Source organism: Mycobacterium sp. NGS50, from assembly GCF_059812545.1.
On sequence record NZ_JCALCW010000016.1, the window covers coordinates 56,857 to 114,527 of the forward strand.

Consider the following 57,671-nt stretch of genomic DNA (forward strand, 5'->3'; position numbering starts at 1 on the left):
CCACGGTTCTATGCGGTGGCCCGGCAGCGCGGGACCGCCGATAAGTGCTACCGGTGCGGCCACACCAGCTAGTGATGTCGCGAGCAATATCGCCCTGGTAGCGGTCCTCATGCGCGCACTGTAGCTGCGTTTGCTGTAAACGGTCTGCGCATCCGCCGTGAAGCCGCTCGGGTTCGGGCGCGGCCGTTATTCAGCACGCTTCCTCGGGCTGGAACCCGATAAACCGTTGCACGACTTACTCGCGACGCAGCGGCAATAGTCGGGGCAGACTCCTCGGTTGCGTGCATCCGCTTCGCCTACGCGGATTTCGCGGCATCCAACGCCTTCGGGCGTCCGATTGCTTGACCGCGTGCCCCGACGTGCTTCGCGGGCACACCATCACTCCGCGACGCGGCCATTGAAGCTGCTACGGACGCTCTGCGGACCGCCTCAGACGGTCGACTACCGCACTAACCTGCACAAACTCTGTGGAGCTAAGGGGAATCGAACCCCTGACCTACTCGATGCGAACGAGTCGCGCTACCAACTGCGCCATAGCCCCTGAACGCTAAGCAGATTACCAGTCGCCGCCGCGTCTGCTGAAACCGCCAGCGCTACTGGCCGACCGCCCGCGGCAGGTCACGGCGCCAGTCGTGGTCACGTGCATACGACGCGTACTCCAGATGCTCGAAGACCGGATCCTCGTCGTCGATCTCCAGCACCGCGGCCCCCGGCTGCCGCAACCGCGAGGGAACCACGTCGTAGTCGCGGTCGCTGGTGTTCTCCACCCCCAGCCGCGAACGTGCCATCCGCTGCATGCGGCGCTGCCGCAGCCGGGCTTCGATACGGGTCTGGCGGCGCAGGTAGGCCAGGTAGCAGACGGTCATGCCGGCAGCGGTGCCGCACATCCACCATGCGTCCGGCGCCACCGTAAAGGCCGCCGCCGCGGAGGTGACCAGCACCAGTGCCATGGCCAGCAGCACCCGCGTGCGGAAGCGGTACTTGCGGGCGCTGACCACCAGCGCCGTGCTCTGGTCGTAGCGGCGACGCCGGGATGCGCCGAAGGAAACGGCCGGTTCCATCGTGGTCGGCAGGTCCTCCTCGGCTTCCAGCCCCGAGGTGTCCTCGACGTACTCGTATTCGTCGTCGGTGGCGTCCCAGATCTCGGTGTCGGGATCCTCTGCGTCGGTCTCGTAGACGCCTTCGGTCTCGTCCTGGTCTTGTTCCTGGTCGTCATCCATCGCCGCGCTGGCCCCGACCGGCAACGCCCCGGAATCCTCGTCGACGACGTCGACGTCCAGGTAATCGGGCTCGCGGACCTCGGCGACGGCCGCCTGCACCACGACCGACCGCGACGGCGCGACGTCATGCTCGCTGTCAAAGCCCTCGTCCAGGTCTTCCTCGGGCTGCCAGTCGGGATCGCTGCGGTGACCGGCCGCGGGGCCGCCGCGTTTGAGCAGGCGCGCGGAACCACCGGTGTTGAGCACCCGGGTCGCCAATGCCACGTCGCTGGTGCGCCGGACCGTATCGCGCTTGCTGATCAGCATGGGCACCAGCACGAACAGCCAGAGCACCACGAGTGAGATCCAGAGCAACGATTGGGGGATGCTGGGCATGGTGACCTGCTCCTTTCCTAGCCAAGGCTAGGGGCGCGACCGGCACGTCCGGCGCCGACGCGCCGGGGACAATTACACATCTGTAATTTACTCCCGATAGACCCCTATAACCACAATTGCCACAGCAGTAACACGGGAAAATTTGCCGGCGGCCGCCGATCAGACCCAGCTGGCCCGTCCGTCGCGCACCAGTTTGGCCGTCACCGACCCCGCTAGCTCTTCGATCGTCATGCCCACCAACAGATGGTCGCGCCAGGCCCCGTCGACTTCCAGGTATCGCTGCAACCGGCCCTCTTCGCGGAAGCCCACCTTGGCCAGCACCGCCCGGCTCGCCGCATTCTCCGGGCGCACGGTGGCCTCCACCCGATGCAGCCGCACCGACTCGAAACAGTGGTCGAGCCCCAGCGCCAAGGCTCCGGTGGCCACTCCCCCGCCGGTGGCCTTGCTCGACACCCAGTAGCCGATCCACGCCGACCGCAGGGCGCCGTGGGTGACGTTGCCGACGGTCAGCTGGCCGCAGAACTGACCGTCCAGCTCGATGGAGAACGGCAGCATCCGACCGTTGCGGGCCTCCGATCGCAGTCCGGAGCACACCGCCGGCCATGCCGAAAGCGCGTGCCGGACAACCCAATTCACTTCTCCGGCGGGCTCCCATGGTTCCAGGCGGGCCCGGTCGGCCAGCCGGATGCGGCTCCACTGCGCCCCGTCGCGCATCCGCACCGGCCGCAGCCGGATCACCCCCGCCGCAACCCGCAACGGGCCCACCTCCATCGGCCAGCCGGGATGGTGGAGGCTCGAGCGCCACAGGTTCATCAGCGGGGCCGCTCAGCCGCGTTGGGCCAGGAAGGCGACGTCGACGATCTCGCCGGTGCGGATCTGTTCGGCCTCCCCCGGCACGACCACCAGACAATTCGCCTCAGCCAGCGTGGCGAGGAGATGCGACGAGGACCCGGGCACCCCGCCCAGGGCCTGCACCAGATATTCGCCGGTGTCGTGGTCGCGCATCAGTTGCCCGCGCAGATACCCCTTGCGCCCGGCCACCGAGGCGATCGGCGACAACGTACGGGCCTGCACCACCCGGCGCATCGGCTGCCGCTTCCCCAGCGACAATCGGATCAGCGGGCGCACCATCACCTCGAACACCACCAGTGCGCTGACCGGGTTGGCCGGCAGCAGGAACGTCGGAACGCCGTCGCGGCCCAGTTGCCCGAATCCCTGGACCGACCCCGGATGCATCGCGATGCGGGTGACCTCCATCTCGCCGAGTTCGGCGAGCACTCCGCGCACCGCCTCGGCGGCCGCACCCCCGACCGCGCCGGCGATGACCACGATCTCGGCCCGGCTGAGCTGACCCTCGACGACTTCGCGCAGTTCGGCCGGCTCACTGCTGACGATGCCCACCCGGTTCACCTCGGCGCCGGCGTCGCGGCCCGCGGCGGCCAGGGCGTGGGAGTTGACGTCATAAACCTGGCCGTTGCCGGGGGTGCGGGAGATGTCGACCAGTTCACCGCCGACCGAGAGCACCGACAGCCGCGGCCGTGGATGGACCAGCACCCGCTCGCGACCGACCGCGGCGAGCAGCCCGACCTGCGCGGCGCCGATGATGGTGCCGGCGCGCACCGCGACGTCGCCGGGCTGGACGTCGTCGCCGGTGCGTCGAACGTAGGCGCCGGACTGCACCGGCCGCAGCACCCGCACCCGCGACTGCCCCCCGTCGGTCCAGCGCAACGGCAGCACCGCGTCGGCCAGCGTCGGCATCGGGGCGCCGGTCTGGACCTGCACGGCCTGGTGCGGCTGCAGGCGGCTGGGGCTGCGCGCCCCCGCCTCGATCACACCCATCACCGGCAGACTCAGCTCGCCGCGAGCGCCGTCGTCGTCGAACTCACCCGCACCGACCAGGTCGACGCTGCGCACCGCGTAGCCGTCGATGGCCGCTTGGTCGAACCCCGGCAGCGGCCGCTCGGTAACGACTTCCTCCGCGCACATCAGGCCCTGCGCTTCGGCAATGGCGACCCGCATCGGCCTCGGAGCCACCGCAGCCGCCGACACCCGGCTCTGCTGCTCTTCTACCGAACGCAATGCGCGCCTTTCTGCCGTCGATCCGTCGTCGGCGCTAGTTCCCGGTCAGGCCCAATCGCTCAACGAGCCATTCGCGCAGCTCCGGGCCGTAGTCGTCGCGGTCCAAGGCAAAGTCAACCGCAGCCTTGAGGTAGCCGCCGGGATTTCCCAGGTCGTGTCGGGACCCGCGGTGCACCACGACGTGAACCGGGTGGCCCTCGGCGATCAGCAGCGCGATGGCATCGGTGATCTGGACCTCGCCGCCGGCGCCGCGGTCGATGCGGCGCAGTGCGTCGAAGATGGCCCGGTCCAGGACGTAACGGCCGGCGGCGGCGAACATCGACGGCGCGTCGGCGGCCTTGGGCTTCTCCACCATGCCCACGACCTTGAGCACGTCAGCGTCGGCATCCGCGACCGGCTCGACATCGAAGACCCCGTAGGCGCTGACCTCTTCGGGGGTGACCTCGATGGCGCACAGCACCGTGCCGCCCCGGCTGGCCCGCACCTTCGACATGGTCTCCAGCACCCCGGTCGGCAGCACCAGGTCATCGGGGAGAAGGACCGCAACGGCGTCCTCGTCATCGGCCAGCACGCGCTCGACGCAGCCGATCGCATGCCCCAGCCCGAGTGGCTCGGCCTGCACCACCGATTCCACTTTGATCAGCGCCGGTGCCCGACGCACCTTGGCCAGCATCGCCTTCTTGCCCCGCGCCTCCAGCGCACCTTCGAGCACCAGGTCCTCGACGAAGTGGGCGACAACGCCGTCCTTGCCCTCGGAGGTGACGATCACCAACCGCTCAGCGCCGGCGTCAGCCGCCTCGGCGGCGACCAGTTCGATACCCGGTGTGTCGACGACGGGCAGCAGTTCCTTGGGCACGGTCTTGGTCACCGGCAGGAATCGGGTGCCCAAACCGGCTGCGGGCACGATCGCCGTACGCGGAATGGGCACTTGTGTTGCAGACACGCTCACACGATAACCGCACGCGATGCCGCGGCTGTCATCGTGGACGTCGTGAGTACCGCAACCAAGGACGCGCTGCGCCAGCGGCTGCTGGCGGCCCGCCGCACCGTCGCCGACGACGTGCGCGCCGCCGAGGCACGCGCCCTGGCGGACCATCTCGGCGGCCTGGCCGGGCTGCAGGCGGGCGCCCACACCGTGTGCGCGTACGTGCCGGTGGGCGCCGAGCCGGGGGCAATCACGATGCTGGATGCGTTGCTGCGCCGCGACCTGCGGGTATTGCTGCCGGTCGCCCGGACGACCAGCGACGATGTCCCACTGCCGCTGAGCTGGGGCGAGTACCGGCCCGGACGGCTGGTGACCGCACGGTTCGGCCTGCTGGAACCGGCCGAGCCCTGGTTGCCGGCATCCGCCCTGGCCCAGGCCGATCTGGTGCTGGTGCCGGCCCTGGCGGTCGATCGGCGCGGCACCCGACTGGGCCGCGGCGGCGGGTTCTACGACCGCTCGCTGGTGTTGGCGGCGCCCGATGCCCGGCTGATGGCGGTGGTGCGCGACGACGAGGTGTTCGACGAACTGCCCGCCGAACCCCACGATGTCGCGATGACCGATGTACTGACCCCGAACCGGGGTGCCGCCGCCCTGTAGCGGGCCCGCCGATCAGGGAACGAACGGGAATGTAACGCGCAAAATAGCGGTTCTGGCACTTGAAACGGTAGAGTGCTAACGATTTGGACCACCCGGAGGATTTCGTGCCGACCTACAGCTACGCGTGTACAGAATGCGGTGACCGCTTCGATGCGGTGCAGGCCTTCACCGACGATGCGCTGACCACCTGTGCCAAGTGCTCGGGCCGGCTGCGCAAGTTGTTCGGCTCCGTCGGCGTGGTGTTCAAGGGCAGCGGCTTCTACCGCACCGACAGCCGCGACTCGACCAAGAGCTCCATCAACGGTGGCTCCAGCACCCCGTCGAGTTCGGGGACGAGCTCGAGCTCGGGCGAGAAGTCCGGGTCCACCGAGAAGCCGGCGGCGGCGAGCACCAGCTCCACCCCGGCGTCGTCCACCGCGTCCTAGGCCATCCGTTCACTCTGCGCTCAGGGCTGGGATTCGGCGTAAAACCCCGCCCTGGGCGCAGGATCAACGCCACGCATCGTTATCCACAGCCAAGCGTCGCCCCGACGTCGCGGGATGCGCGATAGACCTACGGTGGCCGCATGGCCGAATCACTGAACCCGACCCTGATCAGCCGGCTCACCCGCGCGCTACGTCCGCACTGGACACGGACGGCGTTGGCCCGCCGCATCACCGCCGGAGTATTGGTGCTGCTGGCCGGCGTCGCGGCACTTCGCCCGGACACCCGCGGTGACGGCACCGAGGTGGTGGTCGCCGCACACGACCTGAACGCCGGCACACCGCTGAGCCTCGACGATGTCCGCCTCGAAACACGCTCGGCGTCAACGGTTCCGGATGGATCGCAGACCGACATCGCTGCGGTGGCGGCCGCAACACTGGCCGGTCCGGCGCGGCGCGGCGAGGTGCTCACCGACGTGCGGCTGCTGGGACCACGGCTCGCCGAATCCGCGATAGGCCACCCGAATGCCCGCCTGGTTGCGGTGCATTTGGCCGATCCCGGCCTGATCGACCTGGTGCGTCCCGGCGACGTCGTCGACATCCTGGCCGGCTCCGACAACGCCGCCCCGACGCAGGACGGCACCCCGCGGGTAGTGGCGGCCAACGCGGTGGTGGTCGTGGTGTCAGCCAAGCAGCAGGCTCAGCCCGATAGCCGGGTGGTGTTGGTTGCGCTGCCGGCCGCCGCGGCGAACGCCGCCGCCGGTGCGGCGTTGACCCAGGCGGTGACACTCACCCTGCACTGACGGTCCAGCCGCCGCTCAACTGGCGATCTGCAGGCTCCCGCAGTACTTGCACTTACGGGCGTCGGCGGGCAGATCGTCGGACAAGCACTCCTCGCAGACCTTGGTCGGCGGTGCCGGCGAGTCCTCGGCGAACGCGACGATGCCGCGCCGGGCCTGGACGTGCCGGTAGGGCACCACGATCAGGAAATACACCACCGCCAGGAAGACCAGGAAGTAGATGAACGCCGAGATCAGCGCACCGAGGTCCAGGAACGTCGCCTTGCACGCCTCGCCGGTGCAATCGGGGTTCAGCTGAACACCCAGGCCGAAACCGGTGTCCGGCTGTGCACGAGCGACCAGCGGGTTGATGATGCTGTCGGTGAAGGCCTTCACCAGGTTCGAGAAAGCCAGCGCGACCACCAGACCAACTGCCACGGTGATCACCGAGTCGCGCATCACAAAACTCTTGAACCCCTTCAACATGCAGGGCATCCCTTCAATAGGCATGAACTACCGGGGGTCGCACAACCGCCCAAACAGACGTTAATCGGCACACCTGCACTCGTGGGAGTGTTTTCAGCTAACTGATCACTCAACCGTGATGTGGCGGAACGTTGTCCTTGAGCCAGCGGTCACGCTCTTCGGCGTCGCGCGAGGCGTCCGGGTCGCGTTCATCGGCGGACTCACGGGGGAAGTCGGTCTCGGACACCGGCGTCAGATTTCCAGACTCGACAACCTGCCGATGATGCTCGCGGCCAGCGGGTTCAGCGTCGCCATCCCATCGCGGACCGCCGCGCGCGAACCGGACAGGTTGACCACCAGGGTGCTGCCCGAGATGCCGGCCAATCCCCGCGAGAGCCCGGCGTCGACGATTCCCGCCGACAGCGCCGAGGCACGCAGCGCTTCGGCGATACCGAGCAGTTCCCGGTCGAGGATGTCGAAGGTCGCTTCCGGGGTGACGTCGCGCGGGGTGACCCCGGTCCCGCCGACCGACACCACCAGGTCGACCCCGCCGATCACCGCGGTATTCAGCGCATTGCGAATCTCCACCTCGTCGCTGGCAACCGCCACCACGCCGTCGACCACAAACCCGGCCTCGATCAGCAGCTCGGTGACCAACGGACCGCTGTGGTCCTCGTCGCCGTGCGCGGTTCGGTCATCGACCACGACCACCAGTGCCCTGCCGATGAAACCTGTTGCCTTTTCCATGGCTGACACCGTATCGGTGAGCACCGACCTCGGCTCGCCCACGCCCGTCACTGCGGTGCCGTTCCGAGCGTGACCTGGACGGTCTGGCTGGCGCCGGAGGGGTCGACGTAGGTCAGCTTGACTGCTTCGCCGGGCGCCTTGGACCGCACCGCGGCCACCAGCCCGTCCGCGCCGCCGATCGGGCGGTCATCCAGTTTCGTCACGGTGACCCCTTCGGGCAGACCCGCTTTGGCCGCGGCCTGGCCGGGTACCACTTCGACGACCTTCGCGCCGCGGGTGGAGCGGTCGCTGGTGACCCGCACCCCCAGCGAGGCGTGCGTCGCGACGTGGTTGGGGGTGCTCATCAGTTCGTTGGCGATGCGCTTGGCCTGGTCCACCGGGATGGCGAAGCCCAGGCCGATCGAACCGGTCTGCGCCTCGGCCGAGTCGCCGCCGAGGGTGGCGATCGCCGAATTGATCCCGACCAGGTTCCCGTTCATGTCGACCAGCGCCCCGCCGGAGTTGCCCGGGTTGATCGCCGCGTCGGTCTGGATGGCGTCCAGCACGGTGTTCTGATTACCCGCTTCACCGGAGGTCGACACCGGCCGGTTGAGTGCGCTGACGATCCCGACGGTCACGGTGCCTTCCAGCCCCAACGGCGACCCGACGGCGACCACTTCCTGACCGACCCGCAGGTCTGCCGAGGAGCCCAGTGAGATCGGGGTCAGATTCTTGACCCCTTCGACCCGGACCACGGCGATGTCGCTGGCCGGATCGGTGCCGACCACCGTGAACGGTGCGGTGCTCCCGTCGGAGAAGGTCACCGTGGTTTTCGGCCCGTCGCGGCCCGTTTCCTGCGCCTTACCGGCGGCGGCGACGACGTGGTTGTTGGTCAGGATCATCCCGTCGTCGGACAAGACGATGCCGGAGCCCTCCTCGGATTGGCGCCCCAGGTCGGTTTCCAGCATGACGACGCTGGGCACGACCTTGGCCGCCACCTTCTCCACCGAGCCGTCCGGCAGATTCGCCCCCGCCGGCTGACCGGGCGCCGCCGCCGGACCCGACCCGCCCGGGCCGGCGCCGATCACGTGATGGTTGGGCTGCGCGATCGTGGCCACGGTTCCGCCGATACCCGCCGATACCACCGCGATGGCGACCGCACCCACCATCATCAGGCCCGCCCGGGAACGCTGCCGGGGAGGAAACTGGCCCGGCGCTCCCGGCCCCGCCGGGGTCCGCTGGTAGGCGGCGGCATAGCCGTAGGGCGCTTGCTGTGCCTGCGGTGCGTAGCGCCAGTCGTACGGACTCTGATACGTCGGCTGGCCGATCGGACCGGTGTGCTCGGGTGACGGCATGGCCGCGTTGGAACCGGTGTTGTGCTCGGGCTGCGGTGGCGGCGAATACCCCGGATGATTCGTCATGGCGCTAAAGTCACTCTTCTCTCACGGTCGCTCGTCCTCGTCACACTTCTCGAGGTCACTCTTGCATCAAACACGCCGATCGTCCGAGGCGCATGATGCAACATCACAACGCACGCCGCAGCGCTAAGGTGCCCGCCTGGGCTGAGAACCGCCTGTGATGCTGCTCGACTCGCCGGTGAGCCGGTGCTTGTTGGACGACGAAAACTGGTCGTCCGGCTCGTCCTCATCCGCGGCCGCCGACGCTCCAGCCGGCAACAGCCGCCCGGGAAGCAGCAGGTAGATCGATGTTCCCGGCGGCCGGCCACCGCGGACGGTGTCCTCCACCCGCAGGGCCCCACCGTGCCGGAGCACCACCTGTTTGACGATCGCCAATCCCAGGCCCGAGCCGGGCATCGCCCGCGCCTGGGTGGACCGGAAGAACCGCTCGAACACCAGTCGGCGCTCCTCGGGCGGAATCCCCGGCCCCTGGTCGGATACCACCAGCTCGGCGTGCGAGGGATCCAGTTGCGTCAGGCGTAGCCCGACCCGCCCGCCGGAGGGACTCCACTTGGCCGCGTTGTCCAGCAGATTCATCACCGCGCGCGACAGGCCGGGCGCGTCGCCGTAGACCTGCCACGGCGTGACCTGGATGTCGAACTCGATATCGTTGCGACGGCGCCTGGCCCGTTCCAGGCTGCGGTCGATGATCTCGGACATGTCCACCGGCTCCTTGACCACCTCGCGGCGATCCTCCCGGGTCAGATCCACCAGATCGCCTACCAGGGTGGACAATTCCTCGATCTGGGCGATCACATCGCTACGCAGCTCGTCCATTTCCTGCTCCGGCAGACCGCGTGCGCCGGGCCGCTGCGATGCCATCAGCAGTTCCACGTTGGTGCGCAGCGACGTCAGCGGCGTCTTGAGCTCATGGCCGGCGTCGGAGACCAGCCGCGCCTGGCGGTCCCGCGACTCGGCCAGCGCACGCAGCATCATGTTGAACGCCTCGGTGAGCCGCGCCAATTCGTCGCTGCCGTACACCGGGATGGGCCGCAGATCATCGGTTCGCGCCACCCGCTCGGCGGCCTCGGTGAGCCGGCCGACCGGGCGCAGCCCGGTACGCGTCACCATCTCGCCGGCGGCCGCCGCCACCGCCACACCGACCCCACCGACGATCAGCAGCACCCATCGGAGCTTGATCATCACCGCGTGGGCCGGCTCCAGGCTTTTGGAGATCAACAAGGCGCTGCCGTTGGGCAGGTAGACCGCCAACACCCGCTGGCCGGCCGCCGTACGCAGCGACTTGTTCAGTTCGCCGCGGATGACCGCCTGCTCCGGGGCCCCCACCGGGACCTGCTGGCCTTCCTGGTTCGCCGTCCACGGCGGCCGATCGGGAATCACCCACATGACGTTGACGTCGGAGTTGGCGGCGCTCTCCATCACCCGAGCCGGGTCAGGTGCCCGCGCGATGGCGGTGGCCAGTACCCGCGCCCGGATCTCCAGCTGGTAGTCGACGTCTTTGTAGAGCTCCTTGTAGACCGCGGTGGAGATGATCGCGTAGACGGCGCCGGCCATCAACACCACAACCATCGCGACCATGGCCATCGCCATCAGCATCACCCGCCCGCGCAGGGACAGGGACCTTCCGGAACGAGACCCGCCGGAGCGGCGCCGATCGCTCCGCCGCAGCACCGACATTAGGGCGATGACTCACGCAACACGTAACCCACCCCGCGCACGGTGTGGATCAGGCGCGACTCCCCTTCGGCTTCAGTCTTTCGACGCAAATACCCGATGTAGACCTCCAGCGCGTTGCCCGAGGTGGGGAAGTCGAACCCCCACACTTCCTCGAGGATCCGGCTGCGGGTCAGCACCCTGCGCGGATTGGCGATCAACATCTCCAACAGCGCGAATTCGGTGCGGGTCAGGCTGATGTGACGATCCCCGCGGGTGACTTCGCGGGTCACCGGGTCCAGCGTCAGGTCGGTGAACGTCATCGGCGCGGAGTCACCCGAGGCGTCCGGCGAGGTGCGCCGCAACAGTGCCCGCATCCGCGCCAGCAGCTCTTCGAGCGCGAACGGCTTCGGCAGGTAGTCATCGGCGCCCGCATCGAGGCCGGCCACCCGCTCCGACACCGAGTCGCGCGCGGTCAACACCAGAATGGGCAGGTCGTCACCGGTACTGCGCAGCTGACGACACACTTCCAGGCCGTCCAGCCGCGGCATCATCACGTCCAGGATCATGGCGTCCGGACGGTCGGCGGTGATGGCGTCCAGAGCCTCGACGCCGTCGGTCGCCAGTGCTACCGAGTAACCATTGAAGGAAAGGGATCGACGCAGTGACTCCCGCACCGCGCGATCATCGTCGACGACAAGTATGCGCACGGGAAACAGTCTTAACCCATCGCCTGTGATCGACCTAAGAGGCGCGCCCTAGCCGAGGCCGGGAAGTCAGCGACGGTCGAGGTCGATGAGGCCCAGACGGGCGGCCTTGAGCAGCCGCCGGGGCACCTTGTGCGCCTGGCCGGCCACGTTGACGTTGACCAAGCCGGTGGCTTCGGCCTTCCACTGCGCACGGCGGGAACGGGTGTTTGAACGCGACATCCTGCGCTTCGGCACAGCCATGATCGAGCTTCTCCTTACAACCGGTGTTGCCGCGCACAGTCCAGCGCCGACGATTGCAACCAGGATAGCCGGTGACCAGCGTCGGTTCCAAAATGGCGGGGCTTGGCGGTGACTCTGCGGCCACGGCGCGGGTTACCCGAACGTCCGCGCCGCAGGCGCAGGGTCAACGAAAAACGCAAAAGCAAGCATGCGTGCTTGCTTTTTTTCGGGGCCGCTGCAAAACTCGTCCGCGGACGACACCCAGGCGCAGACCTGGTCAAGCCCCCCGCAGGCCACCTCGACCGGAAAGACCACGCCATGAGCGATCTTGCCGCCGATCCGGACCTGATCCGCATCGGCAACTGTTCGGGCTTCTACGGCGACCGCATCAGCGCGGTCCGGGAGATGCTCGAAGGCGGCGACCTCGACGTTCTCACCGGTGACTACCTCGCCGAGCTGACGATGTTGATCCTGGGCCGGGACATGATGCGCGACCCGGGCCTGGGTTACGCGAAGACGTTCGTGCGCCAGATGGAGGACTGCCTGGGTCTGGCACTGGACCGCGATGTACAGGTCGTGGTCAACGCCGGCGGGCTCAACCCGGCCGGGCTGGCCGCCAAATTGCGCGAGCTCGCCGACAGATTGGGCCTTGCGGTCAACGTCGCGCACGTCGAGGGCGACAACATCACCGCGCGCGCCGCCGAGTTGGACCTCGGGACCCCGCTGGCGGCCAACGCCTACCTCGGCGCCTGGGGCATCGTGGAATGCCTGCACGCCGGGGCCGACGTTGTGGTAACCGGACGTGTCACCGACGCCTCGGTCATCGTCGGTCCCGCCGCGGCGCACTTCGGCTGGGGGCGCACCGACTACGACCAACTCGCCGGTGCCGTCGTGGCGGGGCATGTGATCGAGTGCAGCACCCAGGCCACCGGCGGCAACTACTCGTTCTTCACCGAGATCGCCGACCTGAGCCGGCCGGGCTTCCCGATCGCGGAGATCCGTCGCGACGGCTCCAGCATCATCACCAAACACCACAACACCGGCGGCGCCGTCACCGTCGACACCGTCGAAGCCCAGCTCATGTACGAGATCCAGGGCGCGCGCTACGCCGGACCAGACGTCACCACCCGCCTCGACAGCATCCAGCTCAGCCAGGACGGCCCGGATCGGGTGCGGATCGGCGGCGTCACCGGCGAGGCGCCGCCACCGCAGCTGAAGGTGTCGTTGAACACCCTCGGCGGATTCCGCAACGAGATGGAGTTCATCCTCACCGGGCTGGACATCGAGGCGAAGGCCGAGCTCGCCCAAAAGCAGCTGGAATCGTGGCTGCCGGTGCGGCCCGCCGAAATCGACTGGACCCTGGCCCGGCTGGATCGTCCCGACGCCGACACCGAGGAGCAGGCGAGCGCGCTGTTGCGCTGCGTGGTGCGCGACCCCGACCCGGAGAAGGTGGGACGCGCCTTCTCCAATGTCGCCGTCGAGCTCGCCCTCGCCAGCTACCCCGGCTGCTCGTTCACCGCCATGCCCGGCAACGGATCGGTGTACGGCGTGTTCAGCGCGGGCTTCGTCGACCAGGACGCGGTGCCGCACATCGCGGTGCTGCCCGACGGCACCCGGGTGGACATCTCCCCCGGCACCGACACCCGACCGCTGGCCGAGGTGCCGGCGCCGGAGCTTCCCGATCCGCTGCCGTCGGCGGGTTCGCGGCGGGTGCCGCTGGGCACGATTGCCGCGGCCCGCAGCGGCGACAAGGGCGGCAACGCCAACATCGGTGTCTGGGTGCGCACCGACGATCAGTGGCGCTGGCTGGTGCACGCGCTGACCGTCGAAGAGGTCAAGCGCCTGCTGCCGGAGGCGGCGGCCCTGAGGGTGACCCGCACGGTGCTGCCGAAGCTGCGGGCGGTGAACTTCGTGATCGAAGGGCTGCTCGGCAAGGGCGTGGCCTACCAAGCCCGGTTCGATCCGCAAGCCAAGGGACTCGCAGAGTGGCTGCGGTCTCGTCACCTCGACATTCCGGAGGAGCTGCTGCCGTGACCTGGATTGACGACGAGCGCACCGCGCTGCGGGCGACCGTGCGCGGCTTCGTCGAACGCGAGATCCTGCCCGAGCTGGACGGCTGGGAGCGCGACGGCGAGCTGCCCCGGGAATTGCACAAGAAGGCCGGCGAACTGGGTCTGCTCGGGCTGGCCTTCCCGGAGACCGTCGGCGGGTCGGGCGGCACCCGGATCGACGAAGTCACCCTGATGGAAGAAGCCCTCTACGCCGGTGTCTCCGGTGGGCTGTGGGCTTCGCTGTTCACCTGCGGGATCGCCTGCCCGCACATCGCCGCGTCGGGCGACCAGCGGCTGATCGATCGCTACGTCAAGCCGACCCTGGCCGGCGACATGATCGGCTCACTGGCCATCACCGAGCCCGGCGGCGGCTCGGACGTCAACAACCTCACCACCACCGCGGTACGCGACGGCGACCACTACGTCGTCAACGGCGCCAAGACGTTCATCACCTCCGGTGTGCGCGCCGATTTCGTCACCACCGCGGTGCGCACCGGCGGACCGGGGGCCGCGGGCATCTCGCTGCTGGTCATCGACAAGGACACCCCGGGATTCACCGTGTCGCGCAAGCTGGACAAGATGGGCTGGCTGGCTTCCGACACCGCCGAACTGTCCTTCGTCGATGCCCACGTTCCGGTGGAAAACCTTGTCGGGCAGGAGAACAGCGGCTTCGCGCAAATCGCCGCGGCGTTCGTGTCCGAACGCATCGGCCTGGCGGTGCTGGGCTACGGGCACGCCCAGCGCGCCCTGGATCTGGCCGTGGCGTGGTGCCGCGACCGCGAGACGTTCGGCCGCCCCCTGATCAGCCGCCAGCACGTGCAGATGAAGCTGGCCGAGATGGCCCGCAAGGTCGACGTCGCCCGCGTCTACACCCGCGCGCTCGTCGAGCGCGCCGAAGCCGGTGAGACCAACCTCATCACCGAGGTCTGCTTTGCCAAGAACACCGCCGTGCAGAACGGCGCGTGGGTGGTCAACGAGGCGCTTCAGCTGTTCGGCGGCATGGGCTACATGCGGGAATCCGAGGTGGAACGCATCTACCGCGACTTCCGCATCATCGGCATCGGTGGCGGCACCGACGAGATCATGACCATGCTGGCAGCGAAACTCTTGGGGTACCAATGACAATCTTGAAATCCGGCCTCGACCCGAACTCCGAGGAATACCGCGCCGCCGCCGAGGCGATGAACACCAAACTCGGTGAACTGGAAGCAGAGCTGGCCAAGACCATCGCCGGCGGCGGGCCGGACAAGGTGGCCCGGCACCGCGAGCGCGGCAAGCTGACGGCGCGCGAACGCATCGAGTTGTTGATCGACGAGGACTCGCCGTTCCTCGAGTTGTGTCCGCTGGCCGCCTACGGCAGCCAGTTCCACGTCGGAGCGTCGACGATCGCCGGCATCGGCATCGTCGAGGGCGTCGAATGCATGATCGTGGCGCCGGACCCCACCGTCAAGGGCGGCACCTCGAACCCCTGGACGCTACGCAAGACGTTGCGCATCAACGACATCGTGCGGGAGAACCGGCTTCCGGTGATCTCGCTGGTGGAATCCGGCGGCGCCGACCTGCCCACCCAGAAGGACGTCTTCGTCCCAGGCGGGCAGATGTTCCGCGACCTCACCAGGGCGTCGGCGGCCGGCATCCCCACCATCGCGCTGGTGTTCGGCAACTCCACCGCCGGCGGCGCCTACATCCCCGGCATGTCCGATCACGTCGTGATGATCAAGGAACGGTCGAAGGTCTTCCTCGGCGGACCGCCGCTGGTCAAGATGGCCACCGGCGAGGAGTCCGATGACGAATCGCTGGGCGGCGCCGAAATGCATGCCCGCACCTCGGGTTTGGCCGACTACTTCGCCGTCGACGAGCAGGACGCGATCCGGATCGGCCGGTTGATCATCAAGCGCCTCAACTGGCGCAAGCACGGGCCGGCGCCGCGGGCCGGGGTGCTCGAGCCGCGCTACAGCTCCGAGGAACTGGTGGGCATCGTGCCGTCGGATCTGAAGATCCCGTTCGATCCACGGGAGGTGATCGCGCGAATCGTCGACGGGTCCGACTTCGACGAGTTCAAGCCGCTCTACGGCGGCAGCCTGGTCACCGGATGGGCGCAGCTGCACGGCTACCCGATCGGCATTCTCGCCAACGCCCGCGGGGTGCTGTTCAGTGAGGAGGCGCAGAAGGCCACCCAGTTCATCCAGCTCGCCAACCGTTACGACACCCCGCTGCTGTTCCTGCACAACACCACCGGCTACATGGTCGGCAAGGAATACGAGCAGGGCGGCATCATCAAACACGGCTCGCTGATGATCAACGCCGTCTCCAATTCGACGGTGCCACACATCTCGCTGGTCATCGGCGCGTCCTACGGGGCCGGGGCGTACGGCATGTCCGGTCGGGCCTACAACCCGCGATTCATGTTCACCTGGCCCAGTTCCAAGTCCGCGGTGATGGGCGGTGCGCAGCTGGCCGGGGTGATCTCGATCGTCGGGAAGGCCGCCGCGCAAGCCCGCGGACAGGCCTGGGACGAAGCCGCCGACGCCGGCATGCGCGCCATGGTGGAGCAGCAGATCGAGAAGGAATCGCTGCCGATGTTCATGTCCGGGATGCTGTATGACGACGGTGTCATCGACCCACGCGACACCCGGACCGTCCTGGGAATGTGCTTGTCCGCCATCGCCACCGAACCGATCAAGGGCGCCGAGCGCTTCGGCGTCTTCAGGATGTGAGTGAAATGCCCATAACCTCAGTCTTGGTCGCCAACCGCGGTGAGATCGCCCGCCGCGTCTTCGCGACCTGTCGCGCCATGGGCATCGGCACCGTCGCGGTGTTCTCCGACGCCGACGCCGACGCACCGCATGTCGCGGCCGCCGACGCCGCGATCCGCCTGCCGGGCAACACCCCCGCCGAAACCTATCTGCGCGGCGAGCTGATCATCGCCGCCGCCCGGGCGGCCGGCGCCGACGCCATCCATCCCGGCTACGGATTCCTCTCGGAGAACGCCGCGTTCGCCAAGGCGGTGCTCGATGCGGGTCTGAGCTGGATCGGTCCGCCGGTCAAGGCGATCGAGCAGATGGGCAGCAAGGTCGAGTCCAAGAAGATGATGGACGCCGCCGGGGTACCGGTGCTGGCCGAACTCGACCCCGCCGAGGTCACCGAAGCGCACCTGCCGGTCCTGATCAAGGCGTCGGCCGGGGGCGGCGGGCGTGGCATGCGGGTGGTTCGCGCGCTCGGTGATCTGGACGAGCAGATCATCGCCGCCCGCCGCGAGGCCGAATCGGCCTTCGGCGACCCGACCGTCTTCTGCGAGCGCTACCTGGAGACCGGCCGCCACATCGAGGTCCAGGTGATGGCCGATACGCACGGCACCGTGTGGCCGGTCGGCGAACGGGAATGCTCGATCCAGCGCCGCCACCAGAAGGTGGTGGAGGAGGCACCGTCGCCGTTGGTCGAGAAGATCGACGGGATGCGTGACCGGCTGTTCGACGCGGCCCGCCTGGCGGCCGAAGCGATCGGCTACGAAGGCGCCGGCACCGTCGAGTTCCTCGCCGACGAAAAGGGCGACTTCTTCTTCCTGGAGATGAACACCCGCCTGCAGGTCGAGCACCCGGTCACCGAATGCACCACCGGCCTCGACCTGGTCCGACTGCAGTTGCAGGTCGCCGCGGGGAGGCCGCTGCCGGCAACGCCGCCCGCGCTGCGCGGACACTCCATCGAGGTCCGCCTGTACGCCGAAGACCCCGCGCACAACTGGCAGCCGCAGAGCGGCACCGTCGAGCACATCGCGATCCCCGATACCACAACGGAATTCGGTGTGCTGGACCGCGACGGGGTACGTCTGGACAGCGGTGTCGTCGACGGGTCGGTGGTCGGGGTGCACTACGACCCGATGCTGGCCAAGGTGATCTCCTACGCCCAGACCCGCGATGAGGCCGCGCATCTGCTGGCAACCGCGTTGCAGCGAGCCAGGATTCACGGCCTGGTCACCAACCGGGATCTGCTGGTGCGGGTTCTGCGGCACCCGGCGTTTCTGGCCGGCGACACCGACACCGCGTTCTTCGACACCCACGGCCTGGATGCGCTGGCCGCCCCGCTGGTCAGCGCCGAGGACGAGGCGGTGTCGATCGCTGCCGCAGCCCTTGCCGACGCTGCGGTCAACCGCTCGTCCGCGCGCGTCGGCGCCGGACTGCCCAGCGGTTGGCGCAACCTACCGTCGCAACCGCAGAGCAAGTCCTACGAAAGCCGGACGACGGGAACACATCACGTCGCCTACCGGATCACCCGCGGCGGTGTCGAGATTGACGGCCTCCCGGGGCTCAGCATCGTCGAGGCGACCCCGCAGCTTGTGGTGGCCGACGTCTCTGGCGTGCGCCGCCGCTTCGCGATCGCCCGCTACGGGGATCTGGTGTGCGTCGACTCCCCGCTCGGGCCGGTCAGCGTGCGGCGGCTGCCGCGCTTCGTCGACCCTGCCGAACATGTCGCGGCCGGGTCGCTGCTGGCGCCGATGCCCGGCACCGTCATCCGCCTGGGTGCCGAGGTCGGCGCCACCGTTGAAGCCGGCCAACCGATCCTGTGGATCGAAGCCATGAAGATGGAGCACAAGATCGTCGCCCCGGCGGCCGGAGTGCTCACCGAACTCGACGTCACCGTCGGCCAGCAGGTCGACGTGGGCGCCGTCCTGGCCGTCGTCGAAAACAGCGCAAATGAGGAGATCCAATGAGCTTCATCGAAACAGCTGAGCAGAAGGAACTGCGCACCGCGGTTGCGGCGCTGACCGAGAAGTACAACTACCGCGATTACGTGCTGCCGAAAGCCCGGATGGGTGAGGCCCTCACCGAACTCTGGGATGAGGCGGGCCAACTCGGCTTCCTCGGCGTCAACCTGCCCGAGGAGTACGGCGGCGGCGGGGCCGGTATCTACGAACTCGCGCTGGTCCAAGAGGAGATGGCCGCCAACGGCGCGGCGCTGTTGCTGGTCGTGGTGTCGCCGGCAATCTGCGGCACCATCATCACCAAGTTCGGCACCGACACCCAAAAGCAGAAGTGGCTGCCGCGGCTGGCCGACGGCTCGACCAAGATGGCGTTCGCGATCACCGAGCCCGACGCCGGGTCCAACTCGCACCAGATCACCACGACCGCGCGCCGCGACGGCGACGACTGGATCATCCGCGGGCAGAAGCACTTCATCTCCGGTGTCGATCAGGCCGAGGCCATTCTGGTGGTGACCCGCACCGAGGACGCCAAGACCGGCAACCTGCGTCCGGCGCTGTTCATCATGCCGACCGACGCCGAGGGCCTGGTGAAAACCCAGCAAGAGATGGACATCATCGAGCCGGATCACCAGTACTCGCTGTTCTTCGACGACGTGCGGTTGCCGGCCGACGCGCTGGTCGGCCGCGAAGACGCCGCGATCGCACAGCTTTTCGCCGGATTGAACCCCGAACGCATTCTCGGTGCGGCCATGGCCGTCGGCATGGGTCGCTATGCGATCGACCGCGCCGTCGAGTACGCCAAGGAACGCGCCGTCTGGAAGACCTCCATCGGTGCCCACCAAGGGATTTCGCATCCGCTCGCTCAGGTCAAGATCGAGCTTGAGCTCGCCAAGGTGATGATGCAGAAGGCCGCGGTGCTCTACGACAGCGGCGACGAGTTCGGTGCGGCCGAAGCCGCCAACATGGCCAAGTACGCCGCCGCCGAAGCCAGCATCAAGGCGCTCGACCAGGCGATCCAGACGCACGGCGGCTCCGGTCTGACCAAGGAGTACGGCCTGGCCTCGATGCTGGCCGCCGCCCGCATCGCCCGCATCGCGCCGGTCAGCCGCGAGATGGTGCTCAACTTCGTCGCCCAGCACAGCCTCGGACTGCCCAAGTCCTACTGAGATGACCGATACCGAAAGCCCGTACGTCCGCTACGACGTCGCGGACGGCTTCGCGACGCTGACACTGGACTCTCCGCACAACCGCAACGCGCTGTCGACGCGGTTGGTCACCGAGCTGCTCGGCGGGCTCGAGCAGGCGGCCGCCGACCCTGCGGTGCGCGGCATCGTCCTGACACACACCGGCAACACGTTCTGCGCCGGCGCCGACCTGTCCGAAGCCAGCAACACCGACCCGGCCAAGGCCGCCGATGACCGGACCCGCTGGATGCTCAACGTGCTGCGGGTGATCGTGGCCACGCCCAAACCGGTTGTCGCCCTGATCGACGGCAATGTGCGGGCCGGCGGCATGGGCATCGTCGCCGCCTGCGACATCGTCGTCGCCGGGCGGGGCAGTTCGTTCGCGCTCACCGAGGCGCGCCTCGGGCTCGCACCGTTCATGATCTCGCTGACGCTGCTGCCGCGGCTGAGCCAGCGGGCGGCGGATCGTTACTACCTGACCGGGGAGACGTTCGACGCCTCCGAGGCCGCCGCGATCGGATTGATCACGGTGGCCGCCGACGATCCCGCTGCCGCGCTGGCCGACATCTGCGCGGCGCTGCGCAAGGGATCCCCGCAGGGCTTGGCGGAGAGCAAGCGGCTGACCACCGCGTCGCTGCTCGCCGAGTTCGACCGCTCCGCCGACGAACTCGCCGCGCGGTCGGCGAGCTTCTTCGGCACCGAGGAAGTGCGCGAGGGCATGATGGCCTTCCTGCAGAAGCGACCGCCCCGCTGGGCGCAGTAGCCCGAGCCGATCAGGGAGGTGCCTAGCGTGACAACGATCCGCGAGCCCAAGCAGGATCGCAGTCGCGCCACGCGCCAGCGTCTGCTGGAGGCGACCATCGAGTGCCTGGCCGAGCTGGGCTGGACGGCGACAACGGTGGCCGTCGTCGCCGAACGCGCCGGGGTGTCCCGCGGTGCGGCCCAGCACCACTTCCCGACCCGCGAGGACCTGTTCCTGGCGGCGCTGGAGTACATGTTCGATTCCCGCATCCTGACCGCCCTCACCCAGGCCGAAGGGGCGCAGAGCACCGAGGCCGTGATCACCGGCCTGCTGGAGTCCTTCGCCAGTCCGTTCTTCAAGGCGGCGCTGCAGGTGTGGACGAACGCGGCCGCCGACCCGGTGCTGCGGGAGCGGATCGTGCCGCTGGAAGCTCGCTTCGGTCGGGTGACGCACCGGGCCACGGTGCGTGCGCTGGGCGTCGACGACAACGACCCGCTGGCCCACCACCTGGTGCAGATCACCCTCGACCTGGCCCGCGGGCTGGGCCTGGCCGACGTGCTGACCGACGACTCGATGCGCCGGCAGGCGATCGCCAAGCAGTGGGCGGCGACATTGGCCACCACGCTGGGGCTGCCGGACTGATCGCGGGTGAGGCTGAGCGGCAGATAACAACGATGCTGCAGTTTTGCCAACCGACGTTGCAGTTCGCTGCACTCGTCGTAGGCTCGTAATTGATGAGCAAGCCAACGCAGCGGGATCGGCCACAGGCGGCCGATACTGACCGCATCCAGATCGCGCAGCTGCTCAGCGACGCCGCCGCCCGTGGCCGGTTACCGATGAGCGAATACGAGGACCGGCTCACCAGGGCGTACGCGGCCCAAACCTACGACGAGTTGGATCGGCTGCGCGCCGACCTGCCCGGCTCGGCGGTGTGCCCCAGCCGCGGCGGCGCCCACCAACCCGCGCCGTCCTCGGTGTTGGTGGCCATCACCAGCGCTTTCGAGCGCCGTGGCCGGTGGAACGTGCCCAAGCGGCTGACCACCTTCTCGCTGTTCGGCGGCGGCGTGATCGATCTGCGCTACGCCGACTTCACCTCCACCGAGGTCGAGATCAACGCGTATTCGATCATGGGCGCGCAGACCATCTTGTTGCCGCCGGAAGTCAACGTCGACATCAAGGGCCGTGGAGTGATGGGCGGCTTCGATCACGAGGTCGAGGGCAAAGGGGTCCCGGGCGCTCCGACCGTCAAGGTGCGCGGGTTCTCGTTGTGGGGCGGCGTGGGCATCAAGCGCAAGAACCGGCGGCGCAAGTCTTAGGCCGAGCAGACGTAAATGTGCCCTAAACCTGCAGGTTTAGGGCACATTTGTGTCTGCTCGGCACCTATCCACAGGGTGACTATCGGTCCGTCGCCACTCGCGCCACCATGCATCGCATGGACCGATTCGCCACCAGGCAACAGCTGCTCGACATCATGGGCGCCAGGGCCCTGGCCAACCATGTGAAATCCGGCCGACTCATCCGGGTCTGGCAAGGGGTCTATTCCTACGGTGAACTCGATCTGCTGGAACGGCTGGCAGCACTGGACCTCACCGCTGGCCAGCCGATGACAGCATGCATGGATACCGCCGCGGCGCTGTATGGATTCGATACCGAAAACGCCGCGCGGCTCCACGTCCTAGACCCCGGTGTACGGATGCGGCCGTCGCGGAATCTCATGGTGCACCAACGGGTAGGCGCACCGCTGCGCCGAGTCGAAGGTCGGCTGGCCACAGCCCCGGCATGGACAGCCATCGAACTCGCGCGGACATTGTGGAGGCCGCGCGCCTTGGCCACGCTGGACGCGGCGCTGCACATCGGTGCTTGTACACCGGGCGAGTTGCAGGCCACCATCCGCGAACACAGGGGCCGCCGCGGCATCGTCAAGGTGCGGGAATTGATCGAGATCGCCGATGGCCGCGCCGAGTCACCCATGGAGAGTGAAGCACGGCTGGTGTTCATCAACGGCGGATTGCCGATGCCGGAGCTGCAATACTGCATCGTCGATCGCTACGGCAAGCTGTGGCGGGTCGACTTCGCTTGGCCGGAGGCGATGTTGGTAGCCGAATACGACAGCGTGGACTGGCATGTCGGCCCCGACGCCGTGATCCACGATCGTCTGAAAATCGCCCGACTCCTCGAACGCGGATGGACGACACTGCCGATGACCGTCGAGGACATCCGTGGCAACCCAACCGGCTTGGTCGCTCGCATCGATACCCTGCTGTCGCAGGCGCGCATGGCGTCCTAGCTCCTTGGTGAGCAGACGCAAATGTGCCCTAAAACCGCGGTTTTAGGGCACATTTGCGTCTGCTCGGCCTAAGGCGACCGGCGGCGCCGTGAGCCCAGATAGTCGCCGACCACGGCGGCCCCCAGGCCGTCCAGATCCGGAACCACAACCCGACCTCCGACGCGGCGGGCGACCTGGTCGATGAAGCGGGCCAGCCCAGGGTCATCACCCAGCCGGAAGATCGTCACCTGCGCGCCCAGCCGCGCCACGTCATCGAAGCCGCGCACCGTGTGCGCGATCGTGCGCGGGTGCGGCGGGTAGTCAAAGAACACCCCCGGGCCGCTGTCGCCGTCGCTGTCCTCCAGGTGTGCGGTCGGCTCCCCGTCGGTGACGATCAGCACCACCGGCTGGGCATTGGGGTGCCGGCGCAGATGACGCCCCGCCAACGCCAGCGCATGATGCAGGTTGGTGCCCTGCTCGTAGACGCCCTCCAAACCCATCAGCTCGGCCGGTGTCACGGTGCGTGCGTACCGGCCGAACGCGACGATCTGCAACGCATCCGACCGGAACCGGGTGCTGACCAGATGGTTCAACGCCAGCGCGGTGCGCTTCATCGGCAGCCACCGATTCTCCATCACCATCGAGAACGAGGTGTCGACCAGCAGCGAAACCGCGGCCTGGGTGCGGGTTTCGGTTTCGGAGACCTCGACATCGTCGACGCTGATCCGAATCGGACCACTGGCCTGGTCCAGCCGTGCGGTTCCCGCGTGACGCAGCACCGCGTTGGTCAGTGTCCGGGTCACGTTCCAGGGTTCGGTGTCGCCGAACTGCCAGGGCCGGGTCGCACCGGTCAACTCGCCGGCCGCCCCGGCGCGACGGTGGTCGCGTTCGCCGCGCTTGCCGGACAGCTGTTGGGCCACATCGCGCAGCGCCGTCTGGCCCAGCTGCCGCATCGCCTTGGGCGACAGGCGCCACTGGCCGTCGGAGCTGCGGTCCAGGAATCCCTGGTTGAGCAGGGCGCGTTCCAGCTCAGCCAGGGTGCGGGCGTCGATGGCGGCCTGATCGCCGAGTTGGCGGGCCAGCGCATCGAGGTCCACGTCGTCCATGCTCGCACCGGGGTAGCTCTGTGCCAGCTGCTCGGCCAACTGCTCCAGCTCACCGATGTCGGCCAGCGCCTGCGCGCCCTCCCCCATCCCCAGCGGGTTGTCCCCGGAGAACTCCGAGGAGCCGGTCCAGTCCTCACCGGGACGAGCCGCCTGCAAATGCATGTCGAGCCGCGACAGCGCCTGCTGCAGCGCCGGTGATCCGAATGCCTGCTGCGCCAGCGCATCCAGCTCCGCTCGCTGCTCGGCGGACAGGCTGTTGCGGAACCGCTGCGCGGCGGCAGCCCGCTTGGCCAGCGAATCCAGCAGCTCGTCGACGTTGCGCGGGTTCTCCGGGAAGAATTCGCCGTGCTTGTCCATGAAGTCCTGAAAATCCTGCGGGGTATCCTCACCGCGGGAATGCTTGTCCAGCAGGTCGTTGAGGTCGTCCAGCATGTCGGCCACCCGCTGGCGATCCTCGTCGGTCGCGCCCTCCAACGCCTGCTTCATGCCCGCGAAGCGCTGATCGAGCATCTCCCGGCCGAGTAGATCCTTGATCTCCTCGTACTTTTGCCGCGCTTCCGCGGACCGCCACTGGTATTCGGAGAGTTCGTGCACGGCTTTTGCCGGCGAGGACGGCAGCGCCTCCAACTGCAGTTCGGAGAACCGGGCGTCGTCGTCGAGGGCACGCGCCAGCTCTTTGCGCTCGGCCAGCACGGCCTCGTCGAGCAGGCGTTTGATGTCGGCCAGCGTGCCGTCCAAATTGTTGCGGCGCAGCAGCTCTCGCCGCCGCCGGTTGGCTTCGGCGGCCAGCCGGTCGGCGCCCGGCGTCGTCTTGGTGCCGCGCCGCAGCAGTTCCTGCAGCGCCCGGTGCGGTGAGGTGCCGTCCATCACGTCGCGCCCGATCTGCTCCAGCGCCTCACGCAGATCGACCGGCGGAGCCAGCGGGTCCGGCCCCCCGGTGTACGCCGAATACCGTGATGAATGCCTTTTAGCCATATACGGTTTCGCCATCCTGGGATGATTTGTCCACCCGCTTGGCCAGATACAGCGCCTCCAGGGCCAGTTCCAGGGCAGCGGCCCGCTCACCGTCGGATTCCGCGCCCAACCGGGCGGCGATCTCGTCGACGATCGGCAACTCGGGCAGCGCGGCCAGCACATCTTTGGCCGACACCCGCTCCCCTGTGGTGACCGCCGCGCCCCGCTCCACCGCTGACACCAACGACCCGACGTCCAAACCGCCCAGCACGTGCGATGCCGTGTCGGCGGTAGCGCGGCGCAGCAGATGTTCGAGCACCGCCTGCTCGCGGCCCTCCTCGCCGGATTCGAATTCCAGCTTGCCGCGCAGCACGTCGATGATGGTGCCCAGGTCGACGACGCGGGCCACCGGGTCGGTCTCGCCGAGCACCGCGCCGCGGTGCCGCGCCGACGCCGCCACCGTTTCGGCCGCGGCGATGGCGAACCGGGCCGACACCCCGGAGCGCTGGTCGATGGACCGCGACTCGCGCAGGTAGCGGGCGAAGCGGGCCATCACCGCCAGCAGGTAGCCGGGCACCTGCGCGCTCAGGTGTGCCTCCTGAACGATCACACCCACCTCGGCGTCGAGCTCCAGCGGATAGTGGGTGCGGATCTCGGCGCCGAACCGGTCCTTGAGCGGGGTGATGATGCGGCCCCGGTTGGTGTAGTCCTCCGGGTTGGCGCTGGCCACCACCAGCACGTCCAGCGGCAGGCGCAAGGTGTAGCCGCGCACCTGGATGTCGCGTTCCTCCATCACGTTGAGCATCGACACCTGGATACGCTCGGCCAGGTCGGGCAGCTCGTTGACGGCGACGATGCCGCGGTGCGCCCGCGGGATCAGACCGTAGGCGATGGTTTCGGGGTCGCCCAGGCTTCGGCCCTCGGCGACCTTGATCGGGTCGATGTCGCCGACCAGGTCGGCCACCGACGTGTCCGGGGTGGCCAGTTTCTCGGTGTAGCGCTCGCTGCGGTGCCGCCACGTCACCGGCAGGTCGTCGCCGAGGTCAGCGGCCCGCCGGATCGACTCGGGGGTGATCGGCGAATACGGGTGTTCGCCGAGCTCAGCACCGGCGATCACCGGGGTCCACTCGTCGAGCAGCCCGGTCAGCGCCCGCAGCAGCCGCGTCTTGCCCTGACCGCGTTCGCCGAGCAACACGATGTCGTGGCCGGCGATCAGCGCCCGCTCCAGCTGCGGCAGCACGGTGTCGTCAAAGCCCAGGATGCCGGGCCAGATCGCGTCGCCCTCCGCCCCTTCGGCCAGTCGCGCCAGCAGGTTCTCGGCGATTTCCTGTCGGACCCCCCGCTCACGGTGGCCGGCGGCGCGCAATTCGCCGAGGGTACGGGGCAAGGTGTTCGGTGCAGTCACCACTCCACGCTACGACGGCACAGCGATGTGCGTCACGGTGTCCACGTTCCCGCATCCCCCGACTACCCGATACCCTGGGTACCGTGAACCCTCCCGAATGGCGCGATCGACCGGCGGAGACGTATTTCGGCCCGGCCAGCTGGCAGGCTCGGCTGCTCGGCTTGGCGGCACTGGTCTTCCTGCGCACCTCGATCGCCGTGCTGACGGTCATCGGCATGGTCATGAACCGGATCTGGCCCGCCGGGATGCAGCGGGCGCGCCTGGATCTCATCGACCAACCGATGCGCTACATCCGCGCGCTGCCGGGCACCGAGGTGACGCCGCTGCGGCTGACCGACTGCCCCGCGGAGTGGGTGGTGGCCCCGGTCGCCCGGGACTCGGATCGGGTGATCGTCTACTTCCACGGCTCGGCGCTGGTGACGCTGGGCCTCAATTCGCACCGCCGCTTTGCCAGCAAGCTCTCCGCGGCCACCGGTGCCAAGGTGTTCAACGTCGGCTACCGCTTGGCGCCGCTGGCCGGCATCGAAGAGGCGGTCGCCGACGGACTGTGCGCCTACCGGACGGTGCTGGAGGCCGGATTCACCGCGGATCGCATTGTGTTTGCCGGTGATTCGGCCGGTGGACTGATGGCGGCCAACACCGCGGTAGCGGCGCGCGACGCCGGCCTGCCCGCACCCGCCGGTCAGGTGCTGATGTCGGCGTTGACGTCGTCGGACATGGAGATCAAACGACAGGCCGCGCGCACCCACCGCGACCCGTTCTTCCCGTTCATGGCGTTCATGTTCCTCTACCGGGTCTACGCGACCGTCAACGGAACCCGCGAGCTGCCGGTGATGCCCCCAGAGGCTGAACTGCGCGGCCTGGGCCCGTTCCTGCTGCAGGTCGGCAACAACGAGATGCTGCGCAACGACACCTTCGTGCTGGCCGAAAAGCTCACCGCCGCCCATGTGCCGAACTGGGTTCAGATCTGGGACCGGGCGTTGCACATGTTCCAGCTCACCTTCGACTTCAACCCGGATGCCCGACGGGCCGTCGACGAGATCGCCGACTTCGTCGACTACGCCACGGCCCGCGCCACAACGGGTGTTGATGCCATGCACACCACCGACGAGAGCGCCTAGGGTGTCCGGCTCTGCGACCAATCCTCAAACAGCTTCAGCAGCAACGGAATGCGATTAGCCTCAATCTCGGGCTGAGGCAGCACCGTCCGCACGATCGCAGCGCCGTCGAAGGTGTTGGTCAGCAGCGCAACCACGTTGGGGAACAGTTCCTCGGGAAATGCGTCAGCACCGGGAAATCCACGGGCGGTGTCGTAGATCTTCGCACCGTATTCGTCCAACACCTCGGACAGCGTGGTCCGCAGCTTCTCGTCGGTGCGTGCGGCGATCAGCAACTCATAGACCACCGCGTTGTTGGAGTTTGCCGTCAGATCGCGCAACAAGGTCAACACCTTCTCCAGCGCCGAGTCGTTGACCGGGATCTCCGCCACTTGCTTGCCGATCAGCTCCAGCTGACGGCGCAGCACCTCGCGACCGGTGGCCGCCATGAAATCACCCATGGTGCCGAAGTGGCGGAACAACGCCCCGTCGGAGACCCCGGCACGCGAGGCGATCACCTTGGCCGACGCCCGGGCGTAGCCGATCTCGGCGATGGTGGCAATGCTGGCGTCGAGCAATCCGGCGACGGTGGTCTCGCGGCGCTCTTGCTGGGTTCTGGCCATGCGCTAGACCGATTGCAGCTCGAGGGATCCGGCGCGCAGGAAGCGGCCGGACTTCACGGTCGTGCCGTATCCCTCACGGAATTGGCCGTTGCGGAACACCACGGCGCCGCCCACCCCGGTCGCGACCACGGCATCGTCGTTCCGGTTGACCATCCTGCTCAGGCCGCCGTAGAACGGGACCTTCTCCTCGTGGTAGCCGTCCACCGCGTCGTTGAGGCCGGCCGGGTCGATCACCACGAAGTCGGCGCGGTCGCCTTGGCGCAGGGTGCCGGCGTCGAAGCCGAACCAGTCGGCGACCTCGGCGGTCAGGCGGTACACCGCCCGTTCGACGGTGAGGAACGGCTGCCCTGCCAGCTCGGCGTCACGCACCCGCTTGAGCAGCCGCAGCGAGAAGTTGTAGAACGCCATATTCCGCAGGTGCGCACCGGCGTCGGAGAAGCCCATGTGGATGACGGGCTCGGCGGCCAGCTTGTTGAGCTGGCGGGGCCGGTGGTTGGCCACGATGGTGGTCCAGCGGACGTTGCGCTCGCCGTTCTCCACCAGGACATCGAGGAACGCGTCAAGCGGATGCAGCTTGCGCTCGTCGGCGATCTGCCCGAAGCTCTTGCCGATCAGGCTCGCATCCGGGCATTCCACGATGACCGCGTCGTGGAAGTCGCGGTGCCACAGCGTCGGGCCCAGCTTCTTGCGGTCGAACGACTTGCGGAACCGGCGCCGGTATTCGGTGTCGGCCAGCAACGCGTTGCGTTCCAACTGTTCCCGCAGATGCAGCGCCGCCGTCCCGGCGCCGAACTCCTCGAACACCGGCAGATCGATTCCGTCGGAATACAATTCGAACGGCACCGGCAGATGTTGGAACCGCACCGAGGAGCCCAGAACGGCGTTGAGCAGCCGGGCAGCCGGGCCGAAGACGTGCACCGCACCCGGCGACGACTTGGCGTCGGCGGAAACCAGCAGACTCATCCGCACGCCGCGCCGGCGGCCGAACATACCGCTGCTGGTCAAAAAGAAGTTCAGCGCTGTCAACGGTTTACGGACGTTGGGCGCGCTCTGCAGCATCCGGCCACGCTTGCGCAGGACTTTGATCAGGCGACGCCGCTCCCGCCAGGTCGCGAACGTCGAGGGCAGCGCCCGCGACCGGAACCGGTCGCCGTCGAGTTTGTCGATCGCCGCGTCCATCCCCGACATACCGAGCAGTCCGGCGTCCAGGCCCTCGTCGAGCATCGCCGCCATCTTGTCCAACTCGGCGTCGGTGGGGACCACCCCGTCGGTGGTGGCGCGGTCCAGCCCGAGCACCGCGGTCCGTAGGTCCGAATGGCCCAGCATCGACCCGACATTGGGCCCCAGCGGCAACGCGTCGAGGGCACGGACGTACTCCGCCGGCGTCGTCCAGCTCTTCTTGGCCTCCAGTGCCCCCAGCACGAATTCTCGCGGCACCGCCTCCACCCGGCTGAACAGGTCGGCGGCGTCCTCGGTGTCGGCGTACACCGTCGACAGCGAACAGTTGCCCAGCAGGACCGTGGTGACGCCGTGGCGCACCGACTCCCGCAGGCCGGGGTCGAGCAGCACCTCGGCGTCGTAGTGGGTGTGCACGTCGATGAAGCCCGGCACCACCCATTTGCCTGCGGCGTCGATCACGTCCGGACAGTCCGCCTCGTCGAGTGCACCACCGGTGGCCTCGCAGACGACGTCGGCGACGACGCCGTCGCGAATGCCCAGCGTGCGGACCTGCGGGGGGTTGCCCAGGCCGTCGAACCACAGGCCGTTGCGGATGATGACGTCGTAGGGCATGGCCCCTCCTAACTCCGAGCTTGAGTTAGATAGTGAGCGCCTGCAATCTTTTTGTCAAGGGTTCAGTGCGCGAAGTGCCGCGCCCCGGTCAGATACAGCGTGACGCCGGCTTCAGCGGCGGCCGCGGTCACCTCGTCGTCGCGGACCGAGCCGCCCGGATGAACGATCGCGGTGACTCCGGCCGCGGTCAGCGTCTGCAGCCCGTCGGGGAACGGGAAGAACGCGTCGGATGCCGCGACGGCCCCGCGCACCCGATCACCCCCGCGCTCGACGGCCAGCCGGGCGGCGTCGACCCGGTTGACCTGCCCCATGCCCACCCCGATGGTGGCGCCGTCGGCCGCCACGACGATGGCGTTCGACTTGACCGCACGGCAGGCCCGCCAGGCGAACACCAGATCGGCCAGTGTGGCGGCATCGGCCGGCGATCCGGTGGCCAGCGTCCAGTTCGCCGGATTGTCGCCGGCGGCGTCCAGGCCGTCGCGGCTCTGCATCAGCAGGCCGCCGCTGACCTGATGTAGCTCAAGGCCGCCGCGCTGGGGGTACCGCCCGCTTGCGGGGGACGGCTCGGAGGCCACCAGCACCCGGATGTTCTTCTTGGCGCGCAGCACCTCCACGGCGCCCGGCGCGTACGCGGGCGCAACGACGACCTCGGTGAAGATGGTGCTGACGTACTCCGCCATCTCCACGCTGACTTCGGTGTTGGTCGCGATCACCCCGCCGAACGCGGACAGCGGGTCGCAGGCGTGCGCCTTGCGGTGTGCGTCGGCCACCGACGTCGAGGAGATAGCGATCCCGCAGGGGTTGGCGTGCTTGATGATCGCCACGCAGATCTCTTCATGATCAAAAGCTGCCCGCCAGGCCGCATCCGCATCGGTGAAGTTGTTGTAGGACATCTCTTTTCCGTGCAGCTGTTCGGCCTGGGCCAGGCCCGGCCACGCACTGGCGTCGCTGTACAGCGCGGCCTGCTGGTGCGGGTTCTCGCCGTAGCGCAGCAGCGCGGAGCGCTGATAGGTCCCGCCGAACCACTCGGGCAGCGGCGCCGGCGGGACCTCGGGAGCCAGGGTCGAGCCCATCCAGCCGGCAACCGCGACGTCGTACTCGGCGGTGTGACGAAATGCCAGTGCTGCCAGTCGTTTCCGCTCTTCAAGAGTGAAGCCGCCGGCGCTGACCGCGGCCAGCACCCCGTCGTATCCGCGCGGGTCGACCACAACAGCGACGCTGGGATGGTTCTTGGCCGCCGCGCGCACCATCGACGGCCCGCCGATGTCGATCTGCTCGACGCACTCATCGACGCCGGCACCGCTTTGCACGGTCTGGGTGAACGGATACAGGTTGACCACCACGAGCTCGAAGGCGGCGATGCCGAGTTCCTCCAAGGCGGCCGCATGCTCTGGTTTGCGCAGGTCGGCCAGCAGTCCGGCGTGCACCCGCGGGTGCAGCGTCTTGACCCGACCGTCGAGCACCTCGGGGAAGCCGGTCACCTCGTCCACCGGCGTCACCGGGATGCCCTTGTCGGCAATGGTTTTCGCGGTGGAGCCGGTCGACACGATCTCCACGCCCGCCGCGTTGAGGCCGCGGGCCAACTCGACCAGCCCGGTCTTGTCGTACACGCTGATCAGTGCGCGGCGAATCGGCCTTTGCTGGGTCATCCTATGGTTGCCTTTCGTCCGATACAGGTCAGTCCGCCGGTTGCCATGTCGGCCACCACCTCGGCCAGTAGTCGTCGCTCGACGACCTTGATCCGCTCATGCAGGGTGGCTTCGTCGTCGTCGTCGAACACCGGGACGGGTTGCTGCGCCAGCACCGGCCCGGTGTCGGTCCCGCCATCCACCACATGCACCGTGCACCCGGTCACCTTCACCCCGTACGCCAGGGCGTCACGCACTCCGTGGGCGCCCGGAAAGGACGGCAGCAGCGCCGGATGGGTGTTCAGCACCCGGCCGGGGAAGCGGGAGAGGAACTGCGAACCAAGGATTTTCATGAACCCGGCGGAGACGATGAAGTCCGGGGCATGCGCGGCGGTGGCCTCGGTGATCGCCGCGTCCCAGGCGCTGCGGTCGGGGTGGTCGCCGAGCCGGACGGTGAACGTCGGCAGCCCGGCGGCCACGGCGACCTCGGTCGCCCGGCAGCTGCGGTCCACGCCGACGGCGACCACCCGTGCCGGGTAGTCACCGGTGGCGGCCTCCAGCAATGACTCCAGCAGCGAGCCCGTTCCGGAGGCCAAGACGACCAGCCGGGCCGGTGCGCTGGGCGGCACGCGGAGGGTTTTAAGCACGTCGAGAGCCTAGCTGGGCGGGGATCACCGGACCGCACCGAGCCGGGGTGTCGGGCGCAGGCTCAGTGGTCGCCGGGGCGGTCGTCGTCGGTGAACATCTCGTCCTCGGGATCACCGAACGGCCCGGGGTCACCAACCGGCTCGGGCGGCCCCGACTCCGGCTCGGGCGCCGCCGGCTCCGGGTCGGCCACCGGGGTGGCCGCCTCGATCTGCAAGCGTTCCGCGTCCTTGTCCGCGGGCACCGGAGGCTGCGGGGTCTCGGGCTCGGCGGTCACAACCGGTTTGCGCCGGCGCCGGATCCCGCCGGACATCACCACGGTGAGCGCGCCGAGGACGGCGAACCAGCCGAACACCGCGGCACCGAAGGTGGCATGGTCCACGCCGACGTCACCGAAGTTGCCCAACCGACCGCCGGCCGCGTAGCCGAGCAGCGCCATCACCAGCGCCGATCCCAGCGCCGCGACCAGCACCTTGGCCATCGCCGGAAGCAGTGGCAGCGGGCGGCGGGCGCACTGCTGACCGACCGCCACCGCCGAGGACGCACCGATGATCAGCCAGGCGACCCACACCGGGCCCAGCGGCGGCGTCGGCGCGGCGGCCAGGATCGGCAACGCCGGAATGTCGCCGCCCAACACCGTGAACGAACTGAAGGTCGCGAACCCGATGTGCGCGCTGGAACCCACCGCGACCGCCGCCGCGCCGACGATCACGTTGGGCGCGTACAGCACCGACAGCACGGTCAGGCTGAACTGGCCGAACAGTGAGTCGGTGATCTCGTAGAGCTGGTGCATGGTCGCCCAGTGCACCACCAGCGAGCCCGCGGTCACCGCGCTGGACAACCCGATCAGCGCCAGCACCCCGGCGGTGGCGGCCCGCAGCGCGTCGCCCAACCAGTTCGGCAGCACCGAAGCCGCCAGCACCCGGCGGCCCACCTGCGAGCCTACGCCCCATGCCGCGCCGATCAGGTGGACCACCAGCACGCTGGTGAACGCCCGCAGCGCGCTGGGCGTCTGCAGCTCGGTCAGTACCGAGGCCGCGTCGTGGATGACGGCGAGGGCGATGGCTGCCACCAGCAGCGGCCCGCCCAGCGCGGATGCCACGATCCAGCGCAGCACGAACCAGGACTGGTGGCCCGCGGTCGCCTGCGCGGTGGTGCGCGCGGTGCCCCACACCATCAGCAGCACCGGCAGCAGGGGCATCACACCCAGGTCGCGGCCGCTGATCGAGATCGGCACGTCGTGCACACCGAGCCACATGCTGGCGACGGCGCCCAGCGCCCCGGTCATGTCACTGTTGGCGATCAGCAGCTCTACCAGGGTCACCGCGGCGATGACGACCAGCGCGACCAGCGCCGGGCCGAACGCGACTCGTAATAGGTCACGCGCCTGACGGGTGCCCGCTGCGCGACTGTCCTGCACCAATGCTCGCTCTTCGCCCGCGCACCGCACTCAGCCGGTGCGCGGGCGCTCTCTTAGAGCTGCTGGGGTCCCGACGGGGCCTGCTGGCCCTGACCGCCGTACTCCTGACCGCCGTACTGCTGGCCGGGCGCGGAGCTCGGAGCGCTCGGCGCCTGCCCGCCGGCAGGCGGCTGGCCGAAGCTGGGGAACCCGGTCGGCGGGGTGGACGGCGACTGGTGCTGTCCCGGCTGAATCTGTTGAGTCGGCTGCGAGGCGTTGAAGCCGCCGGTCGACGGACCGGACTGCGCCGCCGGTGCTTGCTGACCCTGCTGGGCGCCGAATCCGCCGGTCGACGGGGTCGACGAGTAGCCGCCGTACGACGGGTAGCCGCCCTGCTGGCCGCCGGCCTGGCCGTAGTAGCCGCCCGGCGGGAGGCCGTACTGCGCGAACTGGTCGTACTTGGGCTTGGGGGCCGGCGCGGTGATCACGCCCGCCTCCAGCAGCAACGCGCCGACCGCGGCGACGGCCTGCAGCAGGGTGAACACCAGCACCAGCCACAGCCCCCACCCGATCGAGGCCTGCTCGGGTGCACCGAACAGGTCGGCGATCGTCAGCAGCAGGCCCACCACGGCGATCACCGCGACGACCGGCGTGTAGGTCTTCGCCTTGGGCAGCAGACCCACCCCGGCCAGCAGCGCCGCCACCAGCGCCGCAGCACTGACCATGCCGTTGCCGCTGGAGTGGAAGGCCCCCATCGGGCCGTCGGTTTCGTACATCGGGCCGAAGCTGCCCAGGTACGCCACCAGGCCCAGCGCCGCCACCGCAATGGACAGGTACACCGGCAGCTTGCTCGGCCCCTCCTCAGCCGGGCCAGCCGACGGCGCCGACGACCCGTAGGCCCCGGACGGCTGCTGTGCGGGCGGATATCCGGAACTTGCCGGCGGGTAAGTCATTGCTTCTCCTGTTACTTCCAGTGGCTAGGGGCGGCGGCGCGGCCATTGCACCGCTGTTCGACCACCTACGCTAGCGCACTCCGGCGAAGGCGGGATGCGGCGATCCGTCGGCCGCCCTGGCACGTTTGGGCACCCCGCGGTTGCCAGCAGAACTGGAACACGTTCTAATTCGTGATATGGATTACGGTCTCGTTCTGTTCACCAGCGATCGGGGCATCGCCCCCGCGGCGGCCGCCAAGCTCGCCGACGAGCACGGGTTTCACACCTTCTACGTGCCCGAACACACCCACATTCCGGTCAAGCGCCAGGCGGCGCATCCGACCACCGGCGACGAGACCCTGCCCGACGACCGCTATATGCGCACCCTGGACCCGTGGGTGAGCCTGGGCGCGGCGTGCGCGGTGACCTCCCGGGTGCGGCTGTCCACCGCGGTGGCGCTGCCCGTCGAGCACGATCCGATCACCCTGGCGAAATCCATCGCCACCCTGGACCACCTGTCCGGTGGCCGGGTGAGCCTGGGTGTGGGGTTCGGGTGGAACACCGACGAGCTCACCGACCACGGGGTGCCGCCGGGGCGCCGGCGCACCATGCTGCGGGAGTACCTGGAGGCCATGCGGGCGCTGTGGACCCAGGAGGAGGCCGAATACGACGGCGAGTTCGTCAAGTTCGGGCCGAGCTGGGCCTGGCCCAAGCCGGTGCAGTCGCACATCCCGGTGCTGGTCGGGGCGGCCGGTACGGAGAAGAACTTCAAGTGGATCGCCCGCAGCGCCGACGGCTGGATCACCACGCCGCGCGACTTCGACATCGATGAGCCGGTGAAACTGCTGCAGGACACCTGGGCGGCGGCGGGTCGCGACGGTGCGCCGCAGATCGTGGCGCTGGACTTCAAGCCGGTGCCCGAGAAGCTGGCGCACTGGGCGGAGCTGGGGGTCACCGAGGTGCTGTTCGGTCTGCCGGATCGCGCCGAGGACGAGGTGGCCGCCTACGTGGAACGGTTGGCCGGCAAGCTCGGCCTGTCCTGACCCCATCTGGCCGCGAGCGTGCGCAGTTGCACGCCAGAACGCCTCAGAATTGGCATTCTGCGCACGCTCGCGCCAAGAACTAAAGCCCCGTCAGGCCGGCGAGCAGCGGTTGCCGTAGTCGAACGCCTGCACCATCACCGGCGTGCCCAGCGGGTCGCCGTCGGACAGCAACGCGACCAGATCCTCGTCTTCGGTGGTGGCCAGGAACCGGCTGCCGTCGGCGTCCAGCCGGCCGATGATGATGCCGGTGCGCGTCGGCCAGTCGTAGCGGACGCTGTAAGTCTCGACGTTGCCCGGCCCCTCGGCGTGCTCGGTGACCGCGACCCTGGGCAGCCCGTCGGCGTCGTCCTGCAGCGCGGCGCAGTTGTCGGCCTTCCAGTCGACCGGCGTCGTCGAATACACCCCGACCGAGTACTTGCTCTGCATGCCGCCGTTGGCGCCGACCAGGGTGAACTGCCCCGGGTCGCGGCGCGCTGCGGCGACCGCCTCGGCGATGGCGTGCATCGAGTAGTTGTTGCCGGCACCGCCGAAGAACGGCAGCCCGCCGGTCAGCGTCAGGCCGCGCGGATCGTCGGCGGTCAACCCGAATGCGTCGCAGATGTTGAACACCGGCACCGGGAAACAGCTGTAGAGGTCCATGGCCGCGACGTCGTCCAGGCCGATGCCGGCCACCGCGAGCGCCTCGTTGACCGCGGTCACCGCGGCGGGGTAGGCCCCCAGGTCGGGGCGTTCCAGCAGGCGCTGCTCGCGCATGTCGGCGTGGCCGTGCAGAAACACCCAGCGGTCTTCGGGTACACCCAGCCGCCGGGCCGCCTCGACCGACATCACCAATGCGGCCGCGCCCTGGTTGACCTGGTCGCGGGCCACCAGCAGCCGCGGGTACGGGTCACAGATCATCCGGTTGTCGACGCTGACGGTGGTCAGCTCGTCGACCGAGCGTTCCACCGGTGACGCCGAGAGCGGGTTCTTGGCGGCGATCTTGGTGAACGGGGCGAACAGCTCCCCCATCGCCTGCAGATAGTCGGCGGTGCCCAACCCCAGCCGGGCCCGGCGGGCGTTCTCCAGCAGTCCGTACTGCACCGGCGCCCCGGTCAGCCCGTGGATGACGGTGTAGCGCTCGACGAACTCCTCCAGCCCGTGACCGCGGTCCTCCAGCTGCCCGTCGACGGTCTCGGTGAAATCCGGCTTGTCCGCGTCGTTCTCGGCTTTGCTGAATCGGCGCAGCGTCGAGGTCGCGTCGGACCCGCACAGCAGCACCACGTCGGCGTCCCCGGCGCGGATGGCGCCGGCGAACTCGGTGAGCAGCTTCTGCGGCCCTTGGCCGCCGACCTTGTCCAGCACCGCCCGCGCCGGGTCCGCGCCGATGCGACCCGCCACGGATCGCGGGAAGTTGTTCGACTTGCCCAGTGGCGCCGGGGCTTTGGGAACCGAGTTCTCGAACTGCCGGGTTGCCACCACCGTGTCGATGGCTTTGGCGATCTGTGCTGCGTCGCCCCCGGTGTCGGCCAGGGCGGCCAGCGCCGCGTCGGCGGCCAGCTGCACCGGCGACATGGCGCGATAGCCGGCGTCGTCGATGCGTTCAGCGGCCTGCCCGACGCCGACGACAACGGGTGTGCGCGGGTCGATCACGGGGTCACCCTTCTAGGGCGAGCAGACGCAAATGTGCCCTATTTCAGGGCGAAAAGGGCACATTTGCGTCTGCTCGGCGGAAAACTGCTACAGGCTTTCCAGGATCTGGCGAGCCAGCGCGGCGGTTTCCGACGGCGTCTTGCCGACCTTCACACCGGCGGCCTCCAGAGCCTCCTTCTTGGCGGCGGCGGTGCCCGACGAACCGGACACGATCGCACCGGCGTGGCCCATCGTCTTGCCCTCGGGCGCGGTGAACCCGGCCACGTAGCCGACAACCGGCTTGGACACGTTGGCCTTGATGTAGTCGGCGGCCCGCTCCTCGGCGTCCCCGCCGATCTCACCGATCATCACGATGACCTTGGTGGCCGGGTCCTTCTCGAACGCCTCGATCGCGTCGATGTGGGTGGTGCCGATCACCGGGTCGCCACCGATGCCGATCGCGGTGGAGAACCCGAAATCGCGCAACTCGTACATCATCTGGTAGGTCAGCGTGCCGGACTTGGAGACCAGACCGACCGGACCCGTACCGGTGATGTTGGCCGGGGTGATCCCGACCAGGGACTCGCCCGGAGTGATGATGCCCGGGCAGTTGGGCCCGATGATGCGGGTCTTGTTGCCCTTCTCCACGTTGTACGCCCAGGCAAACGCGCTGTCCTGCACCGGGATGCCCTCGGTGATGACGACCAGCAGCGGGATCTCGGCGTCGATGGCCTCGATCATGGCGTCCTTGGCGAACTTCGGCGGGACGAAGGCGATCGACACGTCCGCGCCGGTCTGCTCCATGGCCTCGGCCACGCTGCCGAACACCGGCAGCTTGACCATCCGGCCGCCCTTGTCCTCATGGGTGACCGTGGTGCCCGCCTTGCGTGCGTTGACGCCGCCGACGATCTGGGTCCCGGCCCGGAGCATGCGGGCGGTGTGGATGGTGGCCTCGCTGCCGGTGATGCCCTGGACGATGACCTTGGAGTCCTTGTTGATGAAGATCGACATCGCCTTACGCGTCCTTTCCAGCGTTGGCCAGCTCAGCGGCCTTGTCGGCGGCCTCGTCCATGGTGGGAACGACGGTCACCAGCGGGTGGTTGGCCTCGGCCAGGATGCGCCGACCCTCCTCGACGTTGTTGCCGTCGAGGCGGACCACCAGCGGCTTGGTGGCGGTGTCCCCGAGGATCTGCAGCGCCGACACGATGCCGTTGGCCACCGCGTCGCACGCCGTGATGCCACCGAACACGTTGACGAACACGCTCTTGACCTGCTTGTCACCCAGGATGACGTCCAGGCCGGCGGCCATCACCTCCGCGGAGGCACCGCCGCCGATGTCGAGGAAGTTGGCCGGCTTCACGCCACCGTGCTTCTCCCCGGCGTAGGCGGTGACGTCCAGCGTCGACATGACCAGGCCGGCGCCGTTGCCGATGATGCCGACCTGCCCGTCCAGCTTGACATAGTTGAGGTCGTGTTCCTTGGCCTTGAGCTCCAGCGGGTCGGTGGCGTCGCGGTCCTCGAACTCGGCGTGACCGGGCTGGCGGAACTCGGCGTTACCGTCCAGGGTGACCTTGCCGTCCAGCGCCAGGATCTGGTCGTCGGGGGTGCGCACCAGCGGGTTGACCTCGACCAGGGTGGCGTCTTCGGCAACGAAGACCTCCCACAGCTTCTGAATCGTGACCGCAGCGGCGTCAAGCACCTCGGCCGGCAGGTGGCCCTGCTCGGCGATCGAACGCGCGAAGGCCAGGTCGACACCCTTGACCGCGTCGACGGGCACCTTGGCCAGCCGGTCGGGCTTGGTCGCGGCGACCTCTTCGATCTCCATACCGCCTTCCACCGAGCACATGGCCAGGTAGGTGCGGTTGGAGCGGTCCAGCAGGAACGAGATGTAGTACTCCTCGGCGATGTCGCTCGCCTCGGCCACCAGCAGCTTCTTGACGATGTGGCCCTTGATGTCCAGGCCGAGAATGTTCTGCGCGTGGGTGAGTGCGTCGTCGGGGGTGGCGGCGTACTTGACGCCACCGGCCTTGCCGCGGCCGCCGGCCTTGACCTGCGCCTTCACCATGACCGGCCGACCGATCTCGGTGGCGATGGCTTTGGCGTCCTCAGCGGAGGTGGTCACCCGACCCGGGGTGGTGGGAACGTTGTGCTTGGCGAACAGTTCCTTCGCCTGATACTCGAAAAGATCCATGGCCTCACTGTCTATCGTCGGCTGTCGGCGAAATCGGATACGAAGCGACCTCGCTCGGGGAACTGTATCGACCTACTAGCGAGTACCCTTTGTCGCCTACCACACATGTGGTGCATCTCACCGAGAGCGCAGCGTGATGCAGGTCACAAGCATTGTCCTATTTAGGGCATTACTTGCAAGTTTCGAGGCGCGGTCGCTACTCTCTGCAAGGTCTCGATAACGTTCTGGTCACGACCAAAGGGATATTTCGGGTTGACGAACCGCGGCTGGCAGCCTCCTGCTCATCAGGCAACCATTCGTGGACCGCGCATCTCCGCACCCAGCCGCAACGAGATCACCGACATCATTCCGTTCAACGAATTCGGTGACCTGGATGACGCGGGTTTCAGCGACAACGCCGCGTTCGACGGCGAGCTGGCCCTGCTGCACGCGCCCGAGCTGGACGACCTGCACGAGATCGACAACCTGAGTACCGCGACGCTGGCCTTCCGGGCGGACGAGGCCGACACAGCGGTTACCGAGCGGCGCACCGCTGAGTACACCCACCTCGTCGACGTCACCGCCCGTCGCGGACACCACCGCAAGCCGACAAACAACCTGGTCAAGAGCCGGATCATGGTTGCGGCCATGGCGGCCGGCGCGGCCTCCGCCGCCGCGCACGCCGCGATCACCGCCTCGCACAACGAGACGCCGGCAACGGTGTTGGCGGCCGATGTGGCACCGATGAACGCGGCGGCCGACGACGCCCCGCAGGGCATCCAGATGGTCGCGATCCGTCCCGCCGCAAACACGGTGGTGCACGACAAGGAATTCGCCACCGGCGTGGCCTACGCGCAGGAACGCGCCGAGCGTGAGGCGCGGCTGCAGCGGCCGCTGTTCGCCCAGCCGACCCGGGGCGTTTTCACCTCGGGCTTCGGCTACCGGTGGGGCGCGCTGCACGGCGGCATCGACGTCGCCAACGCCATCGGCACGCCGATCGTGGCCGTGACCGACGGGGTGGTGATCGAGGCAGGCCCGGCCGCCGGCTACGGCATGCTGGTCAAGCTGCGCCACGCCGACGGGACCGTCACCCTGTATGGCCACGTCAACACCACCACGGTCAGCGTCGGCCAGCGGGTGATGGCCGGCGATCAGATCGCCACGCTGGGTAACCGCGGTGACTCCACCGGCCCGCATCTGCACTTTGAAGTGCTGCTCAATGGTTCCAGCCGCACCGACCCGGTGCCGTGGCTGGCCAAGCGCGGCATCCACATGGGGGCCTAAACTCGGTCTGGTGACCGAGCCGCACCAACCCGCTTCCGGCCCACTTCCCCCGCACCCCAGTGGTCCCCTGCCCCCGCATCCCAGTGGCCCCATCGGCCCGATGTCGGAGACAGCCCGGGCACGCATCATCCGTCGGGCCCCCACCGGTGCCATACCGATCCCCAGCAGCCGCGAGATCCACGCACAGCCGCTGGCGCCGACACCGATGCCGACGACCACCATCGGGCGCCCCAGCGCCAACGTGCCCATCGCAACCGGCATCGTCACCATCCTCAGCGGCTGGGCGACCGGGGTGGTGGCCACCGACCTGATCGCCGGCTGGTGGCAGACCGACCGGTTGTTCTGTGTGGCGGTCGGGTTCTTGACCCTGGTATTCGCGGCAACGACGGTGTTCGGGGTGACCGTGCTGCTGCGTCAGCAGTTCATCGGCCGCTACCTGATCGCGGTCGGCGCCGCGATCGCCTTGCTGACGTTCGGCGCGGTGTTCATCGCCGGCGCCCGGGTCCCGTGGATCGTCTACACGATCCCGCTGCTACAGATCGCCAGCGGGCTGCTGGCAATGCACCCGGCGACCAAACGCTGGCTGCTGTTCGGCTGAGCGACTGCCGAGCCGGCTAGAGCATCGGGCGGCGACCCGCTGCACCCGGCTTCGCCGCGCTTGCGATCGCCGCCAGCGCATCGAGCGGCGACCCGCTGCACCCGGCTTCGCCGCGCTTGCGATCGCCGCCAGCGCATCGCGCGGCGACCCGCTAGAGCTTCGCGATCGGGGCGTGGTTGTGCATCAGCTTGACCCGCCCGGCGCTGCCGAAGTCGATCAGCGACATCGCGGACTCGCCCATCCCGGAGACTTCCTCCACGCGGCCCAGTCCGTACTTGTCGTGGGTCACCCGGTCCCCGGGCGCGAGCACCACCAGCGGGCGCTTGCCCGCCGACCGGGCCGGCGACGGCCGTGGCGTGCCGAACTGCGCCGTGACCGGCGCCGAAAACGCCGGGGTGGTGTCGGTGCGCCGCCAATCGATCAGCTCGGCCGGAATCTCCTGAAGGAAGCGGGATTCCGGGTTGACCATCGGCTGGCCCCACGATGAACGCACCTTGGCTCGGCTGACGTAGAGACGTTGGCGGGCCCGGGTGATCCCGACGTAGGCCAGCCGACGCTCCTCGGAGAGTTCACGCGGGTCCCCCAACGCACGCATGTGCGGGAACATGCCGTCCTCCCAGCCGGTCACGAACACCACCGGGAATTCCAGTCCCTTGGCGGTGTGCAGCGTCATCAGCGTGACCACGCCGGCGCTGTGTTCGGGGATCTCATCGGCGTCGGCGACCAGCGACACGCGCTCCAGGAACTCGGCCAGCACACCGGTGTCGGGTACGTCCTCGTCGTCGGGCTCGGCATCCTCCAGCGCCGCCGCGTTGGCCCGATCGATCGCGAATTCGTGTGCGACGCTGACCAGTTCGTTCAGGTTGTCCAGCCGGGCCAAATCCTGCGGGTCGCTGGAGGACTCCAGTTCGCGACGGTATCCGGTCCGGTCCAGCACCGCCTCGACCAGTTCCCCCAGATCGCCGTCGAGCAGACCGCGCAGACCGTCGAGCAACTCGACGAACCCGGCGATCGCCTTCTCCGAGCGGGTGTTGAGCATCGGCACCCGCCCCTCGGCGGCGGCGACCAGCGCGTCGGCGAATCCGGCGCCGGTGTTCTCGGCGTGCACCGCGACACAGGCCTCGGCGCGATCGCCGATGCCCCGGCGTGGGGTGTTGAGGATGCGCCGCAGACTCACCGCATCGCCGGGGTTGTCCAGCACCCGCAGGTAGGCGACGATGTCGCGGATCTCCTTGCGCTCGTAGAACCGCACGCCGCCGACCACCCGGTACGGGATGCCGGCGCGGATGAACACCTCTTCTACCGCCCGCGACGCGTTGTTGGTCCGGTAGAACACCGCGACGTCGCTGAAGTTGAGCTGTCCTTTTTCGACCAGGGCGTCGACTTCTTGGGCCACGAACCGGGCCTCGTCGTGCTCGTTGTCGGCGACGTAGCCGACGATCAGTTCGCCCTCGCCGGCGTCGGTCCACAGCCGCTTCTCGCGGCGCCCGGCGTTGCGGGCGATCACCGAGTTGGCCGCGGACAGGATGTTCTGGGTGGAGCGGTAATTCTGTTCCAGCAGGATGGTGGTCGCATCGGGGTAGTCGCGTTCGAAGTCCTCGATGTTGCGGATGGTGGCACCGCGGAACGCATAGATCGACTGGTCGGCGTCGCCGACCACGCACAACTCGGCCGGGGTGATCTGGTCGTCGGCACGCGCTCCGCCCTGCCCATGCGACGGTCCCAGCTTCGCCGCTGAACCGCCGTGCCCGGCCAGCTCGCGCACCAGCACGTACTGGGCGTGGTTGGTGTCCTGGTATTCGTCGACCAGGATGTGCCGGAAACGGCGCCGGTAGTGCTGGGCGACCTGCGGGAAGGCCTGCAGGACGCCGACCGTCTCCCCGATCAGATCGTCGAAGTCGAGCGCGTTGGCCGTCCGCAGCCGACGCTGGTACTCGGAGTAGACGTCGGCGACGACGTGCGCGAGGTCATCGGAGCCCTCGGTCAGGTTGGCGTGTGCCTGCTCGGGGTCGATCAACTCGTTCTTCAGGTTGGAGATGGCGTTGGCCAGCAGCCGCGGCGAGTGTCGCTTGACGTCCAGGCCCATGTCGCGGCCGATCATCAGCAGCAGGCGCCGCGAGTCGTCGGCGTCATAGATGGAGAAATTGGAGTTCAACCCCGGAATCAGCGCCGCCTGGTTGCGCAGGATCCGCACGCAGGTCGAGTGGAACGTCGAGACCCACATGGATTGAGCGCGGGGCCCGATCAGGCCGATCACCCGTTCCCGCATCTCGGCGGCGGCCTTGTTGGTGAAGGTGATCGCCAACACCTGCCCGACGCCGACGTCGCGCGCCGCCAGCAGATAGGCGATGCGCCGGGTCAGCACGGCCGTCTTGCCCGAACCCGCCCCGGCAACGATCAGCAGCGGCGATCCCTCATGCAGCACCGCCTGCCGCTGTTGCGAGTTGAGTCCGTCGAGCAGGTGGTCGGTGTCCGGGGTCAAATGCACACTCATATCCCGCCCAACGTACCGCCGCCAACCGACGGTCTTTGCGCTGGCACGACCGTTAGTGGCACACTCGGTTCGTGCTTGACGCGCAGCTTCGATTTTTCTACGGATACCGGCCAGCGGTATCCGTGGCGTAGCTACTTTTCTTCAGCCCCGCGGTCCGCATCCGGATCCGGGGCTCGTCTGTTGTGTGAGGCCCGAAGGCGGATGAGACCAGAACCCACCAACAGCAAGAATGCGGAGTCAGAAACCATGTCTAACACCGATCAGCTCGACGACATCGACGAGCTGCGACACGAGATCGACCGGCTCGACGCCACCATCTTGGCGGCGGTCAAACGCCGCACCGAGGTTTCCCAGCAGATCGGCAAGGCCCGGATGGCCTCCGGCGGTACCCGGCTGGTGCACAGCCGGGAGATGAAGGTCATCGAGCGCTACAGCGAGCTCGGCCCGGACGGCAAGGACCTGGCGATGCTGCTGCTGCGGTTGGGCCGCGGCCGGTTGGGCCACTGAGTTCGCGTTTCTGCCGAGATCGACGGTAGCGCGCCGTCCTCTCGTACTTTCCCGCGCTCACGTCGATCTCGGCGCGTAAAGACCTCAACAGCTAAGGTAGCGCGATGTACTTGGTCTCCAGGTACTCCTCGATGCCCTCGTAGCCGCCCTCGCGACCGAACCCGGACGACTTGACGCCTCCGAATGGCGCGGCCGGATCGGAGATGACGCCGCGGTTGATGCCGACCATCCCGGAATAGATGGCCTCGGCCACCCGCAGCGCACGATCCACCGACGCGGTGTAGACGTAGGCGGCCAGCCCGTAGTCGGTGGCGTTGGCGGCGGCCACCCCCTCGTCCTCGCTGTCGAAGCCGACGATCGGTGCGACCGGGCCGAACACCTCTTCGTGCAGGATCCGGGCGTCGGCGGGCACATCGGTGAGCACGGTGGCCGGGTAAAAGTGTCCCGGCCCGCCCGGCGCGACACCGCCGAGGGCCAGGCGCGCACCGCGCGACACGGCGTCGTCGACCAGTGTGGTCACGGTGCCCAGCTGCTTGGCGTTGATCAGCGGCCCCAGCGTCGCCGCCGGGTCCAGGCCGCAGCCCAGACGGAACTCCGCCATCCGGGCGATGAGCTTGTCGGTGAACTCCGCGCGCACCGCATTGGCGACGTGGAACCGGTTGGCGGCGGTGCAGGCCTGCCCGCCGTTGCGCATCTTGGCCAGCATCGCGCCGTCGACGGCGGCATCGACATCGGCATCGTCGAACACCACGAACGGGGCGTTGCCGCCCAGCTCCATCGACAGCCGCAGCAACTTGTCCGAGCCCTGCTTGGCCAGCAGCCGCCCCACCCCGGTCGATCCGGTGAAGCTGAGCTTGCGGATGCGCCCGTCGTCGATGAGCGCGGTGGTCAGCGCACCGGGATCACTGGTCGGCAGCACCGACAGCACCCCGTGCGGCAACCCGGCGTCATACATCAGCTGGGCCAGCAGCAGCATTGTCAGCGGAGTTTCGTCGGCCGGTTTGACGATGATCGTGTTGCCGGCCGCCAGCGCCGGACCGATCTTGCGGGTGCCCATCGCCAACGGGAAGTTCCACGGGGTGATCGCCAGGCACGGACCGACCGGCGCCTTGGTCACCAGGATGCGGCCGTTGCCGGTGGGGCTGGGGGTGAAGCGGCCACCGATACGGACGGCTTCCTCGGCGAACCAACGGAAGAACTCCGCGCCGTAGCGCACCTCGCCTTTGCTTTCGGCGAGCACCTTGCCCATCTCGAGGGTCATCACGGCGGCGATGTCGTCGGCGCGCGCGGCGATGGTCTCGAACACCGCGCGCAGGATCTCGCCGCGGTCGCGCGCCGGGGTGGCCGCCCAGTCGCCCTGAACGGCAGCGGCGGCATCCAACGCGGCGATCCCGTCCGGCGGGGTGGCATCGGCGACGGTCGTGATCGCCTCGCCGGTGGCGGGGTCACGCACCTCGAAGCTGGACGAGCCGGCACGCTGCGCGCCGCCGATCCACAACCCGGTCGGCACCGATGACAACAACGCGGCAGTGTCCATCGCTCCATCATTGACACCGCCGCCCGCGACCCGGCATTAGGGTCGAAACCATGACCGCAGCCGACATCACCGCCACCGACGCCTGGAACGCCCTGCGCCAACATCATCAGCGAATCGGCGACACCCATCTGCGGCAGCTCTTCGCCGACGATCCCGACCGCGGCCGTCAGCTCGCGGTCACGGTCGGTGATCTCTACATCGACTACAGCAAGCACCGCATCACCCGCGAGACGCTGGCGCTGCTGATCGATCTGGCCCGCGCCGCCGGGCTGGAGCAGCGCCGCGACGCGATGCTGGCCGGCGCGCACATCAACACCTCCGAGGACCGCGCGGTGCTGCACACCGCGCTGCGGTTGCCGCGGGGCACCGAGTTGATCGTCGACGGCCACGACGTGGTCGCCGATGTGCACGCGGTGCTGGACGCGATGGGTGATTTCACCGATCGGCTGCGCAGCGGCGAGTGGACCGGGGCTACCGGAAAGCGGATCGAGACGGTGGTCAACATCGGCATCGGCGGATCGGACCTGGGCCCGGTGATGGTGTATCAGGCGCTGCGGCACTACGCCGACGCCGGCATATCAGCGCGGTTCGTGTCCAATGTCGATCCGGCCGACCTGATCGCCACCCTGGCCGATTTGGAGCCGGCGACAACGCTTTTCATCGTCGCCTCCAAGACGTTTTCGACACTGGAGACGCTGACCAACGCCACCGCGGCGCGGCGCTGGCTCACCGATGCGCTCGGTGACGCCGCGGTGTCCCGGCATTTCGTCGCCGTCTCCACCAACAAGCGCCTGGTCGACGATTTCGGGATCAACACCGACAACATGTTCGGCTTCTGGGACTGGGTCGGCGGGCGGTATTCGGTGGACTCCGCGATCGGGTTGTCGGTGATGGCGGCGATCGGGCGCGAACGGTTCGGCGAATTCTTGTCCGGCTTCCACATCGTCGACGAACATTTCCGCACCGCGCCGCTGGAGTCCAACGCGCCGGCCCTGCTGGGACTCATCGGTCTGTGGTATTCGAATTTCTTTGGCGCCCAATCACGCGCGGTGCTGCCCTATTCCAACGACCTGTCCCGTTTCGCCGCCTATCTGCAGCAGCTGACCATGGAGTCCAACGGCAAGTCGGTGCGCGCCGACGGCACCCCGGTCAGCACCGACACCGGTGAAATCTATTGGGGTGAGCCGGGAACCAACGGCCAGCACGCCTTCTACCAGTTGCTGCACCAGGGCACCCGGCTGATCCCGGCCGATTTCATCGGCTTCGCCGAACCGACCGGCGACCTGGCGACCGCGGACGGCACCGGCAGCATGCACGACCTGCTGATGAGCAACTTCTTCGCCCAGACGCAGGTGTTGGCGTTCGGCAAGACCGCCGAGGAGATCGCCGCGGAGGGAACGCCGGCAGATGTGGTGGCGCACAAGGTGATGCCCGGCAACCGGCCCACCACCTCGATCCTGGCCAGCACGCTGACCCCGTCGGTGCTGGGCCAGTTGATCGCACTCTACGAGCATCAGGTGTTCACCGAGGGCGTCGTGTGGGGCATCGACTCGTTCGACCAGTGGGGGGTGGAGTTGGGCAAGACCCAGGCCAAGGCGCTGCTGCCGGTGATCACCGGTGCAGCGTCGCCGGCGCCGCAGTCCGACAGCTCGACTGATGCGCTGGTGCGGCGCTATCGCGTGGAGCGCGGCCGGGCCGGCTAGCCCCTAGCCCCGCGAGTGGCAACCTCGTGACGCGACACGCCGCGGCGGCGTCGTCAGGTTGCCTCTCGCGGCAACGGGGTCGGCTCAGGCGAAGGGTTTGGTGAAGCGCGGCGGCAGCACCCGAAGCATGGCCACCAGCGGTGCCCACGGCCAGGCCGGCACCACCGCGCGGCCGGTTTCGCGCTCGATGGCGCGCACCATCGCCTTGACCCCGGTCTCGTTGTCGACCATGAGCATGGTCGACGCGGACTTCGCGGTCATCTCCGATTCGATGTAGCCCGGCTCCAGGACGGTGACCCGGATCGGGCCGCTGGCGTATTCGGCACGCAACGACTCCCCCAGCGACGTCACGCCGGCCTTGCTGGCGGCGTAGGCCGCCTTCACCCCGGGCACCCCCTTGTTGCCCAGCACCGAGGACACCAGCACCAGATGCCCCGATCCGGCCGTGGTGAACATCTCCAGTGCGGTCTCGATCTGCACCAGCGCGGAGACCAGATTGGTTGTGATGGTGGCCTTGTTGGCCCACAGCTTCCCCGAGCCCAGCCGCGCCCCCTTGCCGACGCCGGCGTTGACGATGACGCGGTCGATGCCGCCCAGGGTGTCCGACAGCTCGGCGAACACCTTCGGCACGGCGTCGTGGTCATCGACGTCGAGTGCGGCGATTGCGACCGTGATGTTCGGATATGTCTGGGTCAGTTCGTCTTTGAGCTCATCGAGCCGGTCGATGCGGCGGGCGCACAGCGCCAGGTCGCGGCCGCGGGCCGCGAACGCGCGAGCCATGCCGGCGCCCAGGCCGGAGCTGGCTCCGGTGATGAGGATCTTCTGGCGGGTCACCCCGGCAGCCTACTTGAGCAGCTTGGACATCCGTCGGTCGGCAAGCACCTTGCCGCCGGTCTGGCAGGTCGGGCAGTACTGAAACGACTTGTCGGCGAACGAGACTTCGCGCACCGTGTCCCCGCAGACCGGGCAGGGCAGGCCGGTGCGGGCATGCACCCGCAGGCCCGACCGCTTCTCCCCCTTCAACGTGGCCGCCTGCTGGCCGACGGAGCGGGTGACGGCGTCGGTCAGCACCGAGGTCATCGCGTCGTGCAGCGCGGCAACCTGGTCCGAGGAGAGCTTGCCGGCGGTGGCGAACGGGGAAATCCGTGCCGTGTGCAGGATCTCGTCGCTGTAGGCGTTGCCGATCCCGGCGATCGCCTTCTGGTCGGTGATGACGGTTTTGATCCGCGCGGTGTTGCCGGCCAGCAGACCGGCCAGGTCCTCGACGCCGACGGCCAGCGCATCGGGCCCCAGCCCGGCAATGCCGGGCACCGCGGCGGGGTCGTCGACCAGCCACACCGCCAGCCGCTTCTGGGTGCCGGCCTCGGTGAGGTCGAACCCGGGGGCCTGCCCCGGGGTGCCCAGGTGGACCCGCAGCGCGATCGGCCCCTTGCCGGGCCGCAGCGGCGCCGCGGCCAGCGCGTCTGACCAGCGCAGCCAGCCCGCCCGGGAGAGGTGCGCGATCAAAAACAGCTCACCGGCCTGCAGACCCAGGTACTTACCCCAGCGATGGGCACCCGTGACGGTCTGTCCGTGCAAGGCCGTCACCGGTGGGTCGAAGGTCTTGAGCACCGACAGGGCCGCCACATCGATGCGGCCGATGGTCGCGCCGACGGCGTGCCGGCGCAGATGGTCGGCGAGTGCTTCGACTTCGGGGAGTTCGGGCACGGGCTCCAGTCTGCCTGCTTAGCGGGCGGCCCGCCCGGCCACCAGCGACAGCAGCCAGCTCACCACCGACAACACGATCGCCGCCCAGATCGCCGTCCACCAGAAGTGGTCGATCTGCAGCCCCCAGTGCGTGGTGTTCTCGGTGATCCACGCGGTCAGCCACAGCATGAAAGCGTTGATCACGATGTGGAACAGGCCCAGCGTCACGATGTAGAGCGGGATCGACAGCAGCTGCACGACCGGTTTGATGAACGCGTTGACCAATCCGAAGATCACCGCGACGACGAAGATGATGCCGATCCGCTGGGCCGTGGTGTCACCGCCGATGAATCGGATTCCGTCGACCAGCAGCGTCACGATCCACAAGGCGAGACCGGTCAGTCCGGCACGCAGCAGAAATGCAGCCATGGCGTGAATCTACTCGCTCGCGCATCCTGCGTGAGCGAGTAGATTCACGCGACCCGGCTCGGCGTGTCGAATGCCGTCTCAGCGATGATGTCCGCCTGCACCGGCGATCTCGACCGGGCCCGCGCCGACATGTATGCCTTGCAGCAGCAGATGCGCGACGGCGGCACCGAAATCGACGCCCGTCGAACGGCGGCGCTTGTTGTGCTGCAGCCGTTACCGGACGGCTCAGCCCCACTCACGGCTGCGAGATGGACGCAAGCTCCTACCTTCCCGAGGCCGTCGAGACGTTCACCGCTCTGGGCCGCGTCGAGGAGGCCGGGAACACCTGAATACCGCGCGGGCACGTCCTGGTAGCCCGCTAGCTCCCGGTGGCACCGATGCGGGCGCGGACGCCGGCGGTGATCCGGTCGACGTGCCATCCGGCTTGCCGGCACACCGTCAGGACGGCATCACGGGAATCCGCGGCGAACACGCCGAACAGTGTCTCGTCGGTGGGCGCGGTCAACGCCACCAGCAGTTTCACCCGATTGGCGGTCGCTGCGGCGGTCAGCCGGTCAATGGCGGCATCCACGGCCGACTCCACCAGGTCGGGTTGATACCACTCGACCAGGAAGCACTGACGCGCAGACTCGCTGTCGCCCATACGCCTGACGTTAGCGATCAAGATGCCGGATGGAACCAGGGTTTTCCCTGGACTTAGTCGGAGTTGAGAGCGGCGAACAGCCCGGCGCGGGAGCGGATGCCCAGCTTGCGGTACACACTGCTCAAGGTCATCTCCACGGTCTTGGCGGCGATGAACAACTCGGCGGCGATCTGCTTGTTGGACAGCCCGGCCGCGGCGTGTTCGGCGACGCGGCGCTCGGCGGCCGTCAGCCCGGTGCCCTGAGCCGTGGCGGTCAGCCGTTCCATCTCGGCGCGGGCGCGCTGCGCCCACAACGGTGCCCCCAATTGCTCGAAGGTCTCCAGCGCCGCGCGAAGGGTTGCCTCGGCGGCCTGCTTGCGGCGACGCCGACGCTGCACCTGCCCCAGCAACAGCTGGGTGCGCGCCGTTTCGAACGGCATCGACAGTCGCTCATGGTGTTGCAGCGCTTCACGAGCGGCTTCTTCGGCGGCGTCGAGCACGCCGCGCGCCGCCAGCAAGTGGCTACGGCCCCGGGCACCCACCGCCAGCATCCACGGCCGATCGAGGCGGGCGCCGTTGCGTTCCAGCGCAGCGATCAGCGGCTCGGCCTCGTCGAGACGACCCAGTGCCGTCAGCGCCTCCACCGCATCGGGAAGATAAGCACCGACGGCGATTTCGGTGCCATGCTCGGCATCGAACGAGGCCAGCAGCGGCGCCAGGGTGCTGACCGCGGCTTCGTGCTCGCCCAGTGACACGTCGACGAATCCCAGGGTCGCCACAGCCGACGCCAGGTGCAATGCGTCTCCGATGGCACGGGCCGCGTCGATGGCCGACCGCGCGGACGCCCGGGCGTCTTCGATACGCCCGGTGTAGGCAGCCACGTCGGCCTGACGTGCCCACGCACATCCGAGCACCATCTTGGCGCCCATCTGCTCGGCACGCTGCACGGCGTCGTCGGCTGCGGCGGCCGCTTCTGCGTAGCGGCCCAACCAGAGATCGACCATCGTGGAGTGGTCGGCCATCCACAAGATGTCAATCTCCGTCCCCCCCTCAAGCAGACGGCGTTGTACCGCACGCATCTGGTCTCGAGCGCCGTGCAAGTCCCCACTCCAGGAGCGAATCACCGGCACGACTGCGCTCGCCTGGAATGCCGCGGCCGCACCGCTGGCCGGAGCTTCCAGATCCAGCGCCAGCTGAAGGGCCGCCTCATCGACCCCGAGCCCGTAATCGAAACGGACCGTTGCCTGCATCGCCAACGCCTGGCTGTGCAGGGCGGCAATTCCGAGCTGCTCGGCCTGTGCCACCGCGATGCGCGCGTGATCAACGGATTCTTTGAAGCTTCCGATCAACCCGGCTAGCGGTATCAGCAACAGCCGGGCGTGCAGCTGCAGCAGCGGAGTGTCGACGGCTTGGTCGATCGCCTGGGTCAACAAGTCCGCGGCGGTCGCCACGCTTTGGTCGTACCCGGTTACCGCGGCCAGGGCGATCAACGCCATGCAGCGCAACGCGCTCGGCGAAGGCAATCCGTCCAACGTCGATTGCAGGTGAGCACGGGCCGGCGCGACGGCCCCGGAACGGAAGTGCTGCTCGGCGGCCGTCATCCGCCGCATGGGAGTGTCATCGCCGAGCTTGATGGCCAGCTCGATCAGCTCGGCGGCCACCGCCGGGGCACCGAGCGCTTTGGTGACCTCTACAGCCGCGTCGAGCGCCTTCACCGTGTCCGGGTCGCCGGTAGTCGCCGCCAGGGCCAGGTGCCGGGCTTTGATCTCGGGCTCCTGGACGACGTCGGCGAACCGGCGATGCATCGCCCGGCGGGCCGACGGGCCGGCGGAACTGTAAACCCCGGTGGCGAACAGGGGATGTCGGAACCGGATCCGGTTTCCGTCTAGTTGGATCACCCCCCTGGCCTGTTCGGATTCGACGACCTCGACGACCCGGTCAGGCTTGATGTCGGTGGCAAGGCTGACCCGCTCCACGGTCGGCAGCGCCGCACAGGCGGTGGCCAACAGCACCGCCGCGACCTCGTCGTCGGGCTGGCCGATGTGGTCTCGCACCAGCGCCGCCAGGCTGTCGGGGAGGCCGACGGCGGCTCGATCCGGATCCTCGGCGATGAACCGTGCCAGTTCGAGTGCGAAAAAGGGATTGCCCCCGGAGATTTCGTGAATCCGGGTGATAGCCGGGCGCGGGAGCGTACGACCCAACCGCGCCGATACCAGGGCATGCACACCGCCCAGGGTCAACCCGGAAATCCGCAGCCGCGCCAACGAATCGGGACGCGCGGGGTTCAGCCATGTCATGTCGACGGAATCCGCGCCGCCGGTCCGAACGACCATCAGCAGCCCGGCCCGACCGGTGAGCCGACGCGCCGCGAACCCGATCACGGCCCGGCTCGACATGTCCAACCACTGCGCATCGTCGATGCAGAGCAGCACCGGCGCGTCGGTAGTCAACCCGCGGATCACCGCCAGGAACGCGGTCGCCACCATCCGCTCGTTGCCGGCGGGGCCGTCACCCTCGCCCATCAGCACCCGTTCCAGCGCCGCATGCTGCACCTCGGGGAGCTCCGCCAACACCTGCGGGTCAACCAGGGACAACAGGTCGGCCACCGCGGCGTAGGCATAGCGCACCTCGGTCGGGGCGCCCACCGCCGAGAGCACCCGGAATCCCCTGGTCGCCGCGTCCTCCGCGGCTCCCCACAGCAGGGTGGACTTGCCGATGCCCGCTTCACCCTCGAGCACCAGCGCCGCCGGCTCGGTCAGGGTGCGCTCCAGGAAATCGCGCAGCGCCGCGGACTCGGCGTTACGCGCCACCACACCTGACGACATAGCCCCGCATCTTGCCAAACGGCCCCGGTCTTCTCCCCGGAAAATGCAAGTTCGGGCGCTGCGGCGTGAATCTATCCCGGCGCCCCCGGATCGCCGGCGCTTCGCGGGGTGTTGCGCACCTTTCGCGGATCGCCCCAGCCTTCCCAGAACAGCAGCCGCGATTGCAGCCACGGATGGTTCACGCTGTCCAGCAGCACGCGGCCGGCGTTGGCGACCGCCGGGACGCCGGCCACCTTGTGGAACAGCCGGCCGCGGCGGTATTCCGAACCCCACACGTCGGCGATGCGCTGCTGGTAGTTGGTGAAGTCGTCGGGGCCGCCGTTGATCAGCGACGCGATCGCGCACTCCCCGGCGGCCAGCCCGGACTGCAGCGCCTTGGAAATGCCGGCGCCCGACGCGGGCCGGGCCGCCCCCAGCGCGTCGCCGGCGAACAGCACCCCGGGCCGCCACGGCGGCCACGCGGTGAACCCCATCGGCAATCGCCAGCCCTGAACACCGTGGGCTTCCTTGAGCTGCGACAGCGCGGGCAGCTCCCATTCCGGGGGCAGCCCGGCGATGAACGCGGCCAGCAGGTCGGCGGCATTGATCTGGTGCCAGTTGCGGTAGCTGTTGACGTACCCGAGCCCGATGTTGACCCGCCCGCCGCCGAGCGGGAAAACCCAGGCGTAGCCCGGCAATTGGTCCCCGTGGTGCGTCAGCTTCAAATGGATGTCGAGGGAATCGGAGTCCGGCCGATTCGCCGGCATCTCGGCGCGGATGGCGATCGCGGAGTAGCCGTTGTAGCGCGAGGCGAGATTCAGTCCGCGTTTGACCGGCGAGTACGCGCCGTCCGCGGCGATGACCGCGTCACCCAGCACCTGTTCGCCGTTGCGCAGCCGCACGCCGATCACCCGGCCGTCGTCGTCCACGACCGGGCCGGCGACGTCGGCGGACTGCCGCACCTCGGCACCGGCCGACTCGGCGTTCTTCAGCAGCATCGCGTCCAGTTCGGTACGGCGGGCGACGTGGCCGTGGTCGGGCATGCCGGGCCGGTGCGGGAACGGCAACGCCCATTCGCGCGGGCTGAAGACCGTGGCGCACTCGACGCGATGAAACTTGGCGACCTCGTCGGCCAGGCCCATCTTCTGGATGAAGTTGACGGCGCGCGGCGTCAATCCGTCGCCGCAGGGTTTGTCGCGCGGGAACGCCGCCTTGTCCAAGACCACCACCCGCGCGCCGGTCTGGACGGCTTGCCAGGCCGCCGCCGAGCCCGCCGGACCGCCACCGGCGATCACCAGGTCGTATCGTTTGCGCACCGGTGTCCTCCCCCGCTTCCTGGAGGCGATGTGGATACTGCCCGATGCTAACGAAAGGCGCCGACACCCGCTGGTCTGCCGATTCCGGACGAGACCCCAAGTATCCGGTACCGTGGGTATTGACTATTCGTCTGGTTCTTCGTAGCTTCTCCGGAGCGGCAACGGCAGCAAGGGGACACACATGACGATCGATACGGTGAGAACAGACGGCCCGACGCGCGACGAGTTCGCCGAGCGCCTGCTCAAGGGTTCGGTGAAGAAGTCCTACGCGCCCATCGTCGACATCGACTGGGACGCCCCGCTGGAGCCGGACAAGTTCTTCCTGCCTCCGCGGATGTGCACGCTCTACGGCACAACGCTGTGGGAGTCGATGACCCGCGAGCAGCAGATCGAGTCGTCGCGGCAGGAATTGATCAACATCCTCTCGGCCGGTATCTGGTTCGAGAACATCCTCAACCAGGCGCTGCTGCGCGAGATGATGCATCAGAACCCCACCGCCAGCGCCACCCACTACCAGCTGACCGAGCTGGGCGACGAAACCCGGCACATGGTGATGTTCGGCAAGGCCATCGACCGCATCGGCGGGGTCCCGGTGCGGCCCAAGTACTACCAGCGCGTCACCATCAACCTGCTGCCGAAGCTGTTCCGGGGCAGCGTGCTGTGGGGGGCCGCGCTGGTCGGCGAGGAGATCTTCGACGCGTTGCAGCGTCAGATCCTCGATGACACCGAACTGCAGCCGATCGTGCGACGGCTGATGCGCATCCACGTCACCGAAGAGGCCCGCCACATCCAGTTCGCCCGCGACGGCTTGCGCCAGCGGGTTCCGACGCTGCCGTGGTACCGGCGGGTCTTCATCGCCAATCTGCAAGGTGTCGGCGGCCCGTTCTACCGCTACCTGTTCACCGTGCCGGTGGTGTACAGCCGGATCGGGCTCGACGGTGTCCACACCCGCCGAATCGCACGCGCTAATCCCAACTTCCACGCCAACTGCCGCTCGGCGTTCGCACCACTGGCGGCGTTCTTCGAAGAAGTCGGCCTGATGGGCCGGCTGGGCCGGCGGATGTGGTTCCGGGCCGGGTTCCTGTGAACATCATCGTGATCGGCGACCCGGCGCGCGCCCCGGGTCTGCAGCCCGATGCGGTCGTGGGATCCGTGACATCAGCCCGGTTCGACAACCGCACCGACAGCTGGACGGTGACCTCAGACGACGGCCGTGACCTGACCGCCCGGGTGCTGGTGGACACCACCCCGGGCGACGACGGTGTCGTCGCCGCGCACGGCGTCCCCAACCACTTCCGGATCCCCGGCCCGCACACCGAGCGTCAGGCCCGCTACGTCGCCGCGCTCCTCGACGGGTTCGGCCGCACCGGATCGACCCGCATCGAGGCACGGTCGACGGTGCGAGTGCACCGGCTGCTGCCCACCCGCGGCCTGGCTCGGTTCTACCTGGACGGATCTGTCGGCGACGACGAGCTGTACGACGGCGCCGCGGTGCTCACGCACGGCGGGCAGGAACACCCGGCGCGGGTCCGGCTGACCGGGCATGTCGATCCGATCGACGGTCAATACCATTGGCAGGGAATGCTGTTCGCCGAGCTGACCGGTGAGCGGGTGACCGGGTCACGAGTGAGCCTGCGGATCGGTGAGCACACCGCGCAGGCGCGGATCTCCGAGCGGACACCGTGGGGCACCCTGTCGGTGGTCGGCGATGCGGGCTACCCGCCGTTCCCGTTGGCCGAGGTCTCGGCCTAGGTCGCGCCGACCGCACTCTCCATCAAACTGGAACGCGTTCTAGTATTCGGGTTAGCGTTCAACCAGAGGAGACGACCGTGCGGTTCAGCTATGCCGAGGCAATGACCGACCACAGCTTCTACATCCCGCTGGCCAAGGCGGCCGAGGCGGCCGGCTATCACAGCATGACGATCCCGGACAGCGTCGCTTACCCCTTCGAATCGGATTCCAAGTACCCCTACACCCCCGACGGCAACCGCGAGTTCCTCGACGGCAAGTCGTTCATCGAGACGTTCGTCCTGATCGCGGCGCTGGGCGCGGTCACCAGCACGCTGCGGTTCACCCCGTTCGTGGTCAAGCTGCCGATCCGCCCGCCCGCGCTGGTCGCCAAGCAGGCCGGCTCGCTGGCCGCGCTGATCGGCAACCGGCTCGGGCTCGGGGTCGGAACCAGCCCGTGGCCGGAGGACTACGAGCTGATGGGTGTCCCGTTCGCCAAGCGGGGCAAGCGGATGGACGAGTGCATCGAGATCATTCAGGGGCTGACCACCGGGGAGTACTTCGAATTCCACGGCGAGTTCTACGACATCCCCAAGACCAAGATGACCCCGGCTCCCACCGCGCCGATCCCGATCCTGGTCGGCGGGCACGCCGACGCCGCGCTGCGTCGCGCGGCCCGCGCCGACGGCTGGATGCACGGCGGCGGGGACGCCGAGGAACTCGACCGGCTGATCTCCCGACTGGGTCAATTGCGTGCGGAAGAAGGCCGCAGCGGGCCCTTTGAGATCCACGTGATCTCGCTGGACGGGTTCACCGCCGACGGCATCAAACGGCTGGAGGACAAGGGCGTCACCGACGTCATCGTCGGCTTCCGGGTGCCCTACATCAACGGTCCCGACACCGAGCCGCTGGACACCAAGATCGCCAACCTGGAACGGTTCGCCGAGCACGTCATCGCGAAGGTCTGATCCGCGAGCAGCTATCCAGGGGGCTTCGCCCCGTGGTGGAGGATGAAGATTTGACCGAGTGTGCGGATTGGTACCCAACACGCCGCTCAATGCGTACCAGACCGCACGCTCGCCGGATGTTGGGCCGTCAGCCGAAGTTGCGGCCCTCGCCGCGGTAGGACGGGACCGACTCGACGATCCGCTCCCCCTCGACGACGTGCACCGTGTCGAAGCGTTCCAGCAGTTCACCGGCCTTGGCGTGGCGCAGCCACACCCGGTCGCCGATCTGCAGCGCGGCGGCCCCGGTGACCGGCGTCTGCACCTCGCCGGCACCCTCGGTGCCGATCATCGCCAACCCCGGGGTGGCCAGCTTGGGCAGCCGCGATTTCCCCGGCTGCCCGGAGGCGATGTACCCGCCGCCGAACAGTGTCGCGATCTTCGACGTCGGCTTGCGGACGACCGACAACGCGAAATAGAGCGCCGGCCGCGACTCGAACGCGTCGTAGCGGTCGAAGATGCCCGACATGTACAGGCCCGATCCGGCGGTCACCTCGGTCACGCACGGGTCCGCGGAGCTGATTTCGAGGCTGCCGGTGCCCCCGGAGTTGACGATCTCCAACTCATCCGGAAGGGCACTGTGCACCGCATCGACGACGGCCGAGCGTCGCCGCGACAGCTCGGCCGCCGACGCCTTCTTCATCAGCCGCACCGCCGCGGAGGTGTCTTGCAGACCGGCGATCTGCGCTTCGTAGAACATCACGCCGACAACGCGGAAGCCTTGGGCTCGCGCAGTTTCGGCCAGCGCGCGGGCGGCCGACGGGGTGCGGATCGGTGAGCGCCGTACCCCCAGGTGCAGCGGCCCGATCCGCAGCGAGGCGTCGATGTCCAGACAGATCCGCACTGGCGCCGACCCGGCGGCGGCACGGATCAGGCCGAGCTGGGCCGGGTCGTCGACCATCAGCGTGATCGCGTCGTGCAGGGCGGCGTCGGCGCCGAGTTCGGCCAGCGCGGCGCGGTCGGCGCTC

General features: G+C 68.5%; 51 protein-coding genes, 1 tRNA gene and 2 pseudogenes (1 of these 54 running past the window's edge). 21 read left to right on the plus strand and 33 right to left on the minus strand.

Going from position 1 to position 57,671, the window contains the following annotated elements; all coding sequences use genetic code 11:
* Nucleotides 1-206: 206 nt before the first annotated feature.
* From AC5Y36_RS13255 to AC5Y36_RS13280, 6 genes and pseudogenes are all read right to left on the minus strand, one after another.
* Nucleotides 207-372, minus strand: a pseudogene (locus AC5Y36_RS13255) (helix-turn-helix domain-containing protein); the annotation flags it as partial.
* A gap of 96 nt (nt 373-468) precedes the next feature.
* Nucleotides 469-541 (minus strand) — tRNA-Ala (locus tag AC5Y36_RS13260).
* A 52-nt stretch (nt 542-593) separates the two neighbouring features.
* On the minus strand, nt 594-1,595 hold the full coding sequence (sepX, locus tag AC5Y36_RS13265) for a divisome protein SepX/GlpR (protein ID WP_500041375.1): 1,002 nt from the start codon (nt 1,593-1,595) through the stop codon (nt 594-596).
* 159 nt (nt 1,596-1,754) lie between these two features.
* Nucleotides 1,755-2,408 carry a GNAT family N-acetyltransferase gene (locus tag AC5Y36_RS13270; RefSeq protein WP_500041376.1) on the minus strand — a complete coding sequence of 218 codons (654 nt, stop codon included), beginning with the start codon at nt 2,406-2,408 and terminating at the stop codon, nt 1,755-1,757.
* Nucleotides 2,409-2,420: 12 nt separating this feature from the next.
* A complete protein-coding gene (glp, locus tag AC5Y36_RS13275; RefSeq protein WP_500041377.1) occupies nt 2,421-3,674 on the minus strand; it encodes a molybdotransferase-like divisome protein Glp in 1,254 nt (417 codons plus the stop codon).
* A 34-nt stretch (nt 3,675-3,708) separates the two neighbouring features.
* Nucleotides 3,709-4,602: a UTP--glucose-1-phosphate uridylyltransferase gene (locus AC5Y36_RS13280; protein WP_500041436.1), complete on the minus strand. Its 894-nt coding sequence runs from the start codon at nt 4,600-4,602 to the stop codon at nt 3,709-3,711.
* Between the two features lie 63 nt (nt 4,603-4,665).
* Here AC5Y36_RS13280 and AC5Y36_RS13285 point away from each other — a divergent pair, with 63 nt between their 5' ends.
* The 3 genes from AC5Y36_RS13285 (at nt 4,666) to AC5Y36_RS13295 (ending at nt 6,481) form a co-directional block, all read left to right on the plus strand.
* Nucleotides 4,666-5,256, plus strand: a complete 591-nt coding sequence (locus AC5Y36_RS13285; protein ID WP_500041378.1) for a 5-formyltetrahydrofolate cyclo-ligase — start codon at nt 4,666-4,668, stop codon at nt 5,254-5,256.
* Nucleotides 5,257-5,360: 104 nt separating this feature from the next.
* Nucleotides 5,361-5,681: an FmdB family zinc ribbon protein gene (locus AC5Y36_RS13290; RefSeq protein ID WP_500041379.1), complete on the plus strand. Its 321-nt coding sequence runs from the start codon at nt 5,361-5,363 to the stop codon at nt 5,679-5,681.
* A 140-nt stretch (nt 5,682-5,821) separates the two neighbouring features.
* Complete coding sequence (locus AC5Y36_RS13295) at nt 5,822-6,481, plus strand: SAF domain-containing protein (protein WP_500041380.1); 660 nt, start codon at nt 5,822-5,824, stop codon at nt 6,479-6,481.
* A gap of 15 nt (nt 6,482-6,496) precedes the next feature.
* Here AC5Y36_RS13295 and AC5Y36_RS13300 read toward each other — a convergent pair whose 3' ends face one another.
* The 6 genes from AC5Y36_RS13300 to rpmF all read right to left on the minus strand — a co-directional run bounded on the left by AC5Y36_RS13300 (nt 6,497) and on the right by rpmF (nt 11,669).
* On the minus strand, nt 6,497-6,943 hold the full coding sequence (locus AC5Y36_RS13300) for a large conductance mechanosensitive channel protein MscL (protein WP_500041381.1): 447 nt from the start codon (nt 6,941-6,943) through the stop codon (nt 6,497-6,499).
* Nucleotides 6,944-7,174: 231 nt separating this feature from the next.
* Nucleotides 7,175-7,669 carry a MogA/MoaB family molybdenum cofactor biosynthesis protein gene (locus AC5Y36_RS13305; protein ID WP_500041382.1) on the minus strand — a complete coding sequence of 165 codons (495 nt, stop codon included), beginning with the start codon at nt 7,667-7,669 and terminating at the stop codon, nt 7,175-7,177.
* Nucleotides 7,670-7,716: 47 nt separating this feature from the next.
* Nucleotides 7,717-9,069, minus strand: a complete 1,353-nt coding sequence (locus tag AC5Y36_RS13310) for a S1C family serine protease (RefSeq protein WP_500041383.1) — start codon at nt 9,067-9,069, stop codon at nt 7,717-7,719.
* Between the two features lie 123 nt (nt 9,070-9,192).
* On the minus strand, nt 9,193-10,743 hold the full coding sequence (locus AC5Y36_RS13315; RefSeq protein ID WP_500041384.1) for a HAMP domain-containing sensor histidine kinase: 1,551 nt from the start codon (nt 10,741-10,743) through the stop codon (nt 9,193-9,195).
* A complete protein-coding gene (locus AC5Y36_RS13320; RefSeq protein WP_500041385.1) occupies nt 10,743-11,429 on the minus strand; it encodes a response regulator transcription factor in 687 nt (228 codons plus the stop codon). Before AC5Y36_RS13320 ends, AC5Y36_RS13315 begins: the two co-directional genes overlap by 1 nt.
* Before the next feature lie 66 nt (nt 11,430-11,495).
* Nucleotides 11,496-11,669, minus strand: coding sequence for a 50S ribosomal protein L32 (rpmF, locus tag AC5Y36_RS13325; RefSeq protein WP_500041386.1), 174 nt, complete (start codon nt 11,667-11,669; stop codon nt 11,496-11,498).
* A gap of 297 nt (nt 11,670-11,966) precedes the next feature.
* On the opposite strand from rpmF, the gene AC5Y36_RS13330 reads away from it, so the two are divergent.
* The 9 genes from AC5Y36_RS13330 (at nt 11,967) to AC5Y36_RS13370 (ending at nt 22,611) form a co-directional block, all read left to right on the plus strand.
* Complete coding sequence (locus AC5Y36_RS13330; protein ID WP_500041387.1) at nt 11,967-13,682, plus strand: acyclic terpene utilization AtuA family protein; 1,716 nt, start codon at nt 11,967-11,969, stop codon at nt 13,680-13,682.
* On the plus strand, nt 13,679-14,821 hold the full coding sequence (locus AC5Y36_RS13335) for an acyl-CoA dehydrogenase family protein (protein WP_500041388.1): 1,143 nt from the start codon (nt 13,679-13,681) through the stop codon (nt 14,819-14,821). Before AC5Y36_RS13330 ends, AC5Y36_RS13335 begins: the two co-directional genes overlap by 4 nt.
* A gap of 2 nt (nt 14,822-14,823) precedes the next feature.
* A complete protein-coding gene (locus tag AC5Y36_RS13340) occupies nt 14,824-16,416 on the plus strand; it encodes an acyl-CoA carboxylase subunit beta (RefSeq protein ID WP_500041437.1) in 1,593 nt (530 codons plus the stop codon).
* Between the two features lie 5 nt (nt 16,417-16,421).
* A complete protein-coding gene (locus AC5Y36_RS13345; protein ID WP_500041389.1) occupies nt 16,422-18,407 on the plus strand; it encodes an acetyl/propionyl/methylcrotonyl-CoA carboxylase subunit alpha in 1,986 nt (661 codons plus the stop codon).
* On the plus strand, nt 18,404-19,564 hold the full coding sequence (locus AC5Y36_RS13350) for an acyl-CoA dehydrogenase family protein (RefSeq protein WP_500041390.1): 1,161 nt from the start codon (nt 18,404-18,406) through the stop codon (nt 19,562-19,564). Before AC5Y36_RS13345 ends, AC5Y36_RS13350 begins: the two co-directional genes overlap by 4 nt.
* Nucleotide 19,565: 1 nt before the next feature.
* Nucleotides 19,566-20,345 carry an enoyl-CoA hydratase family protein gene (locus AC5Y36_RS13355; RefSeq protein ID WP_500041391.1) on the plus strand — a complete coding sequence of 260 codons (780 nt, stop codon included), beginning with the start codon at nt 19,566-19,568 and terminating at the stop codon, nt 20,343-20,345.
* A 27-nt stretch (nt 20,346-20,372) separates the two neighbouring features.
* Nucleotides 20,373-20,966, plus strand: coding sequence for a TetR/AcrR family transcriptional regulator (locus AC5Y36_RS13360; RefSeq protein ID WP_500041392.1), 594 nt, complete (start codon nt 20,373-20,375; stop codon nt 20,964-20,966).
* Nucleotides 20,967-21,058: 92 nt separating this feature from the next.
* A complete protein-coding gene (locus AC5Y36_RS13365; protein ID WP_500041393.1) occupies nt 21,059-21,640 on the plus strand; it encodes a DUF1707 SHOCT-like domain-containing protein in 582 nt (193 codons plus the stop codon).
* Between the two features lie 116 nt (nt 21,641-21,756).
* Nucleotides 21,757-22,611: a type IV toxin-antitoxin system AbiEi family antitoxin gene (locus AC5Y36_RS13370; RefSeq protein ID WP_500041394.1), complete on the plus strand. Its 855-nt coding sequence runs from the start codon at nt 21,757-21,759 to the stop codon at nt 22,609-22,611.
* A gap of 68 nt (nt 22,612-22,679) precedes the next feature.
* Here the strand turns inward: AC5Y36_RS13370 and AC5Y36_RS13375 are convergent, their stop codons facing one another.
* Together AC5Y36_RS13375 and AC5Y36_RS13380 are read right to left on the minus strand one after the other, a co-directional pair.
* Entirely contained in the window at nt 22,680-24,671 is a 1,992-nt protein-coding gene (locus AC5Y36_RS13375; RefSeq protein ID WP_500041438.1) for a VWA domain-containing protein, read from the minus strand.
* Nucleotides 24,664-26,058, minus strand: a complete 1,395-nt coding sequence (locus tag AC5Y36_RS13380; RefSeq protein ID WP_500041395.1) for a sigma 54-interacting transcriptional regulator — start codon at nt 26,056-26,058, stop codon at nt 24,664-24,666. Before AC5Y36_RS13380 ends, AC5Y36_RS13375 begins: the two co-directional genes overlap by 8 nt.
* Nucleotides 26,059-26,138: 80 nt before the next feature.
* On the opposite strand from AC5Y36_RS13380, the gene AC5Y36_RS13385 reads away from it, so the two are divergent.
* Nucleotides 26,139-27,176, plus strand: a complete 1,038-nt coding sequence (locus AC5Y36_RS13385) for an alpha/beta hydrolase (protein ID WP_500041396.1) — start codon at nt 26,139-26,141, stop codon at nt 27,174-27,176.
* On the opposite strand, the gene AC5Y36_RS13390 is transcribed toward AC5Y36_RS13385, so the two are convergent.
* From AC5Y36_RS13390 to AC5Y36_RS13415, 6 genes are all read right to left on the minus strand, one after another.
* Nucleotides 27,173-27,775, minus strand: coding sequence for a TetR/AcrR family transcriptional regulator (locus AC5Y36_RS13390; RefSeq protein ID WP_500041397.1), 603 nt, complete (start codon nt 27,773-27,775; stop codon nt 27,173-27,175). The genes AC5Y36_RS13385 and AC5Y36_RS13390 overlap by 4 nt on opposite strands.
* A 3-nt stretch (nt 27,776-27,778) precedes the next feature.
* The gene (locus AC5Y36_RS13395) at nt 27,779-29,566 is read right to left on the minus strand and encodes an N-acyl-D-amino-acid deacylase family protein (protein WP_500041398.1); all 1,788 of its coding nucleotides are present in this window, start codon (nt 29,564-29,566) and stop codon (nt 27,779-27,781) included.
* Nucleotides 29,567-29,628: 62 nt separating this feature from the next.
* Nucleotides 29,629-31,215: a bifunctional phosphoribosylaminoimidazolecarboxamide formyltransferase/IMP cyclohydrolase gene (purH, locus tag AC5Y36_RS13400; protein ID WP_500041399.1), complete on the minus strand. Its 1,587-nt coding sequence runs from the start codon at nt 31,213-31,215 to the stop codon at nt 29,629-29,631.
* Nucleotides 31,212-31,841: a phosphoribosylglycinamide formyltransferase gene (purN, locus tag AC5Y36_RS13405; RefSeq protein WP_500041400.1), complete on the minus strand. Its 630-nt coding sequence runs from the start codon at nt 31,839-31,841 to the stop codon at nt 31,212-31,214. Before purN ends, purH begins: the two co-directional genes overlap by 4 nt.
* A 62-nt stretch (nt 31,842-31,903) precedes the next feature.
* On the minus strand, nt 31,904-33,259 hold the full coding sequence (locus AC5Y36_RS13410; protein WP_500041401.1) for a cell division protein PerM: 1,356 nt from the start codon (nt 33,257-33,259) through the stop codon (nt 31,904-31,906).
* A gap of 53 nt (nt 33,260-33,312) precedes the next feature.
* Nucleotides 33,313-34,191: a DUF5336 domain-containing protein gene (locus tag AC5Y36_RS13415; RefSeq protein WP_500041402.1), complete on the minus strand. Its 879-nt coding sequence runs from the start codon at nt 34,189-34,191 to the stop codon at nt 33,313-33,315.
* A gap of 176 nt (nt 34,192-34,367) precedes the next feature.
* On the opposite strand from AC5Y36_RS13415, the gene AC5Y36_RS13420 reads away from it, so the two are divergent.
* Entirely contained in the window at nt 34,368-35,213 is an 846-nt protein-coding gene (locus AC5Y36_RS13420; RefSeq protein WP_500041403.1) for an LLM class F420-dependent oxidoreductase, read from the plus strand.
* A 90-nt stretch (nt 35,214-35,303) separates the two neighbouring features.
* Here AC5Y36_RS13420 and AC5Y36_RS13425 read toward each other — a convergent pair whose 3' ends face one another.
* From AC5Y36_RS13425 to sucC, 3 genes are all read right to left on the minus strand, one after another.
* Nucleotides 35,304-36,842, minus strand: a complete 1,539-nt coding sequence (locus AC5Y36_RS13425; protein ID WP_500041404.1) for an acetyl-CoA acetyltransferase — start codon at nt 36,840-36,842, stop codon at nt 35,304-35,306.
* Nucleotides 36,843-36,929: 87 nt separating this feature from the next.
* A complete protein-coding gene (gene sucD, locus AC5Y36_RS13430) occupies nt 36,930-37,832 on the minus strand; it encodes a succinate--CoA ligase subunit alpha (protein WP_500041405.1) in 903 nt (300 codons plus the stop codon).
* Between the two features lie 4 nt (nt 37,833-37,836).
* Nucleotides 37,837-39,012, minus strand: coding sequence for an ADP-forming succinate--CoA ligase subunit beta (sucC, locus tag AC5Y36_RS13435; protein ID WP_500041406.1), 1,176 nt, complete (start codon nt 39,010-39,012; stop codon nt 37,837-37,839).
* 252 nt (nt 39,013-39,264) lie between these two features.
* Between sucC and AC5Y36_RS13440 the strand changes: the two genes are divergently transcribed.
* Both AC5Y36_RS13440 and AC5Y36_RS13445 read left to right on the plus strand, forming a co-directional pair.
* Complete coding sequence (locus AC5Y36_RS13440; RefSeq protein WP_500041407.1) at nt 39,265-40,275, plus strand: M23 family metallopeptidase; 1,011 nt, start codon at nt 39,265-39,267, stop codon at nt 40,273-40,275.
* 10 nt (nt 40,276-40,285) lie between these two features.
* Nucleotides 40,286-40,873: a hypothetical protein gene (locus AC5Y36_RS13445; protein ID WP_500041408.1), complete on the plus strand. Its 588-nt coding sequence runs from the start codon at nt 40,286-40,288 to the stop codon at nt 40,871-40,873.
* Between the two features lie 151 nt (nt 40,874-41,024).
* Here the strand turns inward: AC5Y36_RS13445 and pcrA are convergent, their stop codons facing one another.
* A complete protein-coding gene (gene pcrA, locus AC5Y36_RS13450) occupies nt 41,025-43,367 on the minus strand; it encodes a DNA helicase PcrA (protein ID WP_500041409.1) in 2,343 nt (780 codons plus the stop codon).
* Nucleotides 43,368-43,568: 201 nt separating this feature from the next.
* Here pcrA and AC5Y36_RS13455 point away from each other — a divergent pair, with 201 nt between their 5' ends.
* A complete protein-coding gene (locus AC5Y36_RS13455; protein WP_500041410.1) occupies nt 43,569-43,874 on the plus strand; it encodes a chorismate mutase in 306 nt (101 codons plus the stop codon).
* Between the two features lie 91 nt (nt 43,875-43,965).
* On the opposite strand, the gene AC5Y36_RS13460 is transcribed toward AC5Y36_RS13455, so the two are convergent.
* Complete coding sequence (locus AC5Y36_RS13460; RefSeq protein ID WP_500041411.1) at nt 43,966-45,411, minus strand: NAD-dependent succinate-semialdehyde dehydrogenase; 1,446 nt, start codon at nt 45,409-45,411, stop codon at nt 43,966-43,968.
* Nucleotides 45,412-45,461: 50 nt separating this feature from the next.
* Here AC5Y36_RS13460 and pgi point away from each other — a divergent pair, with 50 nt between their 5' ends.
* Nucleotides 45,462-47,114 carry a glucose-6-phosphate isomerase gene (gene pgi, locus AC5Y36_RS13465; protein WP_500041412.1) on the plus strand — a complete coding sequence of 551 codons (1,653 nt, stop codon included), beginning with the start codon at nt 45,462-45,464 and terminating at the stop codon, nt 47,112-47,114.
* A gap of 84 nt (nt 47,115-47,198) precedes the next feature.
* Here the strand turns inward: pgi and AC5Y36_RS13470 are convergent, their stop codons facing one another.
* From AC5Y36_RS13470 to AC5Y36_RS13500, 7 genes and pseudogenes are all read right to left on the minus strand, one after another.
* Nucleotides 47,199-47,948, minus strand: coding sequence for an SDR family oxidoreductase (locus AC5Y36_RS13470; RefSeq protein WP_500041413.1), 750 nt, complete (start codon nt 47,946-47,948; stop codon nt 47,199-47,201).
* 9 nt (nt 47,949-47,957) lie between these two features.
* Nucleotides 47,958-48,425 carry a zinc finger domain-containing protein gene (locus tag AC5Y36_RS13475; RefSeq protein ID WP_500041439.1) on the minus strand — a complete coding sequence of 156 codons (468 nt, stop codon included), beginning with the start codon at nt 48,423-48,425 and terminating at the stop codon, nt 47,958-47,960.
* 153 nt (nt 48,426-48,578) lie between these two features.
* Nucleotides 48,579-48,821 (minus strand): annotated as a pseudogene (locus AC5Y36_RS13480) (DNA-formamidopyrimidine glycosylase family protein); the annotation flags it as partial.
* An 18-nt stretch (nt 48,822-48,839) separates the two neighbouring features.
* A complete protein-coding gene (locus AC5Y36_RS13485; RefSeq protein WP_500041414.1) occupies nt 48,840-49,229 on the minus strand; it encodes a phage holin family protein in 390 nt (129 codons plus the stop codon).
* 358 nt (nt 49,230-49,587) lie between these two features.
* Nucleotides 49,588-49,872, minus strand: a complete 285-nt coding sequence (locus AC5Y36_RS13490) for a hypothetical protein (RefSeq protein ID WP_500041415.1) — start codon at nt 49,870-49,872, stop codon at nt 49,588-49,590.
* 53 nt (nt 49,873-49,925) lie between these two features.
* Nucleotides 49,926-52,676, minus strand: a complete 2,751-nt coding sequence (locus AC5Y36_RS13495; RefSeq protein ID WP_500041416.1) for an ATP-binding protein — start codon at nt 52,674-52,676, stop codon at nt 49,926-49,928.
* A gap of 71 nt (nt 52,677-52,747) precedes the next feature.
* Nucleotides 52,748-53,971: a geranylgeranyl reductase family protein gene (locus AC5Y36_RS13500; protein WP_500041417.1), complete on the minus strand. Its 1,224-nt coding sequence runs from the start codon at nt 53,969-53,971 to the stop codon at nt 52,748-52,750.
* Between the two features lie 181 nt (nt 53,972-54,152).
* On the opposite strand from AC5Y36_RS13500, the gene AC5Y36_RS13505 reads away from it, so the two are divergent.
* The 3 genes from AC5Y36_RS13505 to AC5Y36_RS13515 all read left to right on the plus strand — a co-directional run bounded on the left by AC5Y36_RS13505 (nt 54,153) and on the right by AC5Y36_RS13515 (nt 56,667).
* Entirely contained in the window at nt 54,153-55,058 is a 906-nt protein-coding gene (locus tag AC5Y36_RS13505) for an AurF N-oxygenase family protein (RefSeq protein WP_500041418.1), read from the plus strand.
* Nucleotides 55,055-55,723: a DUF4873 domain-containing protein gene (locus AC5Y36_RS13510; protein ID WP_500041419.1), complete on the plus strand. Its 669-nt coding sequence runs from the start codon at nt 55,055-55,057 to the stop codon at nt 55,721-55,723. The genes AC5Y36_RS13505 and AC5Y36_RS13510 overlap by 4 nt, the downstream gene beginning before the upstream one ends.
* A 77-nt stretch (nt 55,724-55,800) precedes the next feature.
* A complete protein-coding gene (locus AC5Y36_RS13515) occupies nt 55,801-56,667 on the plus strand; it encodes a TIGR03619 family F420-dependent LLM class oxidoreductase (protein WP_500041420.1) in 867 nt (288 codons plus the stop codon).
* Between the two features lie 127 nt (nt 56,668-56,794).
* Here AC5Y36_RS13515 and AC5Y36_RS13520 read toward each other — a convergent pair whose 3' ends face one another.
* Nucleotides 56,795-57,671 carry the 3' portion of an amino acid deaminase/aldolase gene (locus tag AC5Y36_RS13520; protein WP_500041421.1) on the minus strand. 272 nt of this gene lie beyond the right edge of the window, so only the last 877 of its 1,149 coding nucleotides appear in the window; its start codon lies off the right edge, out of view — the gene reads right to left on this strand; it ends in the stop codon at nt 56,795-56,797.

Excerpts from the sequence above, each read along its gene's own strand:
- sepX (WP_500041375.1), bottom strand. The coding sequence starts at position 1,595 with ATGCCCAGCATCCCCCAATCGTTGCTCTGGATCTCACTCGTGGTGCTC.
- AC5Y36_RS13270 (WP_500041376.1), bottom strand. The coding sequence starts at position 2,408 with ATGAACCTGTGGCGCTCGAGCCTCCACCATCCCGGCTGGCCGATGGAG.
- AC5Y36_RS13295 (WP_500041380.1), top strand. The coding sequence starts at position 5,822 with ATGGCCGAATCACTGAACCCGACCCTGATCAGCCGGCTCACCCGCGCG.
- AC5Y36_RS13300 (WP_500041381.1), bottom strand. The coding sequence starts at position 6,943 with ATGTTGAAGGGGTTCAAGAGTTTTGTGATGCGCGACTCGGTGATCACC.
- AC5Y36_RS13305 (WP_500041382.1), bottom strand. The coding sequence starts at position 7,669 with ATGGAAAAGGCAACAGGTTTCATCGGCAGGGCACTGGTGGTCGTGGTC.
- AC5Y36_RS13310 (WP_500041383.1), bottom strand. The coding sequence starts at position 9,069 with ATGACGAATCATCCGGGGTATTCGCCGCCACCGCAGCCCGAGCACAAC.
- AC5Y36_RS13315 (WP_500041384.1), bottom strand. The coding sequence starts at position 10,743 with ATGTCGGTGCTGCGGCGGAGCGATCGGCGCCGCTCCGGCGGGTCTCGT.
- rpmF (WP_500041386.1), bottom strand. The coding sequence starts at position 11,669 with ATGGCTGTGCCGAAGCGCAGGATGTCGCGTTCAAACACCCGTTCCCGC.
- AC5Y36_RS13330 (WP_500041387.1), top strand. The coding sequence starts at position 11,967 with ATGAGCGATCTTGCCGCCGATCCGGACCTGATCCGCATCGGCAACTGT.
- AC5Y36_RS13345 (WP_500041389.1), top strand. The coding sequence starts at position 16,422 with ATGCCCATAACCTCAGTCTTGGTCGCCAACCGCGGTGAGATCGCCCGC.
- AC5Y36_RS13350 (WP_500041390.1), top strand. The coding sequence starts at position 18,404 with ATGAGCTTCATCGAAACAGCTGAGCAGAAGGAACTGCGCACCGCGGTT.
- AC5Y36_RS13355 (WP_500041391.1), top strand. The coding sequence starts at position 19,566 with ATGACCGATACCGAAAGCCCGTACGTCCGCTACGACGTCGCGGACGGC.
- AC5Y36_RS13365 (WP_500041393.1), top strand. The coding sequence starts at position 21,059 with ATGAGCAAGCCAACGCAGCGGGATCGGCCACAGGCGGCCGATACTGAC.
- AC5Y36_RS13370 (WP_500041394.1), top strand. The coding sequence starts at position 21,757 with ATGGACCGATTCGCCACCAGGCAACAGCTGCTCGACATCATGGGCGCC.
- AC5Y36_RS13375 (WP_500041438.1), bottom strand. The coding sequence starts at position 24,671 with ATGGCTAAAAGGCATTCATCACGGTATTCGGCGTACACCGGGGGGCCG.
- AC5Y36_RS13390 (WP_500041397.1), bottom strand. The coding sequence starts at position 27,775 with ATGGCCAGAACCCAGCAAGAGCGCCGCGAGACCACCGTCGCCGGATTG.
- AC5Y36_RS13395 (WP_500041398.1), bottom strand. The coding sequence starts at position 29,566 with ATGCCCTACGACGTCATCATCCGCAACGGCCTGTGGTTCGACGGCCTG.
- purH (WP_500041399.1), bottom strand. The coding sequence starts at position 31,215 with ATGACCCAGCAAAGGCCGATTCGCCGCGCACTGATCAGCGTGTACGAC.
- AC5Y36_RS13415 (WP_500041402.1), bottom strand. The coding sequence starts at position 34,191 with ATGACTTACCCGCCGGCAAGTTCCGGATATCCGCCCGCACAGCAGCCG.
- AC5Y36_RS13420 (WP_500041403.1), top strand. The coding sequence starts at position 34,368 with ATGGATTACGGTCTCGTTCTGTTCACCAGCGATCGGGGCATCGCCCCC.
- sucD (WP_500041405.1), bottom strand. The coding sequence starts at position 37,832 with ATGTCGATCTTCATCAACAAGGACTCCAAGGTCATCGTCCAGGGCATC.
- sucC (WP_500041406.1), bottom strand. The coding sequence starts at position 39,012 with ATGGATCTTTTCGAGTATCAGGCGAAGGAACTGTTCGCCAAGCACAAC.
- pcrA (WP_500041409.1), bottom strand. The coding sequence starts at position 43,367 with ATGAGTGTGCATTTGACCCCGGACACCGACCACCTGCTCGACGGACTC.
- AC5Y36_RS13455 (WP_500041410.1), top strand. The coding sequence starts at position 43,569 with ATGAGACCAGAACCCACCAACAGCAAGAATGCGGAGTCAGAAACCATG.
- AC5Y36_RS13460 (WP_500041411.1), bottom strand. The coding sequence starts at position 45,411 with ATGGACACTGCCGCGTTGTTGTCATCGGTGCCGACCGGGTTGTGGATC.
- pgi (WP_500041412.1), top strand. The coding sequence starts at position 45,462 with ATGACCGCAGCCGACATCACCGCCACCGACGCCTGGAACGCCCTGCGC.
- AC5Y36_RS13485 (WP_500041414.1), bottom strand. The coding sequence starts at position 49,229 with ATGGCTGCATTTCTGCTGCGTGCCGGACTGACCGGTCTCGCCTTGTGG.
- AC5Y36_RS13490 (WP_500041415.1), bottom strand. The coding sequence starts at position 49,872 with ATGGGCGACAGCGAGTCTGCGCGTCAGTGCTTCCTGGTCGAGTGGTAT.
- AC5Y36_RS13495 (WP_500041416.1), bottom strand. The coding sequence starts at position 52,676 with ATGTCGTCAGGTGTGGTGGCGCGTAACGCCGAGTCCGCGGCGCTGCGC.
- AC5Y36_RS13505 (WP_500041418.1), top strand. The coding sequence starts at position 54,153 with ATGACGATCGATACGGTGAGAACAGACGGCCCGACGCGCGACGAGTTC.